At 46.3% G+C, this 57,671-nt stretch carries 35 protein-coding genes (2 of these 35 cut by a window edge); 21 read left to right on the top strand and 14 right to left on the bottom strand.

The annotated features are described in order from the left end of the window. Positions 1-4,785, bottom strand: partial view of a Calx-beta domain-containing protein gene (locus J4N37_RS07245; RefSeq protein WP_252042059.1) — the 5' portion only. Its footprint begins 972 nt before the window's first position; only the first 4,785 of its 5,757 coding nucleotides appear in the window; it begins with the start codon at positions 4,783-4,785; its stop codon lies beyond the left edge, outside the window. 388 nt (positions 4,786-5,173) lie between these two features. On the opposite strand from J4N37_RS07245, the gene J4N37_RS07240 reads away from it, so the two are divergent. Together J4N37_RS07240 and J4N37_RS07235 are read left to right on the top strand one after the other, a co-directional pair. Then, the gene (locus J4N37_RS07240) at positions 5,174-6,487 is read left to right on the top strand and encodes a TolC family outer membrane protein (protein WP_171307214.1); all 1,314 of its coding nucleotides are present in this window, start codon (positions 5,174-5,176) and stop codon (positions 6,485-6,487) included. Position 6,488: 1 nt separating this feature from the next. Further along, positions 6,489-7,106, top strand: coding sequence for an OmpA family protein (locus J4N37_RS07235; RefSeq protein WP_182027573.1), 618 nt, complete (start codon positions 6,489-6,491; stop codon positions 7,104-7,106). A gap of 69 nt (positions 7,107-7,175) precedes the next feature. On the opposite strand, the gene J4N37_RS07230 is transcribed toward J4N37_RS07235, so the two are convergent. Both J4N37_RS07230 and J4N37_RS07225 read right to left on the bottom strand, forming a co-directional pair. Next, the gene (locus tag J4N37_RS07230; protein WP_252042058.1) at positions 7,176-17,462 is read right to left on the bottom strand and encodes an Ig-like domain-containing protein; all 10,287 of its coding nucleotides are present in this window, start codon (positions 17,460-17,462) and stop codon (positions 7,176-7,178) included. Positions 17,463-17,510: 48 nt separating this feature from the next. Then, positions 17,511-21,560 (bottom strand): Ig-like domain-containing protein, encoded by a 4,050-nt coding sequence (locus tag J4N37_RS07225; protein ID WP_252042057.1) that lies wholly within the window; start codon positions 21,558-21,560, stop codon positions 17,511-17,513. Between the two features lie 401 nt (positions 21,561-21,961). Between J4N37_RS07225 and J4N37_RS07220 the strand changes: the two genes are divergently transcribed. The 4 genes from J4N37_RS07220 (at position 21,962) to J4N37_RS07205 (ending at position 26,498) form a co-directional block, all read left to right on the top strand. Further along, positions 21,962-23,272, top strand: a complete 1,311-nt coding sequence (locus J4N37_RS07220; RefSeq protein WP_038884146.1) for a TolC family outer membrane protein — start codon at positions 21,962-21,964, stop codon at positions 23,270-23,272. Between the two features lie 2 nt (positions 23,273-23,274). Then, the gene (locus J4N37_RS07215) at positions 23,275-23,889 is read left to right on the top strand and encodes an OmpA family protein (protein ID WP_252042056.1); all 615 of its coding nucleotides are present in this window, start codon (positions 23,275-23,277) and stop codon (positions 23,887-23,889) included. A gap of 109 nt (positions 23,890-23,998) precedes the next feature. Then, positions 23,999-24,352 (top strand): DUF2750 domain-containing protein, encoded by a 354-nt coding sequence (locus J4N37_RS07210; protein WP_045385867.1) that lies wholly within the window; start codon positions 23,999-24,001, stop codon positions 24,350-24,352. Positions 24,353-24,530: 178 nt separating this feature from the next. Next, a complete protein-coding gene (locus tag J4N37_RS07205) occupies positions 24,531-26,498 on the top strand; it encodes a tetratricopeptide repeat-containing diguanylate cyclase (RefSeq protein ID WP_252042055.1) in 1,968 nt (655 codons plus the stop codon). On the opposite strand, the gene queC is transcribed toward J4N37_RS07205, so the two are convergent. After that, complete coding sequence (gene queC / locus J4N37_RS07200; RefSeq protein ID WP_182026899.1) at positions 26,455-27,153, bottom strand: 7-cyano-7-deazaguanine synthase QueC; 699 nt, start codon at positions 27,151-27,153, stop codon at positions 26,455-26,457. The two genes, J4N37_RS07205 and queC, sit on opposite strands and share 44 nt — an antisense overlap. Before the next feature lie 14 nt (positions 27,154-27,167). Further along, complete coding sequence (queE, locus tag J4N37_RS07195; RefSeq protein ID WP_045385875.1) at positions 27,168-27,818, bottom strand: 7-carboxy-7-deazaguanine synthase QueE; 651 nt, start codon at positions 27,816-27,818, stop codon at positions 27,168-27,170. Positions 27,819-27,983: 165 nt separating this feature from the next. On the opposite strand from queE, the gene J4N37_RS07190 reads away from it, so the two are divergent. Continuing rightward, positions 27,984-28,793 (top strand): Cof-type HAD-IIB family hydrolase, encoded by an 810-nt coding sequence (locus tag J4N37_RS07190; protein ID WP_045385877.1) that lies wholly within the window; start codon positions 27,984-27,986, stop codon positions 28,791-28,793. A gap of 66 nt (positions 28,794-28,859) precedes the next feature. Here J4N37_RS07190 and J4N37_RS07185 read toward each other — a convergent pair whose 3' ends face one another. Beyond that, complete coding sequence (locus J4N37_RS07185; RefSeq protein ID WP_252042054.1) at positions 28,860-30,293, bottom strand: NUDIX domain-containing protein; 1,434 nt, start codon at positions 30,291-30,293, stop codon at positions 28,860-28,862. A 493-nt stretch (positions 30,294-30,786) separates the two neighbouring features. Between J4N37_RS07185 and J4N37_RS07180 the strand changes: the two genes are divergently transcribed. Continuing rightward, positions 30,787-31,650 carry a universal stress protein gene (locus J4N37_RS07180; protein WP_252042053.1) on the top strand — a complete coding sequence of 288 codons (864 nt, stop codon included), beginning with the start codon at positions 30,787-30,789 and terminating at the stop codon, positions 31,648-31,650. A gap of 35 nt (positions 31,651-31,685) precedes the next feature. Continuing rightward, positions 31,686-32,627 carry a CorA family divalent cation transporter gene (locus J4N37_RS07175; RefSeq protein WP_045385885.1) on the top strand — a complete coding sequence of 314 codons (942 nt, stop codon included), beginning with the start codon at positions 31,686-31,688 and terminating at the stop codon, positions 32,625-32,627. Between the two features lie 134 nt (positions 32,628-32,761). On the opposite strand, the gene J4N37_RS07170 is transcribed toward J4N37_RS07175, so the two are convergent. From J4N37_RS07170 to J4N37_RS07135, 8 genes are all read right to left on the bottom strand, one after another. Next, positions 32,762-33,238, bottom strand: coding sequence for a GNAT family N-acetyltransferase (locus J4N37_RS07170; protein ID WP_252042052.1), 477 nt, complete (start codon positions 33,236-33,238; stop codon positions 32,762-32,764). Positions 33,239-33,397: 159 nt separating this feature from the next. Then, positions 33,398-35,278: a propionyl-CoA synthetase gene (locus J4N37_RS07165; RefSeq protein ID WP_252042051.1), complete on the bottom strand. Its 1,881-nt coding sequence runs from the start codon at positions 35,276-35,278 to the stop codon at positions 33,398-33,400. 61 nt (positions 35,279-35,339) lie between these two features. After that, positions 35,340-36,527, bottom strand: coding sequence for a 2-methylaconitate cis-trans isomerase PrpF (prpF, locus tag J4N37_RS07160; protein ID WP_252042050.1), 1,188 nt, complete (start codon positions 36,525-36,527; stop codon positions 35,340-35,342). Between the two features lie 23 nt (positions 36,528-36,550). After that, the gene (acnD, locus tag J4N37_RS07155; RefSeq protein ID WP_252042049.1) at positions 36,551-39,148 is read right to left on the bottom strand and encodes a Fe/S-dependent 2-methylisocitrate dehydratase AcnD; all 2,598 of its coding nucleotides are present in this window, start codon (positions 39,146-39,148) and stop codon (positions 36,551-36,553) included. Between the two features lie 132 nt (positions 39,149-39,280). Beyond that, positions 39,281-40,423: a bifunctional 2-methylcitrate synthase/citrate synthase gene (gene prpC, locus J4N37_RS07150; protein ID WP_050937229.1), complete on the bottom strand. Its 1,143-nt coding sequence runs from the start codon at positions 40,421-40,423 to the stop codon at positions 39,281-39,283. Positions 40,424-40,542: 119 nt separating this feature from the next. Further along, positions 40,543-41,439, bottom strand: coding sequence for a methylisocitrate lyase (gene prpB, locus J4N37_RS07145; RefSeq protein ID WP_252042047.1), 897 nt, complete (start codon positions 41,437-41,439; stop codon positions 40,543-40,545). 95 nt (positions 41,440-41,534) lie between these two features. Further along, positions 41,535-42,287 (bottom strand): GntR family transcriptional regulator, encoded by a 753-nt coding sequence (locus J4N37_RS07140; RefSeq protein ID WP_049536121.1) that lies wholly within the window; start codon positions 42,285-42,287, stop codon positions 41,535-41,537. Positions 42,288-42,564: 277 nt separating this feature from the next. Then, on the bottom strand, positions 42,565-43,455 hold the full coding sequence (locus J4N37_RS07135; RefSeq protein WP_005426534.1) for a hypothetical protein: 891 nt from the start codon (positions 43,453-43,455) through the stop codon (positions 42,565-42,567). Positions 43,456-43,589: 134 nt separating this feature from the next. On the opposite strand from J4N37_RS07135, the gene J4N37_RS07130 reads away from it, so the two are divergent. From J4N37_RS07130 to tssH, 12 genes are all read left to right on the top strand, one after another. Then, complete coding sequence (locus tag J4N37_RS07130) at positions 43,590-45,572, top strand: type VI secretion system Vgr family protein (RefSeq protein WP_252042046.1); 1,983 nt, start codon at positions 43,590-43,592, stop codon at positions 45,570-45,572. After that, the gene (locus J4N37_RS07125; RefSeq protein WP_252042045.1) at positions 45,572-46,180 is read left to right on the top strand and encodes a DUF6931 family protein; all 609 of its coding nucleotides are present in this window, start codon (positions 45,572-45,574) and stop codon (positions 46,178-46,180) included. The genes J4N37_RS07130 and J4N37_RS07125 overlap by 1 nt, the downstream gene beginning before the upstream one ends. Next, the gene (locus J4N37_RS07120; protein WP_005426629.1) at positions 46,177-46,479 is read left to right on the top strand and encodes a PAAR domain-containing protein; all 303 of its coding nucleotides are present in this window, start codon (positions 46,177-46,179) and stop codon (positions 46,477-46,479) included. The genes J4N37_RS07125 and J4N37_RS07120 overlap by 4 nt, the downstream gene beginning before the upstream one ends. Before the next feature lie 201 nt (positions 46,480-46,680). After that, on the top strand, positions 46,681-48,150 hold the full coding sequence (locus J4N37_RS07115; protein ID WP_252042044.1) for a type VI secretion system protein TssA: 1,470 nt from the start codon (positions 46,681-46,683) through the stop codon (positions 48,148-48,150). 33 nt (positions 48,151-48,183) lie between these two features. Then, a complete protein-coding gene (locus tag J4N37_RS07110) occupies positions 48,184-48,705 on the top strand; it encodes an Hcp family type VI secretion system effector (protein ID WP_005426582.1) in 522 nt (173 codons plus the stop codon). Between the two features lie 20 nt (positions 48,706-48,725). Then, positions 48,726-49,229 (top strand): type VI secretion system contractile sheath small subunit, encoded by a 504-nt coding sequence (gene tssB / locus J4N37_RS07105; protein ID WP_005426601.1) that lies wholly within the window; start codon positions 48,726-48,728, stop codon positions 49,227-49,229. Then, a complete protein-coding gene (gene tssC / locus J4N37_RS07100; RefSeq protein ID WP_005451931.1) occupies positions 49,229-50,707 on the top strand; it encodes a type VI secretion system contractile sheath large subunit in 1,479 nt (492 codons plus the stop codon). The genes tssB and tssC overlap by 1 nt, the downstream gene beginning before the upstream one ends. A gap of 68 nt (positions 50,708-50,775) precedes the next feature. After that, entirely contained in the window at positions 50,776-52,170 is a 1,395-nt protein-coding gene (locus J4N37_RS07095) for a type VI secretion system contractile sheath domain-containing protein (protein ID WP_252042043.1), read from the top strand. After that, entirely contained in the window at positions 52,170-52,592 is a 423-nt protein-coding gene (tssE, locus tag J4N37_RS07090; protein WP_005451929.1) for a type VI secretion system baseplate subunit TssE, read from the top strand. The genes J4N37_RS07095 and tssE overlap by 1 nt, the downstream gene beginning before the upstream one ends. Next, positions 52,585-54,336, top strand: a complete 1,752-nt coding sequence (gene tssF, locus J4N37_RS07085) for a type VI secretion system baseplate subunit TssF (protein WP_252042041.1) — start codon at positions 52,585-52,587, stop codon at positions 54,334-54,336. Before tssE ends, tssF begins: the two co-directional genes overlap by 8 nt. Before the next feature lie 12 nt (positions 54,337-54,348). Beyond that, positions 54,349-55,287 carry a type VI secretion system baseplate subunit TssG gene (locus tag J4N37_RS07080; RefSeq protein ID WP_252042040.1) on the top strand — a complete coding sequence of 313 codons (939 nt, stop codon included), beginning with the start codon at positions 54,349-54,351 and terminating at the stop codon, positions 55,285-55,287. Between the two features lie 57 nt (positions 55,288-55,344). Beyond that, a protein-coding gene (gene tssH / locus J4N37_RS07075; RefSeq protein ID WP_252042039.1) for a type VI secretion system ATPase TssH crosses the window boundary here: on the top strand, positions 55,345-57,671 show its 5' portion. 280 nt of this gene lie beyond the right edge of the window; the window shows 2,327 of its 2,607 coding nt (coding positions 1-2,327); its start codon is at positions 55,345-55,347; the stop codon falls past the right edge of the window.

Raw genomic sequence — 57,671 nt, 5'->3', positions numbered from 1 at the left:
ATTATTTACAAAATCACCATTGCTATCGATTGTCCCTCCGTAAAAGCTCAATCCATTCACATCAACTGAATCAGCTAGGAAGTCTTTGTCAAACTCATCCAATAGATCTTGGGAGTCAAAACTCTGCTCATCAAAAAAGTCTTCCGTAAGTCGATACTTAACCTCTGTATCTTCGTATAATTTGTTAGAGGGATTATTTATAAAATCTTGATCTATAATGACTTCTTGGTTGTTTTCATCTACAAAGAAAAGCTCACCAAATGAAGGAAGTTCAACGATTTCGATTTCTATATCACCATCGTTCGGAGTTACAGCATCATCCTCCAAATCTTCTACTCTTTGCAGTCCAGCGCCAGTTACGCTGTCAAAATCAACATCTTGAACGGGAAAGATTCCGTCTTCGATATCCAACAAAATACCAAAATCACGTACCGTTGGCGGAGTGTTGGGAAGATCATCATCAACAATAGTTGCCGTGCCTTGGACTCCTCCCACGTTTAAGAAGAAGGTCTCGTCCGGCTCGTCGAGGGTGTCTTGCGTGGTATCCACTGTTGCAGTGAACATGGTGACGCCCGCTGGGACAGTGATTTGTCCGGTATTAGCGTCGTAGGTCACGCCATCACTGAACACAATGTTGGACACGTTGGTGTCGTAATCATTATCACCTGCCGTGCCGTTGACTAAGCCAATCGTGTAGGTTTGGTCGCTGCTACTAGCGTTACTTAGCGTCACTTTAAACTCAGCGGGTTGGCCTTCTGGTACGGTTTCGCCAACCAAAGCCACATCGGTGATCACAGGTGCATCGTCATCATCTTGGATTGTTGCCGTGCCTGTCACCCCACCCACTTGGAGGTCGAAGGTTTCATCTGGCTCGTCGATGGTATCTTGAGTGGTATCCACTGTTGCAGTGAACATGGTGACACCCGCTGGCACGGTGATTTGTCCGGTATTAGCGTCGTAGGTCACGCCATCACTGAACACAATGTTTGACAAGTTAGTGTCGTAATCATCATCACCTGCCGTACCGTTGACTAAGCCAATCGTGTAAGTTTGATCGCTGGTGCTGGCGTTACTTAGCGTCACTTTAAACTCAGCGGCCTGGCCTTCGGGTACAGTTTCACCAACCAAAGCCACATCAGTGATCACGGGAGCGTCATCGTCATCTTGGATTGTCGCAGTACCAGTCACCCCACCGACTTGAAGGTCGAAGGTTTCGTCCGGCTCGTCGATGGTATCTTGAGTGGTATCCACTGTTGCAGTGAACATGGTGACACCCGCTGGCACGGTGATTTGTCCGGTATTAGCGTCGTAGGTCACGCCATCACTGAACACAATGTTTGACAAGTTAGTGTCGTAATCATCATCACCTGCCGTACCGTTGACTAAGCCAATCGTGTAAGTTTGATCGCTGGTGCTGGCGTTACTTAGCGTCACTTTAAACTCAGCGGCCTGGCCTTCGGGTACAGTTTCACCAACCAAAGCGACATCGGTAATAGTTGGCACACCATCATCATCAATAATGGTCGCTGTGCCAGTCACTCCACCGACTTGAAGGTCGAAGGTTTCGTCCGGCTCATCGATGGTATCTTGCGTGGTGTCCACTGTTGCAGTGAACATGGTGACGCCCGCTGGAACGGTGACCTGTCCGGTATTGGCGTCGTAGGTCACGCCATCGCTGAACACAATGTTGGACACGTTGGTGTCGTAATCATCATCACCTGCCGTGCCGTTGACTAAGCCAATCGTGTAGGTTTGGTCGCTGCTACTAGCGTTACTTAGCGTCACTTTAAACTCAGCAGGTTGGCCTTCTGGTACGGTCTCGCCAACCAAAGCAACCTCTGTGATCACGGGTGCATCGTCATCATCTTGGATTGTTGCAGTACCAGTTACCCCACCGACTTGCAGGTCAAAGGTTTCATCTGGCTCATCGATGGTATCTTGCGTGGTGTCGACTGTTGCAGTGAACATGGTGACGCCCGCTGGGACGGTGATCTGTCCGGTATTGGCGTCGTAGGTCACGCCATCACTGAACACAATGTTGGACACGTTGGTGTCGTAATCATCATCACCTGCCGTGCCGTTGACTAAGCCAATCGTGTAGGTTTGGTCGCTGCTACTAGCGTTACTTAGCGTCACTTTAAACTCAGCAGGTTGGCCTTCTGGTACGGTTTCGCCAACCAAAGCCACATCCGTGATCACAGGTGCATCGTCATCATCTTGGATGGTTGCAGTGCCTGTCACCCCACCCACTTGCAGGTCGAAGGTTTCATCTGGCTCATCGATGGTGTCTTGCGTGGTATCCACTGTTGCAGTGAACATGGTGACGCCCGCTGGGACGGTGATTTGTCCGGTATTGGCGTCGTAGGTCACGCCATCACTGAACACAATGTTAGACACGTTGGTGTCGTAATCATCATCACCTGCCGTGCCATTGAATAAGCCAATCGTGTAGGTTTGGTCGCTGCTGCTGGCATTACTCAGCGTCACTTTAAACTCAGCAGGTTGGCCTTCTGGTACGGTTTCGCCAACCAAAGCCACATCGGTGATCACAGGTGCATCGTCATCATCTTGGATTGTTGCTGTGCCAGTCACCCCACCCACTTGCAGGGCGAAGGTTTCATCTGGCTCATCGATGATGTCTTGCGTGGTATCCAATGTTGCAGTGAACATGGTGACGCCCGCTGGGACGGTGATTTGTCCGGTATTAGCGTCATAGGTCACACCATCGCTGAACACGATGTTGGACACGTTGGTGTCGTAATCATCATCACCTGCAGTGCCGTTGACTAAGCCAATCGTGTAAGTTTGATCGCTGCTGCTGGCATTACTTAGCGTCACTTTAAACTCAGCAGGTTGGCCTTCTGGTACGGTTTCGCCAATCAAAGCCACATCCGTGATCACAGGTGCATCGTCATCATCTTGGATGGTTGCAGTGCCTGTCACCCCACCCACTTGCAGGTCGAAGGTTTCGTCCGGCTCATCGATGGTATCTTGCGTGGTATCCACTGTTGCAGTGAACATGGTAACGCCCGCTGGGACGGTGATCTGTCCGGTATTGGCGTCGTAGGTCACGCCATCACTGAACACAATGTTGGACACGTTGGTGTCGTAATCATTATCGCCTGCCGTGCCGTTGACTAAACCAATCGTGTAGGTTTGGTCGCTGCTACTAGCGTTACTTAGCGTCACTTTAAACTCAGCAGGTTGCCCTTCGGGGACGGTCTCGCCAACCAATGCGACCTCCGTGATCACAGGAGCATCATCGTCATCTTGGATTGTTGCTGTGCCAGTCACCCCACCCACTTGCAGGGCGAAGGTTTCATCTGGCTCATCGATGATGTCTTGCGTGGTATCCACTGTTGCAGTGAACATGGTGACGCCCGCTGGGACGGTGATTTGTCCGGTATTAGCGTCATAGGTCACACCATCGCTGAACACGATGTTGGACACGTTGGTGTCGTAATCATCATCACCTGCCGTGCCGTTGACTAAGCCAATCGTGTAAGTTTGATCGCTGCTGCTGGCATTACTCAGCGTCACTTTAAACTCAGCAGGTTGGCCTTCTGGTACGGTTTCGCCAACCAAAGCCACATCGGTGATCACAGGTGCATCGTCATCATCTTGGATTGTTGCTGTGCCAGTCACCCCACCCACTTGCAGGGCGAAGGTTTCATCCGGCTCATCGATGGTATCTTGCGTGGTATCCACTGTTGCAGTAAACATGGTGACACCCGCTGGAACGGTGATCTGTCCTGTATTAGCGTCATAGGTCACGCCATCACTGAACACAATGTTGGACACGTTGGTGTCGTAATCATCATCACCTGCCGTGCCGTTGACTAAGCCAATCGTGTAAGTTTGGTCGCTGCTGCTGGCATTACTCAGCGTCACTTTAAACTCAGCGGGTTGACCTTCTGGTACGGTTTCGCCAACCAAAGCCACATCGGTAACCGTAGGCGTATCATCGTTATCAACAATAGTTGCCGTTCCCTGAACAGGAGTCTGCTGTGCTGTGGTAGTCCCGGATAGCGTAAACGACTCATCACCTTCGGTGATGTCGTCCTCTATAGTAGGGATAGTAAGTTGTAGTCCGCTTTCACCGCTAGGTAGAGTAACAATCAGCTCCCCTTGTGGACCTAGTTGAGGGTTTACAACCGTGCCATCTGGAAGAGAAATTTCGACCAACAGACTATCAAAGTCTTCTCCGTTAAAAGCGGTTCCATCATTGAGAATAAGTGTTAACTCAGTGTCCTGATTACCTGGTTGATCTAAGGTGATGTCAAATACAACATTTTCACCTTCATTGACGGTTGGACTACTGATTTCTTGAATCACTGGAAGGATAAGCAACGCTTCTGATTGGAAGCTTTGAAAAAGTTCTAGTAAGGATAATATTTGTGTATTTGAAAGTACTCCGAAACCACTAGCGTTAGTCTCAAACAAAGTTGCGGCCAGACTTTCAGCCCCAGTTCTATCTATAGCTCCAGTAACTTGAGGACTCGAGCCCACCCCTTCACCTGCGGCCGGATTAAACTCTTCTCCAAGTTCTGTTGGATCAATACCTTGTGCTATCGCTTCAAATACTTGTTGAACATCTGATGTGATATCTTGGCTTGTGCCATCTCTTTCCACTCTTTGTATTATTACATCATTTGGTTGAGAAAGTTCTTGAATAACCAACTCTCCAGGTAATGGAGACTCGCCACTTTCTAGCTGCTTAATGTTACCATCAAGACCAATAACTACTGTCGTACCTAACAAGGTACGTAGATCGATTTGTCCCATATCTACCTCGCCTGCCCTTGGCTTAGTCAAATATTTGTCACCCCAATATTTACGACTATAGTTTAGTCAAACCATCGTTTTTACGCTGTTGGAACCTTGCTTACCAAGTGTTTGACTTTAAGGGGCGAAGTCAAATAGTCGACGGTACTAAAGCAGATTATTTAGTAACTATCTTATTAATAGTTAGACATTTTTTATTTTGATGTTTAGCAGGAAAGAATTGTTGCATATGCTAGTGTTAACTAGAGGTACAAACAGTATTGGGTGATAAATGCCTAGGCTTAACAGCAGGTTGAAATAGATATTCATACTTGTTGTTATTTATGTCATAAAGTCTCACTTTTGAGATGACCTTGACGATAATTATCCTTTTTTTAGGAGAACTACTGTGAAATGGACTCGACTAACCATCGCTTGTTGCAGTGGCCTAATTGCATCGTATTCTGCGCTTGGGCAGACATTAGAGCAGGCTGTGGCTCTTACACTGAAAAGCAACCCAGACATCAAAAGCGCATTTAACGAATTCACCAGCAGGAAATACGTCAATGATGCTTCTTCTGGTGCATATCTTCCTAAGGTTGATCTCGATGCGGGCATCGGGTATGAAGGGGTTGATCCTGCTGATCTTGACCGTAGTGAAACTGACTTAACAAGAAAAGAAGCATCAATAACCCTAACGCAACTTATCTGGGATGGTTCTGCCACACTCAATGACATTGATCGTACTGCGGCCGATGCCGAATCTTTGAGGTACCAACTACTTGCAGATGCTTCAGACAAAGCGCTTGAAGTAACAAAAGTCTACCTTGATGCAGTGAAAGCTTATGAAATATTAACACTGTCAGAAAACAACCTCGCCGTTCATAAAAAAATATACATCGATATCAAAAAGCGTGTGACGTCAGGGATCGGCTCTACAGCAGATATGACTCAGGTTGAAGCTCGTTTGGCAAAGGCTCATGGTAACTTAGCTGCTGCTCAAAACAATTTGTACGACTCGCATACAATGTTCACTCGACTAGTTGGGCAAACCCCTCAAGGGTTGATCTTTCCTAGGGCTGATGAAAATTACCTCCCCTACACTGTAGATGAGGCTGTGGGTCAAGCTTTTGAGCAACACCCTGTGATACAGGTTTCAATAGCTGATGTTGACTCAGCCAAGTTTCAGTACAAGCAATCAAAAGGCGTCAACTACCCCACACTTTCGTTGGAGGCATCCCAAACCTGGCGAGATGATGCCGGAGGCATTGAAGGCCGCAGCGATGAGACCACTGCAATGTTGAGAATGCGCTACAACCTATACAATGGTGGCAGTGACGCAGCAAACAGCGAAAACTTCGCTTACCAGCTCAACAAAGCAAAAGACTTGCGTGAAAGTGCCTACAAAAACGTCGAAGAAGGGCTAAGACTTTCTTGGAGCGCTCTGGATTTAACTTTGCAACAAAAAGAGTTCTTAGCAGACCATGTCGATTCTGCGGCAGAAACTGTCATTGCCTACGAGAAACAATACAGAATAGGTAAACGAACCTTACTTGATTTGTTGAACACTGAAAACGAACTATTTCAAGCAAGGAAAGACTACCTAGATGCGAAATACGCTGAGCAATACGCCAAGTATCGAGTTATGAACGCAACCGGGGAATTATTAAACGCGCTTCGTGTTGATGTTCCTCAAGAATGGTTAGAGAAAGTGGAGTATTAATATGAAAATGTTATTACTAAGCCTTTCAGTAGTTTTTGTTAGTGCTTGTAGCTCGAATGATGGCTCTGGTGATGAGTATGATTACATGCCGACGCCTGTTGCAGAGCAATCAGCAGATCACATGGATGATGATAGAGACGGTGTTATTAACCACAGGGACCTGTGTCCAGGGACGCCTGAGGGTTCTGAATTGGATAATGATGGGTGTGGTGAATATGCAAAATCATCTCAAAAAATGCAAATTCGTGTGCTGTTTGCCAACGACTCTGACGTCATAAACCCTATCTTTTCAAAACAAATTCGTGATCTGTCAGCCTTCCTGAAAGAGTACCCTAGCACATCAATAGAGCTTCAAGGCTATACAAGCATCACAGGTACTGACGAATACAATTTAGATTTGTCGAAAAGAAGAGCTGAAAATGTGCGCCAGGAACTTATTAAAAATGGTATTTCACCTAACCGCTTAAGGATTGTGGGTTTCGGAGAAACAAAATTGGCTTCTTTCGGTACCGATGAGGTGAGTCATGCTCTAAACCGACGGGTTACAGCCACCGTCGTTGGTTACAAAGGAGAAGTAAAAAAAGAGTGGACTATTTTTACCGCACTTCCTAAAAGCTAAAAGTACCACCCGATCAACAAAGGGGCTTGTCATTAGCCCCTTTGATTTGCTTTTTACCAGCAAGTATTTCTAATCACTAGCTTTAAGCCCACCTTGTTCAAATAAGTAACTGGTTAAATCCGCCGCACTCATACCATCGAACTCAATAGACATTGACTTACCGTCTTGATTAATCGTTAACGCCGCGCCTGTTTGTGAATCCTCAATCGAAATTACACCTTCCAGATTGTCATCAGGAATCGTATCCAACAACTCGGAAATTTCGTTGAAGGTGACACCTTCCAGGACTTCGGACAAATCAAGAATATCCTCACCGACAGTGAAATCTTTAATACGGTCAACAGCGCCATTTTCAACATCTACCCACGCAAAAATGTCTGCACCATCATCACCAATAAGGATATCGTTTCCTAGGCCACCAACTAAGAGATCACTCCCGCTACCACCAGAAATGGTATCTTCACCGGCTTCGCCTAATAAGTAATCATCGCCAGCTCTGCCATACAGAGTGTCATCATCATTACCACCACGAATACCATCAGAGCCATTGTCTGAACCCCAGATAGTATCGTTACCATCTCCACCATAAGCGGCTAAATTACCACCTTGGCTAGTGACAACATCATCACCAGATCCCAGGTTTACCGTATCAGTCACCGGTTGAACTTCACTTTCTACACTCTGTAGCAGTACTCCATCAGAATCATGAATACTCTGTTTTGTATTCATAAAGGCTGAATTTTCGAAAAAGTTTCGATCCGGAGTCGTACCATTTGCATTAGGAAGAGAGCTACCCGTATCGATAATGTAGTCTCCTTTACCTATGCCAAAGTCTATTCGGTCATTACTATCGCCGCTGTTAACCCTGATATTATCTGTCAATTCAACTTGTTGTTGGAATGGGCCTTGAGGCCCTATTGCACCATGGGCGCCCAATGAATAAGTAAAGTTCGCCGAGTTGTTAACTGGCTGAATCAGTTCAAACGTATCTACGCCAGCACCACCGAGGTGAACAGGCTGCTGCGTTATCGAAACTGGTATCTGGATGCTAGTTTCCGCTGAATCATTATTGCTCACTTCCGTCGCTATAGCTGACACATTCAAATTAAACTGTCCAGACTGGCTAAACTTAGCTTCAAGTGAAGTTAAGTCCCAGCCAGTAATATCGATAGGAACTGATTCCACGGTTATCTCATTGCCTGCACCATCACGTAATGTCGTTCCAATCGGCACATCATCAAGTTGGATAGTTAATCGTTCAGAGTTGTCAGTATCTACTAGGGAAGCGTTAATTTCACTCAATGCGATGAATGCTCCTTCTTCACCTGTATTCAAAGTCTCTTTGATAACAATGTCATCAATGATGATACCTAGAGTGTCAGAACCCTTCGCTTCAAACATCACTCGATAGTTGCCAGAATCCTCAATTGGTAGTTCGATGTTTTCGAGAGTTTGATAGGTATAATCATATTCATAGAAATCAAATACTGTGACTTCAGAACTTAAAATAGGGCTACCAGAAGCGTCAAGCTTATATAACTTAACAACCATATCTGATGCATGGTAGTCACCTCTGCGAATGGCCGCTTCAAAGTCCAATGTATATTGGGCACCAGCTCGGCAGGTGATATCTGTGAATAGATCTTTGTCCCCATTCCGGCCTTCAAGCTCCAGTACCTGGTTGGTGGAATCACCAACTCGATAAGTACCTTCGGTATTTACCTCTACTTTTCCGCCACTATTGCTCGTCTCCCAAACTCCAACGGTTCCACTTCCAGAAACTTTATCAATATCGACGGTAGTCCCAAGTGCGCTAACATCCTCAAAATCAATGGCCGCAATAGTTTTGCTAGAAATCACCTCTAAATTAGGCGTATCAGCTACAGCTATGATCTTAATGTCTAAGGTATTTGAAGCACCAGTGTTTGTCATGTAAGTGATTGTTGGAACATCCCCACTCCAATGCTCGGTAGGCGTAAATGAATAGCTACCGTTTTCATTGAGAACGAAAACTCCTTGATTGCCGAATGTGTACTGTGTGCCAGCGTCAAACGAGCCATCTACCCCTTCAATCGAGTAGGTATCGACTAACAACGTAGAATCTATATCCTCGTCATTCGATAACACGTTTCCAGTAGCAGTATGATGCTCATTAGCTTTTGAAGAATCTTTATCTGTAACTGTCGGTGAGTCGACCGCTTCGACTTCAATATTCAGTCTTGCTGATGCACCAGTATCTGTCACGTACGTAATAGTAGGTACATTACCATTCCAGTTATCCTCAGCCTCAAATACAAATTGGCCATTAGCTTGGATGGTAATGAATCCCCCTTCTATAGCGACTCGGCTTCCAACGGAGTGTACCGTGTTTGAGCCAGCAATTGAGAACTCAGATACAGACTGAATAGTCTCTCCATCATTATCTAGAAGGTTGCCCGATATGTCCTGACCCTCTGTCGTCTTGACAGTATCGTCTAATGCCCTAATTTCTGAGGCGTTAATCAGATTAAAATCAATACTAATTGTTGCCTCAGATTGTGAGCCATCAGAATCTTCTAGTGTATAAGTGAATGACTCGACCGCATCTTCTGGAATCGTATTATGTGAAGAGTTGATAACATACTCATACGTACCATTTTCGTTCAATGTTAACTGACCATACTGGCCTTGTAGAGCTAAGCCAATTGCACCTACAGTGCCAGTACTGCTTTTCACAGACACAACAGAAACATCGTCTTGCGCGATCTCATCTGCGCCAAAACCGTTATCTTCATAAACATTACCGGATAAAGAAGGCTCAGAGTAATTGCTATCTGGGACGAGTTTAATGGCAAGATCGTACGATGTATCCTGGTTCTCAGAAGTATTTATTGAGGTAACGACATTACCGTTAACATCCTTGAAGCCAACAACTTCTACCGAATATTCCTTACCATCAAAGTTAAATGTCGCGGCTGTGCTTGTAATGGTCACTATATCGTCACCAGTGCCGACGTCATTTGGTGTTTCGTTGTGGTCAAACTCGATGTCCAGTTCGACTAGTTGACGGTTTCCATAAGTATCAACCAACTCAAAACTTACAGATAACGTTGCTCCTGTAATCGCCGTTCCAGAGCTGATCGGGTTATTAAAGTGAGTAAAAGTCCCCAGAATAACGTCTTCGTTTAACGGAAGTTCACCGTTCAGCCCCAAGTCATTGTCGATAAAGCCGTAGCCTGATTGAGGGTCACTGTCGTCGGTAGTACCCCAACGCAACTGGTCATTAGCACTATCATTGTCATTGCTATCGAAAACGGAGGTATCTGTACCACCCTCTACCGAACTCCAAGCAGCTTCGATACCACCGACACTAAACGAGTCGATCACGACATCAAGTGTGTGTGAATCGTTTCTTGCAACAGGTGAAGAATCTGCAATGTCGACTTGGATGGTATGCCTTGTGCCGTTTACGTCAACATGGAAACTATCTTGGTCACTGATTTCGTCAGAATGATCACGTTGAGGTGGCTGATATATAATCTTGCCATCTTGTAATTCTACAACTCCACCAAGTTCGGTGTTAATAGATGTCACACCATCTGGGAAAGTAAAACCACTCGGTAAACCAACAAGCTCTAACTCTTGACCTTCCACAGACTTGAAATGAGTCAGTGTTTCGTTGTCCGTTATGTCTATTCCCGCACTGTGATCACCAATTTGGATCTCGTAGTGCTCTGTTGACTCAGTTTGGAGATCATCCACAGTCGGAATAGTGATAGTAAACGAATCAACACCTTCAGGTACAATCAATGAATTAGCCACAGCGTCATAGGTTACACCGTCACTAAAGGTAGCGCTTGCAAAGTCTACATCTTGGTTGTCTGTTGTAGTCGACCCAAGACCAAATTTTACAGGATATTTGTACTGCGTAGCTGTAGTTGAATCTAATGAAATGTCGAAGACTAAATTCGTCCCTTCCTCGATACTACTTGCTTCCGCGTCAATAGCTGCGATTAATGGTTTGGGTGGTAAATTCCCCTCTAAACCATCTTTATCTAAAGTTACTTGTGACTCGTTGCTGTAGTTTCCTGAAGAATCAACAACCTTATAGTCAAATGTGTCTTCTTGAGGCTCTGCCTCGATATATTTCAACTCCCAGTTACCACCACCTTCTGTGGTGATATCAACTGAGGCAATCAGTTTTCCTTCTGGCGAATCAAACACAAGTTCTTGGAACAAACCTGTATTCCCATCTTCGCCCTCAGGTTTAGTGTATTTAATCGTATCGGATGAACCATCATCATAAGTGATTACAAAAACCGCAAAACTGTCATTTGAACCATGCTCAAACTTTCCACCTAGTCCATCTAAACCGATGTTTAAGGAATCTACTGGTGTATTACCAAAATCAACGTTGATAACTTCTTCGGCGTTAATTCCATGATTACCATTAACACCAATACCATAACCAACATGGCTTTTATTTGGGTCACCGCGATATTGTGTAAGCAAGCCATCGTCTGTACTGATCGTAACAATGCTTCCATTACTCAATGTCATTGTTCTTACGCTGCTAGCGTTACCATCCGATGACTCACCCCAATTGTAAAATTCAGTCTGACTAGAGTTAAACTCTTGGTCAAAAGAATCTTTTGTTCCAAGCAAGAACCCTACATTGTCAGAATCTGGCTCATAATAAATGTTGTTTGGATTGTAAGACGTGCCTTGTTGAAGGATTTCACCCGTCACGTCATCCACGATATGCAGATCCGTTGACTTGATCTCTAAAAACTCAGTATCACTGACTTTTAGGAACAGCTTGCCACCATCAGGAAGCTCTGTAATAACAACGTTAAGAGGTATCTCTGCTTGATCATCTTCTCTATCAGAAATATGGTCATCATCGTTGTCGACATCGTCGAAGTTTGTATTGAACACAACCTTCGTTTTGCCTGTTGTGCTGATAGTTTCAGTAAATGACTCGGATTGTGGTGGATTCGAATCGACTTGGTAAGTTTCAGTATCCGTTGCAGTCACAGCATTACCTGCACCATCAGTAATGGTTACCGACGCTGTCACAGACTGGTCGTTGAAGCCCGCTAATGTGCTAGCGTCAACATCCGCGCTAAAGCCAAGCTTGCCATCAGCTAGCTTGATAACTTCCACTTCAGCCAGCAGGTTATCACCTAATTTCAGTTGAACCGTATCACCTTCAACAACCTCACCGCCTACAGTACCAGTAAGAGTGACTTGGCCTGTCGCTTCTGCTTCGTTAATAGTGTTGTCGTTACCGACCACGATTGGATCGAGGTCAATGCTCGCCGTTGGCGCATCCACATCCACTTGGTAGGTTTCGGTGTCGCTCTTCTCGACGCTGTTACCTGCTTCATCGGTCACGGTCACTGAGGCGGTGACTGACTTGCCATCAAAGCCAACCAGTTCGCTAGCGTCCACGTCTACGCTGAAGCCAAGCTGGTCATTGCCTAGGTCAACCACTTTCGCCGTGGTCAGAAGGTTTTCACCAAGCGCTAAAGTAACAGTATCACCGACTTTCACATCGCCGCCTACCGTACCTGACAGCGTTACTTTACCTGTGCTTTCTGCTTCGTTAATGATGTTGTCGCTACCCACCACGATTGGATCGAGGTCGATACTCGCCGTTGGCGCGTCGACATCGACTTGGTAGGTTTCGGTGTCGCTCTTCTCGACGCTGTTACCTGCTTCATCGGTCACGGTCACTGAGGCGGTGACTGACTTACCATCAAAGCCAACCAGTTCGCTAGCGTCCACGTCCACGCTGAAGCCTAATTGGCCATTGCCTAGGTCAACCACTTTCGCCGTGGTCAGAAGGTTTTCACCAAGCGCTAAAGTAACGGTATCACCGACTTTCACATCGCCGCCTACCGTACCAGTAAGAGTGACTTGGCCTGTCGCTTCTGCTTCGTTAATAGTATTGTCGTTACCGACCACGATTGGATCGAGGTCGATACTCGCCGTTGGCGCATCCACATCGACTAGGTAAGTTTCAGTGTCACTCTTCTCGACGCTGTTACCTGCTTCATCGGTCACGGTCACTGAGGCGGTGACTGACTTGCCATCAAAGCCAACCAGTTCGCTTGCATCCACGCCTACGCTGAAGCCCAATTGGCCATTGCCAAGGTCAATAACATCCGCTTCAACCATAAGATTGTTGCCCAACTTAAGTTGAACTTTATCGTCCTCGGTAACATCACCACCCACTGTACCTGACAGCGTTACTTTGCCTGTGCTTTCTGCTTCGTTAATAGTGTTGTCATTACCGACCACGATTGGATCGAGGTCGATACTCGCCGTTGGCGCATCCACATCGACTAGGTAAGTTTCAGTGTCACTCTTCTCGACGCTGTTGCCCGCTTCATCGGTCACGGTCACTGAGGCGGTGACTGACTTGCCATCAAAGCCCACCAGTTCGCTTGCATCCACGTCCACGCTGAAGCCAAGCTGGTCATTGCCTAGGTCAACCACTTTCGCCGTGGTCAGAAGGGTTTCACCAAGCGCTAAAGTAACAGTATCACCGACTTTCACATCGCCGCCTACAGTACCAGTAAGAGTGACTTGGCCTGTCGCTTCTGCTTCGTTAATAGTGTTGTCGTTACCGACCACGATTGGATCGAGGTCGATGCTCGCCGTTGGCGCATCCACATCCACTTGGTAGGTTTCGGTGTCGCTCTTCTCGACGCTGTTGCCCGCTTCATCGGTCACGGTCACTGAGGCGGTGACTGACTTACCATCAAAGCCAACCAGTTCGCTAGCGTCCACGTCCACGCTGAAGCCAAGCTGGTCATTGCCTAAGTCAACCACTTTCACCGTGGTCAGAAGGTTTTCACCAAGCGCTAAAGTAACAGTATCACCGACTTTCACATCGCCGCCTACCGTACCTGACAGCGTTACTTTACCTGTGCTTTCTGCTTCGTTAATGGTGTTGTCGCCACCCACCACGATTGGATCGAGGTCGATACTCGCCGTTGGCGCACCCACATCGACTTGGTAGGTTTCAGTATCCGTTTCAGTCACAGCATTACCTGCACCATCAGTAATGGTTACCGACGCCGTCACAGACTGGTCGTTGAAGCCCGCTAATGTGCTAGCGTCAACATCCGCGCTAAAGCCAAGCTTGCCATCAGCTAGCTTGATAACTTCCACTTCAGCCAGCAGGTTATCGCCCAATTTCAGTTGAACCGTATCACCTTCAACAACATCACCGCCTACAGTACCAGTAAGAGTGACTTGGCCTGTCGCTTCTGCTTCGTTAATAGTGTTGTCGTTACCGACCACGATTGGATCGAGGTCGATACTCGCCGTTGGCGCGTCGACATCGACTTGGTAGGTTTCAGTATCCGTTTCAGTCACAGCATTACCTGCACCATCAGTAATGGTTACCGACGCCGTCACAGACTGGTCGTTGAAGCCCGCTAATGTGCTAGCATCAACATCCGCGCTAAAGCCAAGCTTGCCATCAGCTAGCTTGATAACTTCCACTTCAGCCAGCAGGTTATCGCCCAATTTCAGTTGAACCGTATCACCTTCAACAACTTCACCACCTACCGTACCGGTAAGAGTGACTTGGCCTGTCGCTTCCGCTTGGTTGATAACGTTGTCGTCACCTACCACGATTGGATCGAGGTCGATGCTCGCCGTTGGCGCGTCGACATCGACTTGGTAGGTTTCAGTATCCGTTTCAGTCACAGCATTACCTGCACCATCAGTAATGGTTACCGACGCCGTCACAGACTGGTCGTTGAAGCCCGCTAATGTGCTAGCATCAACATCCGCGCTAAAGCCAAGCTTGCCATCAGCTAGCTTGATAACTTCCACTTCAGCCAGCAGGTTATCGCCCAATTTCAGTTGAACCGTATCACCTTCAACAACTTCACCACCTACCGTACCGGTAAGAGTGACTTGGCCTGTCGCTTCCGCTTGGTTGATAACGTTGTCGTCACCTACCACGATTGGATCGAGGTCGATGCTCGCCGTCGGCGCATCCACATCGACTAGGTAAGTTTCAGTGTCACTCTTCTCGACGCTGTTGCCCGCTTCATCGGTCACGGTCACTGAGGCGGTGACTGACTTGCCATCAAAGCCAACCAGTTCGCTTGCATCCACGTCTACGCTGAAGCCCAATTGGCCATTGCCAAGGTCAATAACATCCGCTTCAACCAGAAGATTGTTGCCCAACTTGAGTTGAACTTTATCGTCCTCGGTAACATCACCACCCACTGTACCTGACAGCGTTACTTTGCCTGTGCTTTCTGCTTCGTTAATGGTGTTGTCGTTACCCACCACAATTGGATCGAGGTCGATGCTCGCCGTCGGCGCATCCACATCGACTAGGTAAGTTTCAGTGTCACTCTTCTCGACGTTGTTGCCCGCTTCATCGGTCACGGTCACTGAGGCAGTGACTGACTGGCCATCAAAGCCGACCAGTTCGCTGGCATCCACGTCCACGCTGAAGCCAAGCTGGTCATTGCCTAGGTCAACCACTTTCGCCGTGGTCAGAAGGGTTTCACCAAGCGCTAAAGTAACAGTATCACCGACTTTCACATCGCCGCCTACAGTACCAGTAAGAGTGACTTGGCCTGTCGCTTCTGCTTCGTTAATAGTGTTGTCGTTACCGACCACGATTGGATCGAGGTCGATGCTCGCCGTTGGCGCATCCACATCCACTTGGTAGGTTTCGGTGTCGCTCTTCTCGACGCTGTTGCCCGCTTCATCGGTCACGGTCACTGAGGCGGTGACTGACTTACCATCAAAGCCAACCAGTTCGCTAGCGTCCACGTCCACGCTGAAGCCAAGCTGGTCATTGCCTAAGTCAACCACTTTCACCGTGGTCAGAAGGTTTTCACCAAGCGCTAAAGTAACAGTATCACCGACTTTCACATCGCCGCCTACCGTACCTGACAGCGTTACTTTACCTGTGCTTTCTGCTTCGTTAATGGTGTTGTCGCCACCCACCACGATTGGATCGAGGTCGATACTCGCCGTTGGCGCACCCACATCGACTTGGTAGGTTTCAGTATCCGTTTCAGTCACAGCATTACCTGCACCATCAGTAATGGTTACCGACGCCGTCACAGACTGGTCGTTGAAGCCCGCTAATGTGCTAGCGTCAACATCCGCGCTAAAGCCAAGCTTGCCATCAGCTAGCTTGATAACTTCCACTTCAGCCAGCAGGTTATCGCCCAATTTCAGTTGAACCGTATCACCTTCAACAACTTCACCACCTACAGTACCGGTAAGAGTGACTTGGCCTGTCGCTTCCGCTTGGTTAATAGTGTTGTCGTTACCGACCACGATTGGATCGAGGTCGATGCTCGCCGTCGGCGCATCCACATCGACTAGGTAAGTTTCAGTGTCACTCTTCTCGACGCTGTTGCCCGCTTCATCGGTCACGGTCACTGAGGCGGTGACTGACTGGCCATCAAAGCCAACCAGTTCGCTAGCGTCCACGTCTACGCTGAAGCCAAGCTGGTCATTGCCTAGGTCAACCACTTTCGCCGTGGTCAGAAGGTTTTCACCAAGCGCTAAAGTAACGGTATCACCGACTTTCACATCGCCGCCTACCGTACCTGACAGTGTTACTTTACCTGTGCTTTCTGCTTCGTTAATAGTGTTGTCGTTACCGACAATAATTGGATCGAGGTCGATGCTCGCCGTTGGCGCATCCACATCCACTTGGTAGGTTTCGGTGTCGCTCTTCTCGACGCTGTTGCCCGCTTCATCGGTCACGGTCACTGAGGCGGTGACTGACTTGCCATCAAAGCCCACCAGTTCGCTAGCGTCCACGTCTACGCTGAAGCCCAATTGGTCATTGCCTAGATCAGCCACTTTCGCCGTGGTCAGAAGGTTTTCACCAAGCGCTAAAGTAACAGTGTCACCGACTTTCACATCGCCGCCTACCGTACCTGACAGCGTTACTTGGCCTGTGCTTTCTGCTTCGTTAATGGTGTTGTCGTTACCCACCACAATTGGATCGAGGTCGATACTCGCCGTTGGCGCGTCGACATCGACTTGGTAAGTTTCAGTGTCACTCTTCTCGACGCTGTTGCCCGCTTCATCGGTCACGGTCACTGAGGCGGTGACTGACTGGCCATCAAAGCCAACCAGTTCGCTAGCGTCCACGTCTACGCTGAAGCCAAGCTGGTCATTGCCTAGGTCAACCACTTTCGCCGTGGTCAGAAGGTTTTCACCAAGCGCTAAAGTAACGGTATCACCGACTTTCACATCGCCGCCTACCGTACCTGACAGTGTTACTTTACCTGTGCTTTCTGCTTCGTTAATAGTGTTGTCGTTACCGACAATAATTGGATCGAGGTCGATGCTCGCCGTTGGCGCATCCACATCCACTTGGTAGGTTTCGGTGTCGCTCTTCTCGACGCTGTTGCCGCTTCATCGGTCACGGTCATGAGGCGGTGGACTGAACTTGCCATCAAAGCCCACCAGTTCGCTAGCGTCCACGTCTACGCTGAAGCCCAATTGGTCATTGCCTAGATCAACCACTTTCGCCGTGGTCAGAAGGTTTTCACCAAGCGCTAAAGTAACAGTGTCACCGACTTTCACATCGCCGCCTACCGTACCTGACAGCGTTACTTGGCCTGTGCTTTCTGCTTCGTTAATGGTGTTGTCGTTACCCACCACAATTGGATCGAGGTCGATACTCGCCGTTGGCGCGTCGACATCGACTTGGTAGGTTTCAGTATCCGTTTCAGTCACAGCATTACCTGCACCATCAGTAATGGTTACCGACGCCGTCACAGACTGGTCGTTGAAGCCCGCTAATGTGCTAGCGTCAACATCCGCACTAAAGCCAAGCTTGCCATCAGCTAGCTTGATAACTTCCACTTCAGCCAGCAGGTTAGCGCCCAATTTCAGTTGAACCGTATCACCTTCAACAACTTCACCACCTACCGTACCGGTAAGAGTGATTTGGCCTGTGCTTTCTGCTTCGTTAATAGTGTTGTCGTTACCGACAATAATTGGATCGAGGTTGATGCTCGCCGTTGGCGCATCCACATCGACTAGGTAAGTTTCAGTATCACTCTTCTCGACGCTGTTACCTGCTTCATCGGTCACGGTCACTGAGGCGGTGACTGACTTGCCATCAAAGCTAACCAGTTCGCTAGCGTCCACGTCTTCGCTGAAGCCCAATTGGTTGTTACCCAGGTCAACCACTTTCGCCGTGGTCAGAAGGTTTTCACCAAGCGCTAAAGTAACGGTATCACCAACTTTCACATCGCCGCCTACCGTACCTGACAGCGTTACTTTACCTGTGCTTTCTGCTTCGTTAATGGTGTTGTCATTACCCACCACAATTGGATCGAGGTCGATACTCGCCGTTGGCGCGTCGACATCGACTTGGTAGGTTTCGGTGTCGCTCTTCTCGACGCTGTTACCTGCTTCATCGGTCACGGTCACTGAGGCGGTGACTGACTTACCATCAAAGCCAACCAGTTCGCTAGCGTCCACGTCTACGCTGAAGCCCAATTGGTTGTTACCCAGGTCAACCACTTTCGCCGTGGTCAGAAGGTTTTCACCAAGCGCTAAAGTAACAGTATCACCGACTTTCACATCGCCGCCTACCGTACCTGACAGCGTTACTTTACCTGTGCTTTCTGCTTCGTTAATAGTGTTGTCGCTACCGACAATAATTGGATCGAGGTCGATGCTCGCCGTTGGCGCATCCACATCGACTTGGTAAGTTTCAGTGTCACTCTTCTCGACGCTGTTACCTGCTTCATCGGTCACGGTCACTGAGGCGGTGACTGACTGGCCATCAAAGCTAACCAGTTCGCTAGCGTCCACGTCTACGCTGAAGCCAAGCTGGTCATTGCCTAGGTCAACCACTTTCGCCGTGGTCAGAAGGTTTTCACCAAGCGCTAAAGTAACGGTATCACCGACTTTCACATCGCCGCCTACCGTACCTGACAGCGTTACTTTACCTGTGCTTTCTGCTTCGTTAATGGTGTTGTCGTTACCCACCACAATTGGATCGAGGTCGATGCTCGCCGTTGGCGCATCCACATCGACTTGGTAGGTTTCAGTGTCGCTCTTCTCGACGCTGTTACCTGCTTCATCGGTCACGGTCACTGAGGCGGTGACTGACTTGCCATCAAAGCCAACCAGTTCGCTTGCATCCACGTCTACGCTGAAGCCCAATTGGCCATTGCCAAGGTCAATAACATCCGCTTCAACCAGAAGATTGTTGCCCAACTTGAGTTGAACTTTATCGTCCTCGGTAACATCACCACCCACTGTGCCTGACAGCGTTACTTTGCCTGTGCTTTCTGCTTCGTTAATGGTGTTGTCGTTACCCACCACAATTGGATCGAGGTCGATGCTCGCCGTTGGCGCATCCACATCGACTTGGTAAGTTTCAGTGTCACTCTTCTCGACGCTGTTGCCCGCTTCATCGGTCACGGTCACTGAGGCGGTGACTGACTGGCCATCAAAGCCAACCAGTTCGCTTGCATCCACGTCTACGCTGAAGCCAAGCTGGTCATTGCCTAGGTCAACCACTTTCGCCGTGGTTAGAAGGTTTTCACCAAGCGCTAAAGTAACGGTATCACCAACTTTCACATCGCCGCCTACCGTACCTGACAGCGTTACTTTACCTGTGCTTTCTGCTTTGTTAATAGTGTTGTCATTACCGACCACGATTGGATCGAGGTCGATACTCGCCGTTGGCGCATCCACATCGACTTGGTAAGTTTCAGTGTCACTCTTCTCGACGCTGTTACCTGCTTCATCAGTCACGGTCACTGAGGCGGTGACTGACTGGCCATCAAAGCCAACCAGTTCGCTAGCGTCCACGTCTACGCTGAAGCCAAGCTGGTCATTGCCTAGGTCAACCACTTTCGCCGTGGTCAGAAGGTTTTCACCAAGCGCTAAAGTAACGGTATCACCGACTTTCACATCGCCGCCTACCGTACCTGACAGCGTTACTTTACCTGTGCTTTCTGCTTCGTTAATGGTGTTGTCATTACCGACCACGATTGGATCGAGGTCGATACTCGCCGTTGGCGCTTCGTTGACTGGAACTGTTACCGCATCTTGGCCTGGCTCTGAAGTATTACCGGCCTGATCCGTAATCGTAGCGACAACGGTCAGCGTTTCACCTTCTGCCGGAACCGGGTATTGCAGCGTGACACCATTATCTAAATCATTTTGTGTGATAACTCGATCTGGCTGACCAGTCACACTGAGCGTATCGCCCACTTCTGCATTAGCCGGCAAGGTAACCAGTACATCGACCAAACCATCCACTTCATTGTATTCAAGCGAGCCATCGTTGTTACTGTCTTCAGTTATCATCACCGTTGGCGCGTCTGGTGCAACCGTATCTGGTGTTTCAACGGTTGGAACTGTTACCGCATCTTGGCCTGGCTCTGAAGTATTGCCAGCCTGATCCGTAATCGTAGCGACAACGGTCAGCGTTTCACCTTCTGCTGGAACCGGGTATTGCAGCGTGACACCATTATCTAAATCATTTTGTGTGATAACTCGATCTGGCTGACCAGTCACACTGAGCGTATCACCCACTTCTGCATTAGCCGGCAAGGTAACCAGTACATCGACCAAACCATCCACTTCATTGTTTTCAAGCGAGCCATCGTTGTTACTGTCTTCAGTTATTACCACCGTTGGCGCGTCTGGTGCGTCCGTATCTGGTACTTCAACGGTTGGAACTGTTACCGCATCTTGGCCTGGCTCTGAAGTATTACCAGCCTGATCCGTAATCGTAGCGACAACGGTCAGCGTTTCACCTTCTGCCGGAACCGGGTATTGCAGTGTGACACCATTATCTAAATCATTTTGTGTGATGACTCGATCTGGCTGACCAGTCACACTGAGCGTATCGCCCACTTGTGCATCAGCGGGTAAAGTAACCAGTACCTCAACCAAACCATCCACTTCATTGTTTTCAAGCGAGCCATCGTTGTTACTGTCTTCAGTTATCACAACCGTTGGAACACTCGGTGCCAGTGTATCTGGGTTACCGCTTGCGGAACTTATAACTTGGTTAAAGTTAAGATATGCTTCGAGCAATGACAGTGTTTGAGTTTGTGACACACCAAGATCTTGAAGGCCAGAGGTTTGAAAATCTGTCGTGGCTAAAATTTCAGATGCACTTCTTTCAAGTGTCGCCGTTAGTTGATAGCTAGAACCATTGGCAGTACCTGCTGCCGTAGCAAACTCTTCGCTGAGTTGGGTTGGATCTTGCCCCGATTCTAGAGTTTCAATAATTTGAGCAATATCGTCGCTGATATCAGTACTTTGTTCATCTTTCACGAGCCCCACTTTCAATTCGCTTTGACTAACTCGCTCTACGATAATCTCACCGTTACGTGGCTGTGATCCTTCGGATAGTATGCGTATGTGGCCATCTAAACCTATTACAACCACTTGCTCTTGATATGAAACTAAAGACGTACGATCCATGATACTATATGACCTTTTGTTTGCGTCAAACTTCTGACCAGTAATACTTAATAGTTATATATTGCCTTAATGGCAGTATTATTAACAGCAAGTTAATAACTATTTTCATTCAATAGGTCACATATTTACCAATGAGCCACCCCTTTAATATCGTGATGTTAGTTCAAAAATTAGAGTAATTTAATTACTTAAACCTATGGAAATACATGGAAATAATACACAAAAACTATCAGCAGCTTGTTTACCGGAAAGCTCTCGGTAACATTTTATTAATATTCAAACAATTGTATTGTTGCTTATGTAACTCAATGTGCGTTAAATTATTGACACAACGAACGACGCTCAACATAAAGCTCGAAGATCTGAGCATTTACCAATAAAAATCACTTAGGAGCAACGAAGTGAAGTGGACTCCAGCCAAGCTGATTAGCCTCAGCGTGATAGCATCTTTTTCTACAGGTGCGCAAACTTTAGAACAGGCTGTTGCCAATAGCCTTCAAACCAACCCAGATATCAAAGGTGCGTTTAACGAATTCGTTAGCAAAAAATATATAAACGAAGCCGCCACAGGAGCCTACCTGCCGAGTGTTGATCTAGACGCTGGCATAGGTTACGAGCGTGTAGACTCCGCCGACTCTGACCGTGATGTAACTGACTTAACGCGTAAAGAAGCAAGCATTACTTTCACTCAGCTAATTTGGGATGGTTCAGCCACCCTAAATAATATGGATAGAACGGCAGCAGATGCAGAATCTTTACGCTATCAACTGCTGGCGGATGCTCAAGACATGGCATTACAAGTTGCCAAAGTTTATCTTGATTCTGTAAAAGCCTATGAGATCTTAACGCTTTCTGAAAACAATCTTGCTGTACACAAAAAAATCTATCGTGATATCAAGAAGCGTGTCGACTCAGGGATCGGCTCTACCGCAGATTTGACACAGGTTGAGGCTCGTTTAGCTAAAGCGCACGGTAACCTTGCTGCGGCACAGAATAACTTATTTGATGCACATACCATGTTTATGCGCATTGTCGGTCAGTCACCTCAGGGCCTTGTGTTTCCAAGAGCAGATCAGAACTTTATCCCATACACAATAGATGAAGCGGTAGGTAAAGCGTTCGAAGAGCACCCTGTCATCAAGATAGCAAAAGTCGATGTAGACTCTGCCAAATTCCAGTACAAGCAATCTAAAGGTAACTATTACCCGACAGTGTCTGTAGAGGCTTCACAGACATGGCGAGATGATGCTGGAGGCATTGAAGGTGACAGTAATGAGACCAGTGCTATGCTACGCATGCGCTATAACCTGTTTAATGGTGGCAGTGATAGTGCAAATGCAGAGAGCTTTGCATACCAGCTAAACAAAGCAAAAGACTTAAGAGAGAGAGCTTATAAGAATGTAGAGGAAGGCTTAAGACTTTCATGGAGCGCTCTAGATCTAACACTTCAACAAAAAGAGTTTCTGTCAGACCATGTGGATTCTGCAGCTAAAACTGTTATTGCGTATGAAAAACAATATCGCATAGGAAAACGTACCCTCCTTGACGTCCTCAATACCGAGAATGAACTGTTTGAGGCACGAAAAGGTTATCTTGATGCTAAATACGCTGAGCAATACGCAAAATATCGAGTAATGAATGCTACTGGTCAGTTACTCAATGCATTGAGAATTGACACTCCCCAAGAGTGGAAGCAAAAGGTGGAATATTAATTATGCGAAAATTGACTTTTTTACTTAGTCTGATGCCGTTAGCTATTACTCTGCCTACCCATGCCCAGGATGAATACGATTACCAAGCGGTACCAGTCGCGCTCCAGTCGGCTGATTTACAAGATGATGATTCTGACGGTGTAATCAACGCAAGAGACTTGTGCCCAGGAACACCCTTAGAATCTGAATTAGACAACGATGGATGTGGTCAGTACGTTAAGTCATCGGAAAAAATGCAAATACGCGTTCTTTTTGCTAATGATTCAGATGAAATTAACCCTGTCTTTAGAAAACAGATCAGTGACATGGCTAGTTTCCTAAAAGAATACCCATCAACGTCAATTGAACTTCAAGGCTACGCAAGTAAAACTGGAACTAGTCAGCACAACTTTGAATTGTCGCAAAGGAGAGCAAAAAACGTCAGAAATCTTCTTATAAACTTTGGCATTACTCCAGAACGCTTGCGAATTGTCGGCTTTGGTGACACTAAATTAGCTCACCAAGGAAGCGATGAAATTAGCCATGCCATGAATCGAAGAGTGACTGCGACAGTGGTCGGTTACAAAGGTAACGTAAAAAAAGAATGGACAATCTTCACAGCTTTACCGAAAAGCTAACGCTGAAGTGTTGAATAAGTAGGCATCTTTGATTCAAAGACCATTTATCATTGGGGGAAAGTTGAGTTTAGTGTTACCCTTAACATGTTCTAACAATGAGAGTTTTGAAATGAGCAAACTTACATCAGATATCCAAGCAAACTTGGATCTTTTTGTTGCTGAAACAAAAGAAAACCAATTGGTTTGGGGTTTACGTAACGAAGAAGGTTGGCTATCTTGCGATTCAACTGAATTCGAAAACAGCGAAGTTATGCCGTTTTGGTCGTCGAAAGAAGACGCACAAGCGCATAATGTTGAAGAGTGGGCAGATTTTGAAGTCTTAGAAATCCCTCTTGATATCTTTGTTGAAGATTGGCTTCTAACTCTTGCTGAAGATGGTGTTTTAGTTGGTACAAACTGGAATGCCCAACTTGAGGGTAAAGAGATGGAACCTCAAGATCTTGCGAAACTATACGTCGCATAAAGTCCTCTTTGATTGTTAAGCCTCGCAAAGATGCGGGGCTTTTTATTATCTCCTTTTCAGTAACATATTTTCCGCAAGAAAATAATCCCAATCATCAGCTCTACGTCACAAAGCCCCTTATGCAAATGGTATATCATCCCGCCCATAATAATTTAGAAAAAATAAGGTTATATGCACTATGCGCAAGCTTTTTCAATTTCTCGTCTTGCTAGCCATAAGTTCACCTCTGTACGCTAATAATTTACAAAGTATCACCAACTGGCACTCTGTTTATCAGAAAGTAGTGAAAGAAAATAAAGAACACGCCCTAGACATGCTCCAAGACAGATACCATGCCGTCAGCTCATCGACTGAAAAGCTATACATCAGCGGCCTTATACTCGACTATATGTTTATGATGGAGCAACCTTATTTCGGAAACAATCAAACTAATCGTATTAAAGACGCTCAGATTGAGTCAGACTACTTGAATGCAATCGCCAACCGCAAAAAGGGAAAATATGCTCTTTCTGTTGAAAGGTTCACTCATCTGCTCAACGAAGCTAAATCCGATGGTAACATCAACAACAAAAATCTCTTCAACTATCAGTTGTGTTTTACCTTGAATGAGCAAGGTAGATATCACCAAGCCAACTTCTATTGCTCCTCTCTAGAAGCTTCATTAAACGCAGGTAATACAGCCCACCTTCCTTTGGATTTGGCCTATCGAGTCATCGCAAATAACTATGACCACAGAGGTGAGTACCAACAAGCACTTACGAAGTATGCAATGCTGTTGAGCGTTCTCCCTGCAAATAGCGATCCTACAGGGATCTATAACGATGCAGCTTTGGTTATGGTTGAGCTAGGACAATATGATCAAGCAAAAGACTATCTCCGACAGGCACTGACTATGAGAAAGGCAACTGGCTCAGCTCTTGAAGTAGCCCAAGTCGAACATAGCTTAGCCACGCTCTTCAGGCGATTAAATCAATATCAAATGGCGGAAAAACACTACCAGAATGCTTTACTTATCTTACAGGAGGAAAAGTTTTACTATGGCCTAGGATTAAGTTACCTAGGGTTGGGGTTTACATTATTAGAATCTGGTGATGACAACAAAGCACTAACGTACCTTCATAAATCTCTCGAATTAGGCAAGCAGACTCAAAACGTTAGGTTACAACTCGAGAGCCACATTGCACTTGCTAGGGCATACTTGTCACCCAAGACACTTAGCCAAGCCAAAGCTAATGTGACGAGTGCTCTTACTCTTGAGAAACATAACTCAGCACCAGCTTTAAAAGCACAAGCGTTACTTATTAACTCAAAAATTGAGCAGCACAGAGAAAATTTCGAATCCGCGCTATTGTATTATAAACAATACACAAACCTTGAGCTTGCGACGAGAGATTCAAATAATATCAAAGCACTCGAAGCGCTAGATTTAACGAAAAAAGAACTCGAACACGAGCTGAGGCTCGTTGAAGCCCGAAATTCAAAGGAAATCAAAAAACTTGAGTTTGATGAACTGAAATCTCAACAACGAACGTACAATTTCATTGTTGTGTGCCTTTTAGGTTTGGTCAGTATTGTCTCGCTTGCACATAGAGACGCCAAAAGAAAAGCACAATTTGATGACTTAACCGGTGTATTAAACCGAGCATCGGTTATTAATCAAATCAAGACGCAACCAGCAGCGAATAAAAGCGAAAATCAACATGTACTAGCGCTATTTGACCTAGATAAATTCAAAGATATTAATGATATATACGGCCACCCTACTGGTGACAAGGTTTTACGCTATATTTGTGATAGTTTGTCTGCGAAGTTACACAAAGGTGAGTTGATTGGCCGATTAGGGGGAGAAGAATTTATACTTTTACTGACGAACGTCGATGAGGTTGACGTACCTTTCAGAATTAATAGTTTGCATAAAACGATTTCTGAAAAGCACATCTATTCTGAAAGTAACCAAGCGCTCAAAGTTACCGCAAGCATGTCCTATGTATCGACCTCAAAATCGTTGAAAGACTTTGATGAGCTTTATTCAATACTTGATCAAGCCCTGTATCAAGTAAAGAAAACGGGACGAAACTCAGTCATTGATGCCTACAATGAGCCTATTGACCTTCCACCTTCTGCTTTTCAACCAAAGAATGCATAACAGCTTCTTTGTTGTTTAGGTAGTCGTCTAAGCCCGCTTTGCGTAGATCGCAAGACGGGCAATCACCACAACCATCACCGATGATGCCGTTGTAACAAGTTAGTGTGTTTTCACGCACTAGTTGCAACGCGTCATATTGATCGGCCAATGCCCACGTTTCTGCTTTGTTCAACCACATCAATGGAGTCTTAATTTCAAATTGACGATCCATGCCTTTAACCAACGCACTGTTCATTGCTTTTACAAAGTCATCACGGCAATCTGGGTAACCACTAAAGTCTGTTTCACAAACACCAGTAATTACCGTTTCTGCGCCAATTTGGTAAGCGTAGATGCCAGCAAGCGTTAGGAACAAGATGTTTCGGCCAGGAACGAACGAGTTCGGTAAACCGTTTTCTTGTAGCTCATGCGAAACTGGAATGTCATCACGTGTCAGAGAGCTGATAGCAAGTTCATTCAGCAGGCCAACATCCATCACTTTATGTGCAGCGACACCAAGATCTTTTGCGACTTTCTCCGCCACTTCAATCTCTAGCTTATGACGCTGACCGTAGTCAAATGTAATGGCATGTACTTCGTCAAACTCTTTTAATGCTTGAACCAGACATGTTGTAGAATCCTGTCCACCACTGAAAACAACCACTGCTTTTTTCATTTTTCTCTCCGAGCTTAAGCAATACTTAGGTATTTATGAGTTTGAACCGACAGACGCCAGTTGCGAGCAACACAGGTATCAATACACAGTTGGGTAGCACGAGGCTTTTGACTGATAGGCTGAAGTGCGATCACTGTCTTCTCACCGATCTCTGCAGAGGCCAATAACACATCCAGTTGATCGATGTCTTTTTGGGTGCCAACTGGGTGCTTGATTTCATTTGCGCGTTCTAATGCACTTTTAAGCACTGGTAGCTTCCCTTTCATTGCGATCTTAGGTGACACTGTCACCCAGGTTCCTTCTGAAGTCACTACCTCTGAAGTACCACTAGTTTCGATTTGGCATTGGCAACCCATTTCTTCAAATGCAGCCGTCAAAGCACGTAAATCATAAATACATGGTTCACCACCAGTGATCACAATATGCTTCGCATTGAAGCCCTGCTTTTTGTATTCAGCTACGATGTCTTCTGCCGATGCGAAACACCACGTTGGAGAATCTTCTGTTTTCACCAAGATATCACCGATCTGGCGCTGGTCTTCTTCTTCCGCGTACCAAGTCTGTTTCGTATCGCACCAAGAACACCCAACCGGACATTCTTGCAAACGCACAAAAACCGCTGGCACACCAGTGAAAACCCCTTCCCCTTGGATGGTTTCAAACATCTCATTTAGCTTATACAACGTAGAACTCACTCAACTCATTATACTTCGAGGCGAAGACCTTAATGGAGAGGCGCACTCAGGTCAATTTAAACCAAAAATAAATTGTTAAAATAGGTTGTTTTGTAGTTTCATACGCAGGTTCCCAATTTTTTAAGGTAAGTAAAGATGTACAAGCTGATCGCCCTAGACATGGACGGTACGTTGCTAAACAGCGACAAAGTAATTTCTGAAGAGAACAAACAAGCAATTGCAAAAGCACGTGAAGCGGGTGTTACCGTTGTCCTTGCTTCTGGCCGCCCTCTAGAAGGAATGCAAGACAAATTAGATGAGTTGAACATCGACTCAGACAAAGACTTTGTCTTGTACTACAACGGCTCAATGGTGAAAAACATTGGTACGAACGAAATCATCCACCAGCAAATCATTGATGGCAAAGCTGCGAAGAAAATTGCACGTAAAGCGCGCGAGCTTGGCGCTTATGTTCACGCATTCAGCCAAGAGCACGGCCTAATCACAGAAGAGAATAACCCTTACACAGACATCGAAGCGAAGATCAACGGTCTTGAAATTACCGAAATGAACTTCGACTCTCTAGAAGATGATCACGCGATCATTAAAACGATGATGGTTGCAGAGCCAAGCAAACTAACTGAAGTTATTGCGACTTTACCTGCGGAATTAAAACAAGAGTTTACGGTAGTGCAAAGCGCGCCTTTCTTCTTAGAGTTTTTGAATCCATCAAGTAACAAAGGCATCGGTGTTTCGGCGATCGCTGAATACTTGGGCATCAAAGCTGAAGAAGTGATTTGTATGGGCGATGCAGAAAACGATCACCATATGCTGGAATACGCGGGCCTCGGTATTGCCATGGCAAATGCGATGGAAGAGACCAAACGCATTGCAAACTATATTGCCGAAAGCAATGATGACCACGGTGTGGCTAAATCAATCGAGAAGTTTGTTCTCAACGCTTAATGATCCACGCCCTCTTCTACCAAAAGGATAGAAGTAAAAAGCCTCGCGTTAATGCGAGGCTTTCTTTTAGGACAAGACCGTTTTTTGCAGAGTCAGCTTTCGTGCGATAGCGACAAAAATTAGCATTAATAATGGGTACTTTAACGTTGCTGTAATTAGAGACCATAACCCACTATAAGCGACTAACTGACTTAGATAGTCCCAAACCTGATTCGCAAACAGCAAAATTAAAATGAGGTACAACATTTGCTGAAATGTGAGTCGAACTTCATTATCTCTAAATGTGATAACAACAGCGGAAGCCGTTACAAGTATGGCTAACCAAGCAGCAAAAACGGGTAGCGGCCAAATTACGGAGATAACAGCCGTAATACAGGTGACCGTCAACCAAACACTCTTCGCGCAAAGTAGCTTATCAACATCAACTTCTGGGTTACTTTCCAACCTTAAAATATGCCAAGCAACCAGTGAACCAAATACAGCACCGATCAACATATCCAATATAAATGCAGTACCTAGATAGAACTTACAGAACATCACCAAAACAGTTAATGTAACTGCACCCATCGTTGTACGATTCATTCCAAAGGACTCAGTTCGTTGGAATATAAACATGCCGACACAGAACCAGACAGCAATAGGAAGGCTCGGGAAACTAAATCCATAGCTCTTAGTTAACTCTGCCATCGGTAAATATACGTGTGGTCTAGGTAGAGAAAAGCCTTGCTGAGCGACTAAGGACATTATCGAAGTAATTGATACTGCAAAGAAAAGTCGGTACACGAACCGACCGTCGAAACGCATCATTACATAGGGAAACAGCAGTAACAGCATGATGGGTGAGGTTAGAAAAGTTACTGCCTTCGCAAAGTTACATGCAGAACTTTCACTCGTATCTGATAAAGAACCAACAAAACTTTGTAAGTTGGTCATCCAATACAACTCAAGTTGACGAAAGCTAGGTGCAGAATCAACCAACTGGCTGACATACACTACGTCTTGGTTGGTAGCTTCTTGGATAAAAGATTTTACCTGTTGCCACTGGCTAGGATATCGATAAAGGCTCGAAGGTAATGATTCAGCCTGCATTAACATCGTAGACGCAACTTCAACTCCATAATGAGGAGCAAACCAACTCGGCATTTCGTTAGCATCAAGCATGTTGTTTTGAGAAAAAGCAATAATTTCAGAGTCCGATATACAGTCAAAAATGACTGCCGTCTCTGTTCTTCCAAGCTCTTCTCCAACTGTCACTGACAAACCAGCTTCTTCCCATGTTTCTCGCTGGGCAGCGACCTTCGCAGGTTCCCCTGCAATGATGGTTCCGCCAGGTAGGGAAATTCTGTCAGTCAGAATCTCATGAACCAATACGACCTTTTCATCGGCCTTCACGACACAAAGTGCACCTTTTATGGCAGTTGAATCAGAGGCAGCAAATACGCTCCCTGAAACAATAGATGACACCGACAAAAATATGAGAATAAACAAAGATCTCAGCACAAAAAAACCTTAAATAATACAAGCCACGCAGACATATAATGTCTACGCCACAAATATTTTACGACAAAAATTAAGTAACAAGTTGTAGAATTGCTACCTAACGCATATTCACTATAGCAAACATCAGAAACTGATTTTCAATTGACTTAGCTCAGACACTAGACCAACTGAGCGCGAGATTCTGCCAGTATTATCAGAATTATGTCAGAAATTTTGACATGGAAAATATCATTTCTCAACAATGACACACCATCAGATTGCATTGAATTCACGATACGAATGGCAAACAACATCAAACACAAGATTACATATTAGTCACGCACTCATATGATAGTTCAAAGCAACTTTCTTATACTAAGAAAGGCTACACGTTCCGCATCAAGCCTCAATTTTCTATCCTAAACTTGAATAAGTTAAAAAATCGCGCCTCTAGCGTGTTATTTGTAAATGCAGCGGAATTCGCAAAAATCATTGACACAGATAGGAGAAAGTCATGGTAACCGTGGATTTACTTCTGAAAACTTCAATTATTCCATCAAGAAAGGTGCTGCTAAAGACTCTTGTTTACGCCTCTAAAACAAATTCGCCTATCAAGATTTATGGAGAGGATTATCGTAGAAGCGAAGATCACACCTTTTTTGATTTCATTAGTGATAAAGCGCGAGATGCCAAGCGTACAAACGATAGATACTTAAATTGGACTATACAAGTACTTGAAAAAGTTGCTCTTATAGCGAAAGAAGAAGACTTAAAATACGAGCTAGATTTTATACATTTGGACGGACGGAAATGGATCTCACAGCTGATCAGAGAGTCAGGTAATAACAACACGCTCTTTGTTGACGCAAAGAGTATCAATATATCGCACGAGCTGATGTCAGCTTTGATAACCGAGAACAAAAACTTGTTCTTACTCACTGACAAGTCGTGGTCAACATCAACCCTAGTGCTCGGAGCGATAGATCCATTACACAGGGACGACGAAAGCGGCACTATAGACCGGGCAATAATCAAAGCAGGATTGCGTCTTTCTGACACACTGGCACAAAGTTTCAAGCTTGTTTATTGCCAATACGTCGCGGAATATTTGACAGAATTCAGTCGAGAAATATTACAAAGCCAGAAAGAAGGGGTATTGGACTTCCTCAAAGATAAAAACCTCAACTCGGTTCCCTTAACCTTCATCAGAGGAAACCCTGACTTCGCCCTTGTTGAAGCGGTGAAATTACACAAAGGAACGCTGTTAGTGCTTGGTGCATGCCGAAGAAGCAGCGCATCTCGTTACTGGATGGGAAGTACCGTAGATAACCTATTACAATCTCCTCCATGTGATATGCTGCTCGTAGCTGAGCATTAAAAACTACCTCTCCCTCCTATTACAAGGACGCAATTATGAGTTTCATGATCGAACATTGGGACTTTTCGAGTGAAAAACCGATAAAAAAGGAGAACTCAACTGAAGTCATAGAAGCTGATCATTGGTATCACTGTGAAAGAGGTCACCTCGCTATCCGAGGCTGGCTAGAGTTCAACGCAATACCAAGATCGACGATAGAAAACTTGCTTGCAGACGAGAGCCGCCCTTCTTTCCATCAACTGGATGGAGAAAACTTTTTGCTCATCTTACGCGGTGTCAATATGAACGCTAACGCGTCACCAGAAGACATGCTTAGTATCCGAATTCTCTATTACAACGGCGCGTTAATCTCAACACGTAAAACACCATCCAGAGCAATCATGGATATTAGAGAGGCCCTAGTAGAGCAAAAAGGTCCACAGAGTTTAGCTAGTTTGTTAAACCACATGATCGACGGTCTGAATGGGAAAATTGATACCTATTTAGACGTTATTGAAAATACGTTAAATGAGTTCGATGTAAGTGATGAATCAACCTACAAGCATATCTCCGCACAAAAAGCGCTGATGTCTATAAAGCGATTCATACGCCCACAACAATACGCGATTAGAGATCTGATTGAGTCTGAAGCACCGTTGGTAATAACAAGGCCACACCAATATCGATTCGCCCATAACAACATCATTCGAATCAACGAAACAATCGACTTCTTTCTTGGCGAAGTTGAGTTGTTTCAAGAAGAAATCAGACATAGACGAGAGCAGAGAACGAACAAGAATAGCTATCTCTTTACCTTGGTTGCCACCATATTTCTGCCCACCAGTTTTTTAACTGGCTTACTTGGCATCAACATCGGCGGCATGCCTGGTGTTGATTCCACAATGGCATTTACATGGTTTTGCGTGGCTCTTGGTGTAATTTTTGGGCTAGAAGTGATTCTACTAAAGTACTTAGGCTTCACTAGCAAAAACGAGTAACGCCCTGTCATTAACCCTAACTCATTGAAAGTATTACTCAATCGAAATAGCTCTCATACCAAAATGCGTAACTCTATCAGGTGCGTGTGAAATGTATTTGTAGACAGCTATCCGAAACATCGTACTTCCAAACATTACGCTAACGACTTTCTTAGCCAATGAATATGATGCCCAAAGCCTTGGTTCTTATAGAGAGAAATCGCTGTCTGGTTAAAGTCCCAAACCTCAACAAACATCTGTTTCACTCCGTAATCAACGAATGTCGCCTCTATCTTTTCAATCAAAGCCTTTGCGGTACCTTGCTTACGATATTCGGGTAAGACGTATAGCTCATCAACGCTTCCCATCATGACAGGTTTACTAACCGTAGAAATAAGCTCGCAGAAATGCCCAGATACAAAGCCGACGATCTCACCCTCTACTCTAGCGACATACACCAAACATTCAGGATTATCGAGATAGCGAGCAATACTCTTTTCTTGTTCGATTTCTTCTGCGGTTTTAAACAGCTCTGGGGATTGAACATGGTGCTCATCATGCAGCTCGAACATCAAATCATTGAGTTGTTCAAGATCGTCAAAAAGCGCTGGTTTGATAACAAAAGTAGACATAAGAACTAAGCCAAAAATAGGAATCCATATAGTGTGTGTTTAAACATGCATTTAGGCAAGCGGGAATGCAAAAGCCTCTTGCCGACAAAGCAAGAGGCTTCGATGTTTGAGCTTGCTCCTAGGTAACCTAAGAGCGTACTCAATTAAGATCGTACTTAGCTAGCCGCGTTTAAGCACTCGTTCGATTTCGCCTAGACTGGATGGGTCATCAATGGTTGATGGCACCACGTATTGCTCGCCATCGGCTATTTGACGAATGGTTCTTCGCAAGATCTTACCTGAACGGGTCTTTGGCAAACGGTCAACAACCAGTGCATGTTTAAAGCAAGCCACAGCACCAATCTCGTTGCGCACTTTACCAACTAGCTCGCCTTCTAGCGTTAAGTCATCAACCTTCACGCCATCTTTCAGAACCACGAAACCAAGTGGTAGCTGCCCTTTTAACTCATCATGAATACCGACTACCGCACATTCCGCAATCGCAGGGTGACCACCAACGATTTCTTCCATCTCGCCAGTAGACAGACGGTGACCTGCGACGTTAATTACGTCATCAATACGACCCATGATAAACAGGTAACCATCTTCATCTAGGTAACCGCCATCTCCCGATACGTAGTAACCCGGAAATTGACTTAGATAACCGGTCTCAAAGCGGTCATGGTTGCGCCAGACAGTCGGTAAACAGCTTGGTGGTAATGGGCGCTTCAAAGCCACAAAACCTTGTTGATTTGCGCCCACTGGCATGCCCATTTCGTTGAGAATCTCGACCTGATAGCCAGGAATCGGCTTGGTAGCAGAGCCCGCTTTTACTGGCATTACCTCGATACCGGTCGGATTGCCCGCGATTGCCCATCCTGTCTCGGTTTGCCACCAGTGGTCAATGACCGGCTTATCTGCTTTGCTTTCGACCCATTCTAGCGTTGGTGGGTCAAGGCGTTCGCCTGCCATAAAGATAGAGTCGAGGTTGGACAAGTCGTATTGCTTGATGAACTCGCCTTCTGGGTCTTCTTTCTTAATTGCACGAAAAGCGGTTGGCGCGGAAAAAAGCACATCCACTTTGTATTCGTCACAAACACGCCAGAATGCACCCGGATCTGGTGTTCTCACCGGTTTGCCTTCGAATAGAATAGTTGTACAGCCATGAATCAGCGGCGCGTACACAATATAAGAGTGACCAACGACCCACCCTACATCCGATGCTGCCCAGAACACGCCATCTTGAGGAATGTTATAAATCGACGTCATCGAATATTTCATCGCCACGGCATGACCACCATTGTCACGCACCACACCTTTGGGTTTCCCTGTTGTGCCAGAGGTATACAAAATATAAAGAGGGTCTGTCGCAAGCACAGGGACACATGCATGAGGCAAAGCTTGCGCGTATTCTTGCTGCCAATCTAAATCACGCTCAAGATTAAGTTCGGCTTCGCACTGTGGGCGTTGAAGAACAAAGACTTTCTCTGGCTTCCAACGACTGTCCATAATGGCTTTGTCGACCATCGGTTTGTATGGAATCACCTTATTAATTTCGATGCCACAAGATGCCGTCATAATGACTTTGGGTTCTGCGTCTTCAATTCGAACTGCGAGCTCATTCGGGGCAAAACCGCCAAACACCACCGAGTGAATCGCCCCCAATCGAGCACACGCCAGCATCGCCATTGCCGCTTCTGGGATCATCGGCATGTAGATGACCACACGATCGCCTTTGGTTACGCCTTGGTTAGAAAGCATACCCGCAATCTTTGCAACTTGGTCACGCAGAGCTTGATAGCTGTATGTTTGTTTTTGCCCCGTCACTGGCGAGTCATAAATCAGGGCGGTTTTATCGCCTCTCCCTTGCTCGCAATGATAATCGAGCGCGAGCCATGACGTGTTCAATACGCCATCAGGAAACCAACGTTCAATCCCATGTTCGTCAGCTTGTAAGATGGTGTTTGGCGCTTCAAACCAATCGATGTTTTCAGCTTGAGCACGCCAAAAGTTTTCCGGTTCATTTTGTGCCCAAAGGTATTCTTTTTGATATGCAGACATATTGCTTCCTCCAGTATGTCCTGACATTGCTTTTCTTGAGTATCACTACCATGCAGTTGTGTTATTCAAAGACATTGGAGGGAACACGCACAAAGCCCTCCATCAGTATTCTCGCGCTTCGGCTCATGATGGCTTTCTCAACCACCCAACCTTGTTCTGTTTGTTTGGCTTTTGCCCCCACCTTAAGCGTTCCTGATGGATGCCCAAACGTCACAGATTCTTTCTCTCCGCCACCAGCCGCTAAATTGACCAAAGTACCTGGTACGCATGCCGCCGAGGCAATTGCGACCGCTGCGGTTCCCATCATAGCGTGGTGAAGTTTACCCATAGATAAAGCCCGGACGAGAATATCGACCTCACCTGCTTCTACGGTTTTACCACTCGACGATAAATAGGATTTAGGCTGGGAAACAAACGCAATCTTAGGCGTGTGTTGACGTGTTTGAGCCTCTTCGAGCGAATCAATAAGCCCCATTTTTAGCGCGCCATAAGCACGAATGGACTCAAACCTTGCAAGAGCAGATTCATCGTTATTGATGTCATCTTGAAGCTCAGTGCCTTGGTAACCGAGCACTTCTGCATCAATAAAGATCGTCGGTATACCAGCGTTGATGAAGGTGGCGTTGAAAATCCCAACATCCGGTACGACCAAATCGTCTACTAGATTGCCGGTTGGAAACATGCTGCCTTCGCCATCAGCAGGGTCGACAAAATCAACTTGGATTTCTGCCGCAGGGAACGTCACACCATCAAGCTCAAACGCCCCTGTTTCTTGAACGAAACCATTTACGATTGGCACATGAATCAATATGGTTTTGCCAATATTTACCTGCCATACACGAACGGTAACGATGCCGTTTTGAGGAATACGATCTTCGTCGATCAACCCTGCATGAATGGCGAAAGGGCCGACTGCAGCAGAAAGGTTGCCACAGTTACCACTCCAATCGACAAATGGCTTATCTATTGATACTTGTCCGAACAGGTAATCAACGTCGTGATCGACTCGCTGACTGCGCGACACAATCACAGTTTTACTGGTGCTGGAAGTCGCGCCGCCCATGCCATCAATTTGTTTGGCATACGGGTCTGGGCTACCAATCACACGAAGTAGCAGTTTGTCTCTTGCCTCGCCTGCAACTTGCGCGGGCTGTGGCAAATCTTCAAGGTTGAAGAACACACCTTTACTCGTACCGCCGCGCATGTAAGTCGCCGGGACTTTGATTTGGCTTTGCATCTTGCTATCCATATCTTGCTCCGTTATTGCGCTATCTATTGCGAGAGGAAGTCTTGAGCAAAGCGCTGTAACACACCGCCCGCTTTGTACACGTGAACTTCATCTTCGGTATCGAGTCGACAAGTCACTGGTACATCAACCTTGTCGCCATTAGCACGGGTAATCACCAACGCCAAATCAGCACCAGGAGTGATATCGCCGATAACGTCATAAAGCTCAGTGCCATCTAATTCGAGCGTATTTCGGTTCACGCCATCTTTAAATTGCAGAGGAAGTACGCCCATTCCAACTAAGTTGGTACGGTGAATACGCTCAAACCCTTCAGCAACAATGGCTTCTACACCCGCCAAGCGAACGCCTTTCGCCGCCCAATCTCGCGACGATCCTTGACCATAATCCGCACCTGCGACCACGATAAGCGGCTGCTTGCGATTCATGTAAGTCTCTATCGCTTCCCACATACGTGTCACTTTGCCTTCAGGTTCAACTCTCGCCAGCGATCCTTGCACGACTTCGCCATTTTCCTTGACCATTTCGTTGAACAACTTCGGGTTAGCGAAAGTGGCGCGCTGCGCGGTTAAGTGATCACCTCGGTGAGTCGCGTATGAGTTAAAGTCTTCTTCTGGCACGCCCATCTTCGCGAGGTATTCGCCTGCGGCGCTGCTTGCCAAAATTGCGTTCGATGGCGACAAATGGTCGGTCGTAATGTTATCGCCTAAAACGGCGAGAGGACGCATTGAAGACAGAGTTCGCTCACCAGCCAGTGCTCCCTCCCAGTAGGGAGGTCTTCGGATATACGTACTCATCGGGCGCCAATCGTAGAGCGGATTCGGATTGCGAGCGTCATCATTCAGTTTGAACATTTGAATGTAGACTTGATTAAATTGCTCAGGCTTAACGTATTCACCCACCACAGCATCAATTTCTTCATCCGTTGGCCACAAGTCGTTGAGATAAACCGGCTTGCCGTCTTTGTCTATTCCTAAAGAATCACGTTCGATATCAAAGCGAATCGTACCGGCTAACGCGTAAGCAACGACCAAAGGTGGCGATGCTAAAAATGCTTGTTTTGCGTAAGGATGAATTCGACCATCAAAGTTGCGGTTCCCAGAAAGTACCGCCGTTGAATACAGATCTCGATCGATGATTTCTTGTTGGATTTTCGGGTCAAGTGCGCCACTCATACCGTTACAGGTTGTACACGCATAAGCCACGATACCAAAACCAAGCTTCTCCAATTCAGGGAGTAATCCAGATTCTTCAAGGTAGAGTCGAGCAACTTTAGAACCCGGAGCAAATGAAGACTTCACCCAAGGTTTGCGCACCAAGCCAAGCTCATTCGCTTTCTTAGCAACCAAACCGGCCGCAACAACGTTTCTTGGGTTACTCGTGTTGGTACAAGAAGTAATCGCCGCGATGATCACCGCGCCATCTGGAAGTTCGCCTTCCTTCTCTTGCCACTCGCCAGAAACACCGCGCTCAGCAAGCTCTAAGGTTGGCAAACGACGATGAGGATTTGATGGTCCAGCTAGATTGCGGCCGACTTGGGACAAATCGAACTCAAGTACGCGCTCGTAAACTGCCGTGTCTAAATCATCTGCCCATAGACCGGTTTGCTTGGCGTACTTCTCGACCAAGTCGACCTGTTGTTCGTCACGCCCCGTCAGTTTGAGGTAATTAATGGTCTGCTCATCAATGTAGAACATCCCAGCGGTTGCGCCGTATTCTGGCGTCATGTTTGAGATGGTCGCGCGGTCGCCAATGGTTAGGTCTCGCGCTCCTTCACCAAAGAATTCGAGATAAGATGAAACCACGCGTTCATTTCGCAGAAACTCGGTAATCGCCAACACGATATCGGTGGCGGTAATACCCGGTTGACGCTTACCAGTAAGCTTCACGCCAACAATGTCTGGTAGACGCATCATCGACGGGCGACCAAGCATAACCGTCTCCGCCTCTAAACCGCCGACACCAATCGCAATAACGCCAAGTGAATCAACGTGAGGTGTATGACTGTCTGTGCCGACACAGGTATCGGGATAGGCAATTCCTTGCTTGGCTTGCACCACTGGGGACATCTTCTCCAAGTTGATTTGGTGCATGATGCCGTTACCCGCAGGAATAACACTGACGTTCTCAAACGCCGTCTTACACCACTCGATAAAGTGGAATCGGTCTTCGTTTCTGCGCTCTTCTATCGCACGGTTTTTCTCAAACGCCTCTGGGTCAAAGCCTGCGTGTTCAACTGCCAGTGAATGGTCAACGATCAACTGCGTTTCAACCACAGGGTTTACTTTCGCTGGGTCACCGCCTTGTTCGGCAATCGCATCACGCAAACCAGCGAGGTCGACTAATGCAGTTTGTCCAAGAATGTCATGACAAACCACACGTGCAGGATACCAAGGAAAATCGAGGTCACGTTTGCGTTCAATCAACTGTTTTAGGCTATCAGTGAGCGTATTTGGGTCACAGCGACGAACCAACTGCTCGGCTAAAACGCGTGAGGTGTATGGGAGCTTTTCATAGGCTCCAGGAGAAATATCGTTAACTGCTTCTCGGGTATCAAAATAATCGAGTTGGGTTCCTGGGAGCGGCTTACGATATTGAGTATTTATATTTGTGGTGATGCTCATGGGCTTGCTTCCGCTTTAGTGTACATCTTGTGCCTGAACGCACCGCGATACTGTTTTTGAAATGGATTCGCGGTGAAAGAGACGCCCCTTGTGAATGCCAACAAGACAACACTCACAAAGAGGCGTCACGCGCTAGCGTTGTTCGATTGGCACCCAGTCTTGATGATCCGGTCCGGTATAATCCGCACTTGGGCGAATAATTCGGTTGTTCGCGCGTTGTTCATACACGTGCGCCGCCCAACCTGTCAGTCGGCTCATCACAAAGATTGGTGTAAACAATTTGGTTGGAATATCCATGAAGTGGTAAGCCGAAGCATGGAAGAAATCGGCATTACAAAATAGACCTTTCTCGCGCTTCATGACAGATTCCACGCGCTCCGAAACCGCGTAAAGATGTTTGTCACCCACCTCTTTCGATAACGCTTCTGACCAACGCTTTATCAGCGCATTGCGAGGGTCACTTTCCCGATAAATCGCATGACCAAAGCCCATAATTTTGTCTTTGTTCTCTAGCATTTGCAGAATATTGGCTTCTGCCTCATCTGGCGTTTGCCAATCTTGGATCATCTCCATCGCCGCTTCGTTTGCCCCTCCATGAAGTGGACCACGCAGCGTGCCGATAGCAGCCGTAATACAAGAATGAAGATCAGAAAGCGTAGAAGCACACACACGCGCTGCAAATGTTGAGGCATTAAACTCATGCTCTGCATAAAGAATCAAAGAACAGTGCATCACCTTTTTGTGCGTTTCACTTGGTGCTTTATCGGTGAGCAGTTTTAGGAAGTAGCCGCCAATGCAGTCTTCACTGTTATCGTGCGTTTTGATTCGCACGCCATCGTGGCTGAAGCGATACCAGTAACAAATGATCGCAGGGAAAAGCGCCAGCATTCGCTCAGTAGCATGGAGCTGTTGCTCAAAGTCCATTTCTTGCTCTAAGTTACCCAGCATTGAGCAACCTGTGCGCATAACATCCATCGGGTGAGCATCAGCAGGGATTAGCTCTAACGCTTGCTTAAGCTCCGCTGGTAAACCACGCAAGCTCAATAGATGTGTCTTGTAGGCGTCTAGCTCTTGTTGATTAGGTAAGTGACCGCGTAACAGCAAATGCGCCACTTCTTCAAACTGAGCATGATTTGCCAAGTCCGTAATATCGTAACCACGATACGTTAGACCTGTCCCCGTTTTACCGACAGTGCATAAAGCTGTGCTTCCAGCGCTTTGACCGCGTAGACCTGCGCCACCTATCTCAGCTTTCTTTTCTACAGAATGAGGCATTGTTGAACTCCTTTTCTGTCTGATTTGGCTCTCTTAATGGGCTCTTTTGAATCAGACAATTTTCACGTTATTGGATTAGAGATTCTTTTCTTGGGCTTCCGTTTGTTTCTTTGTTGACCTTATTTACCCTCCGAAAACAGCTTGTCTAACTTATTCTCGTAGTCGTGGTAATTAAGGTGCTCATACAGCTCTTTTCGTGTCTGCATCGAATCAAGCAACGCTTCTTGGTTGCCAACTTCAAGCAAGTGTTTGTAAACCATCTCGGCAGCTTTGTTCATTGCACGGAATGCGCTCAATGGGTACAAAACCATGTCCACTTTGGATTGCGCTAACTCTTCACAACCGTATAAAGGCGTTTGTCCAAACTCAGTAATGTTGGCAAGAATCGGCACGTGCTTCCCTGTTGCGTCTTCGAGCGCTGTTGAGAACTGTTGATATTGGTCTAGCTGATTCATTGCCTCTGGGAAGATCATATCTGCGCCCGCTTCCACACATGCAATCGCACGTTCAATCGCACTGTCCATGCCTTCAACCGCTAACGCATCAGTACGAGCCATAATGACAAAGCTCTCGTCATTACGCACATCCACGGCCGCTTTCACTCGATCGACCATTTCTTGTTGGCTAACAATCGCTTTGTTTGGGCGATGACCACAACGCTTCTGCGCCACTTGGTCTTCCATGTGCACTGCAGCCGCACCCGCTTTTTCCATCGCTTTGATAGTGCGTGCGATGTTAAACGCACCACCAAAGCCCGTATCGATATCAACCAATAAAGGCAAATCACACGCGTTGGTGATACGGTCTACATCCACCAAAACATCGTTCAGTGTCGTAATGCCAAGATCTGGCAAACCGTAAGATGCGTTAGCGATACCGCCACCCGACAAATAGATAGCTTGGTGACCCAAGTTTTTCGCCATCATGGCGCAGTATGGGTTAATGGTGCCGACGATCTGTAGCGGGTTATTTTGCTCAATGGCGAGTCTGAACTTCGCCCCCGGAGATAAGCTCATGACAATTTCCTTCTAGTCTTGTTTTACCCTTCATACTTGAAGCTGCAGCTTTGTTAACTGCGCCAATTCCCCCTAATTACATAGCGCACCTATGCTCATAGGGCTGAATTGTCTTGTTGCCGCGCCGCAACTCCAATTATTTTGGGTAAAGTTTTGGAATCTGAAATCTGTAATTCGATTAGTTTTCGGCTGCCTGAGATGTGCCTTCTCATCAGCATTTCTGCCAACTCTTCATCACGGTTGCGAATCGCTTGCAGAATGAATTTGTGCTCGTTGAGTGCTTCATTAGGGCGAGATTGCGCACGTGGTGATTGGTAACGATACATGCGCAACAAGTGATACAGCTCGTCGCAAAGCAAAGAGATAAGCTTGCTGTTTCTGCTCGCTTGAATGATTCGATAATGGAAGTCGAAGTCACCATGCTGGTGGAAGTAAGACGATCCTTCAACTTCGTCAATATGTTTGGAATGTGTCGACAATAGCATTTCCAAACTCAGTAACTCTTCTTGAGTGATATAGCGAGCCGCGAGCCTTGCAGCCATGCCTTCTAACGCTTCACGGACTGAATACAATTCGATGAGCTTTTCTGGAGAGAAAGTGATCACACGAGCACCAACATGCGGAATGCGTTCAATCAACCCAAGTCCTTCTAGGCGCATCATGGCTTCACGTAAAGGGCCTCTACTCACTTGATATTTCTTGGCTAATTCTGGCTCTGAGATTTTACTGCCCGGTTCAATTTCACCACTCACGATCGCTTCCACTAACGATTCGGTCAGCGATTCAGATTTAGTGTGCTCCTTCTCAGAGACAATCACTTTATGACGAGTTTTCAATTCTGTATTCATATTCAAGGCACTCGTATTTAGAAACCAAAATATCAACAATTTGTTAACTTGAATATAAAATAGACGATCAGATTGTCGACAATCAAGCAAATTGTCGACAATTTAGACTAAGGTATAGTGTTGTTGAGTGATTTATGAGTGGAAAAACATTCAATTTGATAAGAATAAGCTGAAATTGTCGACAATAAAAACCCAATAAATTCAGCAAGTAAAGAGAATAAGGGAGCACAACAGCTCCCTACTTGGGTTTAATTTGCTAACGAACGGTCGGATTTGCCTAGTTGACCAGCTTGTAGGTTAAGTCTTTTTCATCCAACAAACCGGATTCAACTAGGTTTCGCTCTAACATCATATCTTGCAGTTGTTTCAGAGAATTGATGTTGCCGTAACTACGGCGGATCTGGTCAAACGCTTCTTCCAATTGCGGTAAGTTTTGTGCATTCATCTGGTCGGTAGTCGCCTCAGAAGCCGCTAAGAACCACTCCACATCTTTAGTGATCTCTTGCACTTGAATCAGGCTTTCACGCAATTTCGCTTGGTAGTGCTCCACCTCTTTGATGGCAGAAAAGAACTCCGTCCAAGCTTGCATGTTATCGATAGCCGATGTCGAAGACATGGTGGTTTTGTTGAGTTTCACACGGGATTCATTGATCGCCTCTTTAAGCTTGAATAAACGCAAACTGAGCTCATCAGAACGCTTTGGCAGTAACTTAACTTCGTACTTCACCAATTTACGAATCGCATGAATGTGTTCATCACGCTTACGCGCAGAAAGCGCCAAGAACTCGTGATCGACTTTTCCTACCGAGTTGGTTTTAAGTTGCTTGCGGGCAGATTCAATTTTTTTATTAAGAAGAGATTTAACGCCTTTCTTTGAGCCCTCTTCCCACGCTTTACGAGATGCTGCTTTTAACGCTGCACCACCTGCGACTTCCAACAGAGCTGCACCCTCTTTCGAACCGGGAAATGGAATCATCCCGATACCAGTCCTTACCCCTTTCTGCGCAATATCCATCGCGACCATTTTCTTGTCACGTTTTACCCAGTTCTTAGCAGATTGGTATTTATTACCGAATTTTCTCGCCCAACTTTTGTGATATGACTTACTGTCCTTTTCTACATTTTGCAAAAATTCTTTCGCCATCTTTTTTGCATTTTGACTCGCCATAAAGAACTCCTTTTCTTTTAATAAATCGAATAGCGAATAAGATCTAATACTGCTATTTTTTGAGTAATTTGATTAATAATAGTATTTATATTTCAAATTTTTATTATTGAAAAGTTCAAGCATAAGGATATGCAATGGCTGATAAATACAGCAGTTCGGCTAGTTTGATGTCTGCAAAAGACTCAAGTAATCAAGAACATATCATAAGTAATGCAACAATAAAGCAAGCCTTGTCAGAGCCCTTTGAAATCAAAGCGATGCTGGTATCCAGTGGCTTTGACATGCAAAATCAACTAGGTCAGTTCCTTACAATAAACCGTTATTTCAACGAATCTGGCAGTAATACACTTAATCGTCCCTACAACGGAATTGTGACATTGATCCAACATTTAGGAATGGATTCAAATTTACAAAACCACCAATATGAAATAACGCTTAAACCGTGGTTTTGGTTATTAAAACACACACATTCTTTCCGGGTTTATCAAAATCAATCCACACAAGAAATCGTCAGTGATATTTTCGATAACGCTGGTTTCAAGGGTAACTATAAAATATCCAGCATGCCTTCGACCAAGCGTGAATATTGTTTGCAATATAACGAATCGGATTTTGACTTCGTTTCTCGCCTGCTCGCTGAAGAAGGCGTTCATTATTATTTTGAGCATGCGAGTGGTTCACACACCATGATTTTGCAAGATGCTCAAACCCCATTTGATAAAGCCAGCACTGCAAAATTTGATATGAAGGAAACGCCGACAGGCTCACTTCCTTTGCTTGAAGATTGGTGCCCGACCGTTGCCTTTCATGGCGCGAGTATTGAACTTTCAAGCTACGATTATTCGCAGACAAAACTCATCACCAGCGGCAGTAAAACCTCCAGCAATACCATTGCCAACAACACTAAACTCGCCAACACGCGTTACCCAACTTTGGGTATCAGCGGTGATATGACAGATCTCTCTAGCAATCTTGCCAAACGTCGAATCGAGTATGTTGAGCAGGATTACCAAAGTGTCATTGCCAGCGCAAAACATGATCTCTTCGAGCTCGGTACTTACTTCTCGCTCTCAAGCCATCTAGACAAAGAGCAACTTGGTGACTTTTCGGTCGTCAGTATGGAAGTGGAATACACCGAAAATGCAGAGAGCAGCACCAGAGTGAAAGTGATCCCAAAAGATACCCCTCACTACCCTCAACCTCGCTCAAAACAAGTCGTTCAGGGCTTACAAAGCGCAGTCGTTGCCGGCTCAACCGCAGGTGATATCAATCAGGATGAACAAGGTCGTGTGCGTATTCAGTTCCAATGGGATACAGACGCAAGCGGTGACAAAACCAGTTGCTATGTTCGTGTTGCACAGATGCTTGCGGGAAGTGGTTACGGTGCTCAATTTGTGCCGCGTGCCGGACAAGAAGTGCTGGTCTCTTTCATCGATGGCGATCCAGATAGACCTATCATCACGGGCAGCGTTTACAACAGCAAAAATGCCCCGCCTTATGCAGAAGCCAATACAACAAAGTCTGGCATCAAAACTCAACTTTCTGGACAGAGTAACGAGCTCTACTTCGATGATAAAAAAGACAATGAACTGCTTTACCTTCATGCAGCCAAAGACCTGACGCAAGACGTTGAAAACAACCAAACCGAAACAATCAAGGGCGAGTTGAGCCAGACGGTCACCAAAGCGGTATCAGTGTCGACAGAAGACAACTACTCGCTGAGCGTAACCAAAGCACTCAGCGAAAAAGCCAAGTCGATTTCGATTGAAGCTGACGATTCTATCGAGCTCAAAGTTGGCTCAAGCAAAATAACCCTGTCCTCATCATCCATTGCCATTGAAGCAACCAATATCGACATCAAAGCCAGCAGCGCACTGAATTTGGAAGGGACCAATGTCACCAGCAAAGCCACTTCAGCCAACAAAGTTTCTGGCACCACGACCGCTCTTGAAGCAACCAGTTCAAACAGTATTTCTGGCTTGAGTATTTCCATCAAAGCGGACACCACGCTCTCTGCAGAGGGCTCTTTGAGTGCGGAGTTTAAATCGGGTCTCAAAGCGACATTTGATGGCGGCGTAATGGGTGAAGTAAAAGGCGCAATTGTAAAGGTTAACTAATGAAATATAAGAAGATTCCATACCAAACGGCAGAGCAAATACTACCGAGATTCAAAGCCAGTGACGAGGCTAAAGCGCTACTCAACGAAGAAACCAGCATCAACGATGCAATTCAATCACTCACAGACAAAGAGCTCTACAACGATCTCGTTCAGTTTTTGACTCACGCTCTACCCGTCCGGGAGGCAATCTGGTGGGGAGCGTTATGTTTAAGCCAACGCAATGAGGAATGGTCATCCCTTCAAAAACAAAGTGTCGAAACGTGTATGGCTTGGGTGCGGTCACCCTCCGAAGAATTGCGCCGCAAAGCCGAACATCTCTCTCATCGATTGGAACTTAATTGCGGCCCATCTTGGCTTGCTCAAGCGGTATTTTGGAATGGTTCTGGCAGCATCGTTGCACCAGATATTCCACCCGTTATGCCAGATCCATTTCTGTACGCCAAAGCGACTGCAGGAGCGATCAATCACGCAGCCGCCCTTCCTGAATGGGACAAAACTAAACCTTACTATCAAGCCGCAATCGCCATGGCTCTGGATATCGCTGCAGGCGGTCAAGGTACTTCAGATAGCCAATCACAAACTACATTACAAGGAGAAGTGCGATGACGTTACCTGCCGCTCGTATCACTGACATGCATGTATGCCCAATGCAGACACCAGCAACCCCACCAATTCCTCATGTGGGTGGTCCGGTCACCGGCCCCGGTGCACCAACCGTACTGATCGGTAGCTTACCTGCTGCCACAGTGAGTGATGTTTGTGTATGCGTTGGAACCCCGGATTCTATCGCGATGGGAAGCACGACCGTGCTATTAAGTAATAAACCTGCTGCCCGAATGGGAGACACGACGTCTCATGGTGGCAGCATTGTTGCTGGTATGCCCACAGTTCTTATAGGGGGATAAAACCTCTTTAAAAATCAGTGAATTATATTGACATAATAAATCATCCGACCAATTTTTTAGATCAGCATCGTATTTTTTATTAAATAGTTAATTTTTATCAGCTATTTCTTAAATTCCTCACTAGACTAAAGTTTACAAACTATGAAACCAGAGGAACGGAATTATCTCTGGCTTAATAAAACAATAATTCATGGATTGAATATGGTTGACATTGATAGTCTTTTGGCACCGATCGCAGATGGATCGCCGAGTGGCGTCTATATAAAACTCGATAGAAGTGCCTATCGAGCACTGAGAAACAGTTACAATGCCGCGCAATCATCGTTTCGCCAATTGGTTGAAACGCCTGATGCATCCAGTGATCAAGCACTGCTTGATAGCAATAATGACAACTGGACACAGTTGCGTACCGCGACATTTCACGCTCTCAGCCAGTCAAGCAAAGACTTGGAGTTACTAGGTTGGTATATCACCAGTCAGTTGTTCACCGACGCACCCTATCGAAACCTTGCCGACGCAACGCAAGTTCTTCTAAGCACCGTGGAGCAGTTTTGGGACTCTCTCAATCCATTCCTTCCTGAAGACAAACTAAAAAGCGTTGAAGAGTCTGGCATAGCGAGAGAGCGTGCTGAGTTCCGTATGAAGCCTTTGCTCCAGCTTGTTGGCGAAACTCATGATACAACTGCCGTGTATATGCCTTTGCAGTTAATCGGCTTGATTGATGACATCACTTTTGCAGATTACCTACGTGCAGAACGCAACGGTTCGCTTGGCGAAATCAAAACTAAAGCGCAAAACCTTTTCAGCGCAGATACGCAAGACACCTTAATGGATCTGGCGCAAACGTATCAGAATCTTGATGCTACAGAACAAGCCATCGCGAAGCATTGCCAACCAATTAACGCCACGCCAGTAAGTTTCAAATTCATCAAAGAAAACATCGCTGAACATATAAATGCGATTCGTTACCTCACCGAAGATAATTTTTCCAAGTGGCCGTTAGACGAAAAATTTAGGCTGTTAAAAGATGAACAACAAGCCGCTGAGTTAGAACTGCCAAGCGTAAACGCTGTTGAGCCGACTGATAACATATTGGAATCAGTTGCTCAAACAACGGGTCAAGCGAGTAAAGAAACGAGCCAAACGTCTTCTACTCAGCAAATCGATTCTGTGCCCCCCACTTCAACCACACAGACTCAACCCCTTATCCAAGCGCCTTCCGTTAGCATCGATGCTCAAGTACACAATCGCGACCACGCCTTTCATGAACTTAGAAAGCTCGCCGACTACTTCAAACAAACCGAACCACACAGCCCTGTTCCGTTCTTGCTAGAGCGCGCAATTCGTTGGGGTTATCTGAGCTTACCAGAACTACTCCAAGAAATGACTGGTGGCAACAACCAAGTGCTCGACCATATCAATCAACTCACCGGAATGGACAACTTAGAACAAACCATTCTGAAGAAAATTCCTGAACCACAATCAGTGCCAGAGTCGGTTCCGACCGTACCACCTGCGACTGAGGTTCAAACTGCCTCTAATGAGGAGTCTCAAAGTGCAACGTCAATTGAAACAACAACGTCAGAGCAAAGCGACACTCCAAATACAACCAACCAACCAGAAGTAAAAACTACTCAATCGTCGAGCGGTATTACCGATTTCGAGTGGTGAAGCAAAAAATGCTAAAAAGCAAAGGAGAACCCAATGGCTTCTATTTACATGAGAATTGATGGCACCACACCAAAAGGTGCTGCAACGGTAGAAAAGATCGGTGGCAAGGATGGATTTTTTGCTATTGATACAGTGAACTGGAGTGCCGTTCGTGGCGTTGGCATCGACGTCGGTAACGCGAACAACGCAGACCAAGGCATGGTCGCGCTAGGTGAAGTGAACATCTCTCGTGGCTGTGATGGCGCGACACCGTACTTAACGACTTTCCTTTACGCACCAGGTGGCGAAGGCAAAACCATCGAGATCGTAATGACTAAGCCAAACCGTGAAGGTTCTGGTGCAGATCCATACCTAATCCTGACACTAAGTGCTGCGCGTATGTCGAGCTACAACATGGGCGCGTCGGATGGTCACCTACCAAATGAATCATTCAGCCTCACTTACACCGAAATTTCGAAAGCGTACTACATCGAAGGCGAAGGCGGCAAAATCGAGAAAGGTCCTGAAGTGGGCTTTGATGCGACGACAGCGAAAGTTACTTCGACAGCTTCTTAATGGAATAAGGAGATACCATTATGGCACTGAACTCCCAACACAAGCGAGTGAGCAAAAACCGTGTAAGTATTACTTACGATGTCGAGACGAATGGCGCAGTAGAAACCAAAGAACTCCCTTTTGTGGTGGGAGTCGTCGGTGATTACTCCGGTCACAAGCAAGACAAAGAAGACGTGGAAGATCGTACCTTCTACAACGTCGACAAAGACAACTTCGACACGGTCATGAAACGCGTTGGTCCTGAATTATCACTCAAAGTGGACAACGTTTTGGTTAACGATGACAGCCAAATCGAAGCGAGTCTGAAATTCTCATCAATGAAAGATTTCGAGCCTGAAGCCATCGTTGAGCAAGTTGAACCGCTCAAGAAGCTTGTTGAGACTCGTAACCAACTCAAAGTACTGCTTTCAAAAGCGGACCGTTCTCGTGATCTAGAGAAGCTACTCAAGGAAGTTCTGCAAAGTGCAGACACCATCAACGCCCTTTCCGATGAGCTAGGCATCCAGAAAGAAGGAGCAGAATAATGACGACGGAAGTTGAAAACCAACCACAAGCAGAAGCGGCTGAAGCTTCGTTGAGCTTTCTGGATCGTGCAATCGAAGCGACCACACAAACGCCAGCGGACACAACAAAAGAACTGTTCTCAGTATTAGCAGAGCAAGCGCTAAGCGGCACAGTTACATGGGACAAGAACGTCACCAAAACGATTGAAAACGCCATCGTAGAGATCGACAAAAAGCTTTCTAAACAGCTATCGAAAGTCATGCAAGAAAATGACTTCCAAAAGCTAGAAGGTTCATGGCGTGGTCTGCAAAAACTGGTTAAAGAGAGCGACCTAGGACGCTCACTGAAAATCAAAATGGTCGACTACACCAAAGACGAGCTGCTTGATCAGTTTGAAGATGCCCCAGCCATCGACCGTAGCCCATTGTTTAACGCGGTATACCAAGGCGAATACGGCACAGCAGGTGGTGAACCATACGGCACCTTCATCGGTGACTACGAGTTCAGCGCAAAAGATGAAGACGTCGCCCTACTACGCTACATGGGCGAAGTAGCCGCTGCGTGTCACGCTCCGTTCGTTGCCGCAGCAAACGCTGAAATGTTTGAATTCAATGACTTCACTACCTTCGAAGAAGGCAAACCTGTCGCGGCTGGTTTTGATTCTCCGGCTTATGCTGCATGGAACTCGTTCCGTGAAAGTGACGACGCGCGCTACGTAACTCTAACACTACCGCGCACACTAGCTCGCCTTCCTTACGGTGAGAAAGGTCTTGGCACCAAGCTGTTTAGCTACGAAGAATTAAACACTGACCAAGATGGCAACCCGAACCCATCAAGCAATGATGAGTTGGTTTGGTCTAATGCCGCTTACGAGTTAGGTCTGAAAATGACGCAAGCGTTCACTGCGTACGGTTGGTGTACAGCGATCCGCGGTCTGGATAACGGCGGTAAAGTAGAAAACCTACCAAACCTAACGTACAAGACCGAAGCTGGCGACTTGGTTCAGCAATGTCCAACAGAAGTGAACCTAACCGACGAACGCGAGAAAGAGTTAAGTGACCTAGGCTTCTTGCCACTGGTTCACTACAAGAACTCAAATTACGGCGTGTTCATCGGTGGTCAAACAACACAGCAACCGAAGACGTACACAGATCCAGATGCAACAGCAAACGCTGCGATTTCAGCGCGTCTTCCTTACATCATGGCAAGTGGTCGCATCGCTCACTACTTGAAAGTCATGGGTCGCGACAAGCTAGGCTCAAACCTAGAAGCGCCAGACATTCAACGTGAACTTCAACTGTGGATCGATCAATACACCAACGCAGGTGCAATTGGTAATGATCAACGAGCGAAAACACCATTGGCAGAGTCTCGCATTGAAGTGGTTGAGCAACCGGGTAAACCGGGCGCGTATTCAGCCGTTGCTCACCTAAGACCTTGGCTACAACTTGAAGAGCTGACTACGTCGGTTCGCATGGTAGCGAAGATCCCAGGTTAAGCACGATAAAGCTTGGTCGAAGTAGGATGCTTCGACCAAGCCAATTCAATTTAGGTCACAAGGATAGTATGAGTAAGATTTATCACTCAGGTTGGCAGACCCAATTTACACAGCTAGACGATAAAGACAGCGACTTTTTACAAGAGGCGCTCTCTTTACTGTCTCAAGTGTCTCGCTCCGCGCTAGACAATCCCGATGCGCTTATTACTCATATTTCGCGCCTAATTGCAGAGATTGACAATAAGCTCTCGAAACAGATGGATACATTACTGCATCATCCAGAATTTGAGGCGCTACAAACCAATTGGCTAGGGCTTCAAGGCTTAGCCACCCTGCCCGTTAATTACCAACGCACTCAACTCAAGCTTCTCAATATGAGTTGGGAAGAAGTGTCTTCCGATGTCAATCAAGCCTACAGCACCAAAACGTCTGAGTTGTACAACAAGATTGGCAACCAAGAGTTAAACACCTTGGGCGGACATCCATTCGGTTGCTTGCTGTTCACACAACCTATCGCAGCAGATATGGATTTCGAATCTGATTACGATGATTTGTTCACTGTGGAGCTATTAAGCCGCTTAGGAGAAGCCACGTTATGCCCAATGCTATTTGCTCCTAATCGCGATTTCTTTGTCGAATCCGGCGCAGACTGGCTGTCTGACATCAACCGAATCGAGAAGATCCTTGCTAGTCCTGATTACCAATCGTGGCAGTCTTTACGCAGTAAGTCCTCTGCGCGTTTTGTCGGTTTAGTGATGCCAGAAATGTGTATGCGTATACGTTATCAAAACGCCAAAGTAGGATTCATCTACAACGAGAAGCAAAACGGGCTTTGGGGCAATGCGGGCTTTGCATTTGTATCCACCATTATGCGAGAGCATCAACGCGTGAGTTGGTTTGGCTTCTTGAAATCTCGCTGGAACGACAACAACCAAGGTGCCGTGGTCAATCAAAGCCAAAGCGATAGCCATTTTCTGATTCAACCTCAAACCAAAGTGACCTTGTTTGGGCAGCTGTCGACCTTCTACAGTCGCAGCGGTTTTATCCCTCTTACTAAGAGTCCTTTGAGCGACAAGTTCTACTTCAATGGTAACAATTCGATTTGGCACAACAGCGAGTCTGATAACGAGAAAGTTCTCACTCAAATCCAAACATCATTGATGTCTTGCCGCATTGCACATTATCTCAAAGTACAAGTGCGAGAGATGATTGGCAGCTTCAAAACAGCTGCTGAGTGTGAATTATTCCTCTCTCAATGGATAGAAAAATTCTCTAGTAACGTGGCGTACGCCAACGAAGAAACCCTATCAAAATACCCATTGAGTTTTGCAAAGATCAGCGTGTGCGACTCTGACCATCATCCGGGCAATTTCGTCTGTACATTGCGTATCGTCCCGCAGTATCAATACGACCATTTCAGTGGCGAAGTGGTGCTGACAACAGAATTGGATGAGGTGGCGTAATGAGTTTTTGGCGTACCTTTGTGCAAACTGCCCCTACGACTCGTCGAGATGATATCGAGGACATCAAGTATCACCTGACTCGCCTGTTTGATTCGGAAGCGTCACTGATGAGCATTGATGATCGATTAACCGAAGTGCAGCGCTCTAACTACCGTTTTGGCATAGAGGATGTGCACCTGTTGAGTGCCAGTCTCGACCACCAGCAATTAGCCCTCAAACTAGAAAACTACATTCGACATTTCGAGCCACGCCTTAGCCAAGTCATGGTTGAACTTGTTGAACGTAAAGCGGGAGAAAACACCATCGCGTTCAATATTGTCGCCAAAGCCAAAACGGCACAGGGCGAAAAAGAGCTGATTTTTGATTCCAAGATTTCATTAAGCGACATGACCACCGATATGAAGGAGGATTTGTATGAGTGATCCTCTACTGCGTTATTACGAGCAAGAGCTGACTTTTGTCCGCCGAGCCCTCGGTCAATTTGGTTCTGAACATCCAGAACACGCACAACGCCTCAATATTCATCAGGGACAAATCGAAGACCCAAGTTTGGCTCGCTTATTGGATGGCGTAGCTCTATTGAATGCCAACGTCGAAAAGCGTTTATCTGAGCAAATCCCTGAAGTTGTCGAAGGATTACTTGGCGTACTCTACCCAAGTTACATTCAAACGGTACCAAGTGTGGCGTATCTAGAAATGAGCACAGACGCGCCTTCCACAGACAGCACGACGCTTCCCAAAGGCACACGCTTTTCTTCCGAGTCGCAAGGCAAAACATGTTTGTTCACCACAACGGATGAACTCAAAACGACACCATTTGCACTGATTGACACCAAAGCAAGCAGTGCCCCCTTTGACTTCAATCGCCCTCAAGGCAGTGAACAAACTACCGCTGTTATTCAGCTCACTCTGTCTACTGGCGATGATGATGTGCATTTCAGTCAATTAGCGTTAGAAGATCTCGACTTCTTCGTTCAAGGTTTCGAGAACAATGCGGATTCCTTGGTCGAACTGTTGCTTAGTGAAGCGCGTGCAATATCGATTTCCGACATCAATGGTGAGAATCACGCGGTCTTAGCTGCCAATCAGCTCAAGAGCCGAATCAGCGATAAACAGTTTCAATTTCTGCCACAAAAAGGCAATCAATTTTCTGGCTACCATTTGATGAACGAATTTTTCTTCTTCAAAGAGAAACATCAGTTCTTCCGTCTTAAAGGCTTTGGTGAAGCGTGTCAGCAACATGATTGCTCCACTGTGGTGTTAAACCTGTTTATGCACTCTTTACCGATGGAGTTTATCCGTCTTTTCGACAACCAAGTGTTTAAGCTCAATGTCGTGCCTGCGGTGAACCTCTTCGAGCAAACGGGCGAACCAACGAGTTATGACCAACGTAGCCTGACCATTCCCGTTAATGCCGATGCTCATACCGATAATGAAATTCAAGTGGTCGACATTTTGGATGTGTTTGAGATTACGTCGAGCGGGCAAAAACTGCTGACACCACTGTTTAAAGACAGTTACCAAAGCGACCCACATTGTGATTACTGGCAAAGCCGCAAAGACTCCACTGGTGAACTGCGATTGGCGATCAGCCTGAACGCCAACCAAGAGCTCGAATTCAACAAACTCTATGGCACTCGCCTTCTTTGTACCAATGGCAAACAAGCATGCACTATCAATGGTGAGATGACATGTTTAGAGCCAATCGATTTACCCGGCGATTTTCATTCGCTCTACCCGCCGTCGGCTCCGATAGAACGTGAATCTGACGCCAATATGCACTGGCAATTTATTGGGCTTCTGAACAGTAACTTCTCGTCACTTTTGCACTCTGAAGATCCTACTCAGCAGCTTAAGCAAATGCTGCAATTGTGTAGTCGCAATCAGTTGGTGAGCGATGAAATTCAGATGATTCAGTCAGTAAAAGTGCGCTCACAGGTTTCATCGATGCGTATTCTTGGTAAGAACGTCTTCTCTCCGGGCACAGAGATTGAAATCACTCTCGATACGTCTGGCAACTATCTGACTTTCACTGATGTGTTGAATCGCTTCTTCCAACAGTTCTGTAGTTTTGATCGCTATATTCAGCTCACAATTCGTCTTTATGGCAAAGATGGCATTGCGAGGCGTTATCCAAAAATCCACGGGAGCCAGCGCTCGATGTAGCGTGGAAGATAGATGATGTCGATGTCACTGATTAACGATTTAAAAGCGAACCCACATGAGTACGACTTTGCTCAAGCAATGCGATTGCTGATGCAAATGACAAAGCAGTCTGGGCACAAGCTGAAGTTAGAGCTCAAAGCAGAAGCCATGCCCCATGGTGATGCCGACGATATTCAATACTTTTCGTTCAGTGACCACAGCGCCAAAGTTCGTATTGCTCAGCAAGCACTATCTGGCGCACAAGGGGTTATCCCAAATTACATCTATGAGGAACTGTTGTTTGCACTGCATAACGACGATCACGCACTCAAGGACTTTTTAGACGTATTCAATCAACGCCATTTTGAACTTGCCGCGCAGTTAGAACTCGCTCCTCACCTCTTGGTGCAGAAAGAGTTGGCAAAAGAAAAAACCGACCTACTCAAACAACTGGCGAACCTGAAACACGAACACGGCGCGCTGTTCCAGTATTCGCTGTTGTTCGCTCAAGGGCATCGTAACTTAGAAACGTTAGAGCAGATCCTTAACGACTACTTCCCTTACCAAATCGATGTGTCGACTAAGAGCCATGAACGTCGTCAGTTACCAGCAAGTTCTCTTACCCGTTTGGGACAAAAAGACGACTACAACAGCGGGATCGGACAAGGCTTCCTCATTGGCAAAACGTGCATGACTTACAACCAACATCTTGTAGTGAGCATCCAGCCTGCCAACCGCAAAGAGCTACATCAAATTCATAGAGATACTCAGTTGGCGAGCCACATGCGCCAGCTCATTCAACATTATTTACGAGACGCCACGCCGATTTCTATTTATCTCAACGTTAAGCGTGCGTATCTCGAAAAGCCAAGGCTGTCTGCTCAACCAGATCAAGCCGCAAAATTGGGTGAAGTGGATTGCCTCGCCCCAGAACGTAAACCTACAGAGCGGATTCGGATTCTTCTGAAATAGCTAGGTAGACACCGCGACGACAAAGAAGGTTATCGCGCAAAAGACAAGGATAAGGTTATGACACAAGTAACGCTGACAAATTTAGTCGCCAAGTTATCGCCAGAATTAAAACGCGCATTGGAAGCCTCTGCGGGTGCAGCCATGAACCAAGGCATTGCTGCCATTGAGCCGGAACATTGGCTGCTCACGCTATTGAATCAGCAAGACGCGCACTTAAAAACTCTGATTGAAAGTCAGAAGATCAACCAAGATCAACTTGCGAGTGAACTGGCAAATCGCATCGAGCGCTTACCAAAAGTACAAGACAGCCAGCCAACGCTCAGCCATGCACTGACTGAACTTCTCAAAGACGCTTGGATGATTGCCTCCGTTAACTATGGGCATGGCGAAATCATCAGCTTGCATCTCGTTCAAGCACTGTTGCAACAGAACATCATGGGCGTATCGGGCAACAACCTCGAATCACTGCAAAACGTGTCGACCGAGTCCCTGCAAGGTTTAATCAACAAAACGCCGGTGAAGCGAGCAACGCAACAAAGCACAGGTGAAGCAAGTTCAGCCGCAAACACCGCAAGCGCGAACGACGCATTAAGCAAGTACACCATCAACCTGACTCAACAAGCAATTGAAGGCAATATCGACCCGATTTCTGGGCGTAATTCTGAAGTGAGAAAAGCCATCGACATTCTTTGTCGTAAACGCCAGAACAACCCTATTTTCGTTGGTGAGCCGGGTGTGGGTAAAACCGCTGTCGTTGAAGGCTTAGCGCTGAGAATCGCAGCAGATGAAGTGCCAAGTGCGCTGCAAGGTGTTCAACTCCATTCACTTGATTTAGGTTTGTTACAAGCAGGCGCAAGCGTAAAAGGCGAATTTGAAAACCGCCTTAAAGACGTCATCAATGAAGTGAAAAACAGCGATGTACCAATCATTGTATTTATTGACGAAGCACATACGCTTATCGGGGCTGGTGGTGCAGCAGGACAAAACGATGCTGCCAACTTATTGAAACCCGCTCTTGCGCGTGGTGAGTTCAAAACCATCGCCGCAACAACATGGGCAGAATACAAAAAGTACTTCGAGAAAGATCCTGCTTTGACTCGCCGTTTCCAAGTCGTCACGGTAGAAGAGCCAAGTGCGGAAGATGCCAAACAGATGCTGCGAGGCATTGCGGCTTCATTGCAAAAGCACCACGGCGCGTTTATTACAGAATCCGCGATTGATGCCGCGGTTAACCTATCTATTCGCTACTTACCTTCTCGCCAATTGCCAGATAAAGCGATCAGCCTGCTCGATACCGCTAGTGCGCGTATTGCATTGACTCAAGGTGCAAAACCAGAAGTGATTGAAGCGTTGGAGCAAACCATTCGTTATCAACAAAACGAGCAATCTGCTTTGGAGAGAGAGTTTGATTTGTTTGGCACAGGCGCAGAAGAGATCACCGAATTGAAGCAAGAAATCACCACCAACCAATCTCAATTAGCGGACTACCAGACGCGTTGGGAACAAGAAATTACTTTGGTTGATGAGGTTAAAGGGCTTCAACAAAGCATCACAGAAAGCGAAACGCCGGACGAAGCTCAGCAAAGCCAGTTGAATGCCCTTCTCGACCAATTGCACGAGCTTCAAGGTGAAGAGCCATTAGTTAATGCGATGGTGGATGATGCGACCATTGCTCAAGTCATTTCCGGTTGGACAGGCATTCCCGTCGGCAACATGATGAGTGACGAAATCGCTCGCCTATTGTCACTAGAATCTGAACTGGATAAACGCGTTATCGGTCAAAACGTGGCGAAGCAAGAACTGGCAAAAGCGATTCGAATCTCGCGTGCTGGCTTGACCGACAATCGCAAGCCAATCGGTGTGTTCTTGATGTGTGGTCCAAGTGGTGTCGGTAAAACTGAAACCGCCATGGCGCTCGCTGAGCAGCTTTACGGAGGCAGCAACGATCTCACGGTTATCAACATGACCGAGTTTAAAGAAGAACACAAAATCTCAATGCTACTTGGCTCGCCTGCCGGCTATGTTGGCTTTGGTGAAGGTGGCGTGTTAACCGAGGCGATTCGCCGCAATCCCTACTCTGTCTTGCTTTTGGATGAGATGGAGAAAGCGCATCCGGGCGTTCATGACCTCTTCTATCAAATCTTCGATAAAGGACATATCAAAGACAGCGAAGGTCGCACGGTGGATTTCAAAAACACCTTAATCATCATGACTTCCAACGCCGCTGATCAAGCGATTTGCGATGTGTGTGATGAAAACGCCGAACGCATCAGCAACGATGAACTGCTTGAAGCGATTCGTCCCGATCTACAACGCTACTTCAAACCTGCGTTCTTAGGACGTACTACCATCGTGCCTTATTACCCACTCAACGATGATGAGTT

This window comes from Vibrio sp. SCSIO 43153, from assembly GCF_023716625.1.
Lineage (GTDB): Bacteria > Pseudomonadota > Gammaproteobacteria > Enterobacterales > Vibrionaceae > Vibrio > Vibrio rotiferianus.
The sequence above is the reverse complement of the archived record's forward strand: the minus strand, read 5'-3'. Positions and strand labels throughout refer to the sequence as shown.

What these genes read in the sequence shown, in the direction of transcription:
- J4N37_RS07235 (WP_182027573.1), top strand. Translation starts at nt 6,489, where the DNA reads ATGAAAATGTTATTACTAAGCCTTTCAGTAGTTTTTGTTAGTGCTTGT.
- J4N37_RS07225 (WP_252042057.1), bottom strand. Translation starts at nt 21,560, where the DNA reads ATGGATCGTACGTCTTTAGTTTCATATCAAGAGCAAGTGGTTGTAATA.
- J4N37_RS07215 (WP_252042056.1), top strand. Translation starts at nt 23,275, where the DNA reads ATGCGAAAATTGACTTTTTTACTTAGTCTGATGCCGTTAGCTATTACT.
- J4N37_RS07210 (WP_045385867.1), top strand. Translation starts at nt 23,999, where the DNA reads ATGAGCAAACTTACATCAGATATCCAAGCAAACTTGGATCTTTTTGTT.
- J4N37_RS07205 (WP_252042055.1), top strand. Translation starts at nt 24,531, where the DNA reads ATGCGCAAGCTTTTTCAATTTCTCGTCTTGCTAGCCATAAGTTCACCT.
- queC (WP_182026899.1), bottom strand. Translation starts at nt 27,153, where the DNA reads ATGAAAAAAGCAGTGGTTGTTTTCAGTGGTGGACAGGATTCTACAACA.
- queE (WP_045385875.1), bottom strand. Translation starts at nt 27,818, where the DNA reads ATGTTTGAAACCATCCAAGGGGAAGGGGTTTTCACTGGTGTGCCAGCG.
- J4N37_RS07190 (WP_045385877.1), top strand. Translation starts at nt 27,984, where the DNA reads ATGTACAAGCTGATCGCCCTAGACATGGACGGTACGTTGCTAAACAGC.
- J4N37_RS07180 (WP_252042053.1), top strand. Translation starts at nt 30,787, where the DNA reads ATGGTAACCGTGGATTTACTTCTGAAAACTTCAATTATTCCATCAAGA.
- J4N37_RS07175 (WP_045385885.1), top strand. Translation starts at nt 31,686, where the DNA reads ATGAGTTTCATGATCGAACATTGGGACTTTTCGAGTGAAAAACCGATA.
- J4N37_RS07170 (WP_252042052.1), bottom strand. Translation starts at nt 33,238, where the DNA reads ATGTCTACTTTTGTTATCAAACCAGCGCTTTTTGACGATCTTGAACAA.
- J4N37_RS07165 (WP_252042051.1), bottom strand. Translation starts at nt 35,278, where the DNA reads ATGTCTGCATATCAAAAAGAATACCTTTGGGCACAAAATGAACCGGAA.
- prpF (WP_252042050.1), bottom strand. Translation starts at nt 36,527, where the DNA reads ATGGATAGCAAGATGCAAAGCCAAATCAAAGTCCCGGCGACTTACATG.
- acnD (WP_252042049.1), bottom strand. Translation starts at nt 39,148, where the DNA reads ATGAGCATCACCACAAATATAAATACTCAATATCGTAAGCCGCTCCCA.
- prpC (WP_050937229.1), bottom strand. Translation starts at nt 40,423, where the DNA reads ATGCCTCATTCTGTAGAAAAGAAAGCTGAGATAGGTGGCGCAGGTCTA.
- prpB (WP_252042047.1), bottom strand. Translation starts at nt 41,439, where the DNA reads ATGAGCTTATCTCCGGGGGCGAAGTTCAGACTCGCCATTGAGCAAAAT.
- J4N37_RS07140 (WP_049536121.1), bottom strand. Translation starts at nt 42,287, where the DNA reads ATGAATACAGAATTGAAAACTCGTCATAAAGTGATTGTCTCTGAGAAG.
- J4N37_RS07135 (WP_005426534.1), bottom strand. Translation starts at nt 43,455, where the DNA reads ATGGCGAGTCAAAATGCAAAAAAGATGGCGAAAGAATTTTTGCAAAAT.
- J4N37_RS07130 (WP_252042046.1), top strand. Translation starts at nt 43,590, where the DNA reads ATGGCTGATAAATACAGCAGTTCGGCTAGTTTGATGTCTGCAAAAGAC.
- J4N37_RS07125 (WP_252042045.1), top strand. Translation starts at nt 45,572, where the DNA reads ATGAAATATAAGAAGATTCCATACCAAACGGCAGAGCAAATACTACCG.
- J4N37_RS07120 (WP_005426629.1), top strand. Translation starts at nt 46,177, where the DNA reads ATGACGTTACCTGCCGCTCGTATCACTGACATGCATGTATGCCCAATG.
- J4N37_RS07115 (WP_252042044.1), top strand. Translation starts at nt 46,681, where the DNA reads ATGGTTGACATTGATAGTCTTTTGGCACCGATCGCAGATGGATCGCCG.
- J4N37_RS07110 (WP_005426582.1), top strand. Translation starts at nt 48,184, where the DNA reads ATGGCTTCTATTTACATGAGAATTGATGGCACCACACCAAAAGGTGCT.
- tssB (WP_005426601.1), top strand. Translation starts at nt 48,726, where the DNA reads ATGGCACTGAACTCCCAACACAAGCGAGTGAGCAAAAACCGTGTAAGT.
- tssC (WP_005451931.1), top strand. Translation starts at nt 49,229, where the DNA reads ATGACGACGGAAGTTGAAAACCAACCACAAGCAGAAGCGGCTGAAGCT.
- J4N37_RS07095 (WP_252042043.1), top strand. Translation starts at nt 50,776, where the DNA reads ATGAGTAAGATTTATCACTCAGGTTGGCAGACCCAATTTACACAGCTA.
- tssE (WP_005451929.1), top strand. Translation starts at nt 52,170, where the DNA reads ATGAGTTTTTGGCGTACCTTTGTGCAAACTGCCCCTACGACTCGTCGA.
- tssF (WP_252042041.1), top strand. Translation starts at nt 52,585, where the DNA reads ATGAGTGATCCTCTACTGCGTTATTACGAGCAAGAGCTGACTTTTGTC.
- J4N37_RS07080 (WP_252042040.1), top strand. Translation starts at nt 54,349, where the DNA reads ATGATGTCGATGTCACTGATTAACGATTTAAAAGCGAACCCACATGAG.